The organism is Achromobacter sp. K91, from assembly GCF_003576205.1.
GTDB lineage: Bacteria > Pseudomonadota > Gammaproteobacteria > Burkholderiales > Burkholderiaceae_B > Achromobacter > Achromobacter aegrifaciens.
Genome location: NZ_QWFB01000032.1, coordinates 1 through 56,594 on the forward strand (window position 1 = coordinate 1; position 56,594 = coordinate 56,594).

Here is a 56,594-nt window from a genome sequence, read left to right on the forward strand (position 1 = left end):
CCGGCGCCAGCGTCCGCCTTGGCGCCGGCCTTAAGATTCAAGTACTGCTGGCCGTATCATCGCTGTCATGAAAGAAGAATCGCGCCTGTCCCCCTCCTCGCCCATCGAACGCGCGCTCGGCATCGCGCCCGACCGCCGCGCGGGCACGCTGCAGGACGTGCAGCACGTGGTGATCCTGATGCAGGAAAACCGCTCTTTCGACCACTATTTCGGCACCTTGCCCGGCGTGCGCGGCTTCGCCGATCCGCATCCCGCCCCCACGCTGACGGGCAATGTGCTGACGCAGGCGGATGGTGCGGCGCAGGTCCGCCCCTATGCCCTGCAGGCCGAATACGCCAGCGATGCACAGGTGGGCTACATCACGCCGCACACCTGGGACGACGCGCAGCGCGCCTGGAACGACGGCCGCATGGACCAATGGCTGCCCGCCAAGAGCCGCCTGGGCATGGGCGCCTACCGTGGCGAGGAGGTGCCGTTCCAGACCGCGCTGGCAAACGCCTTCACCCTGTGCGACGCCTATCATTGTTCGATCCATGCCGGCACCAATCCCAACCGGCTGTTCCTCTGGACCGGCACCAATGATCCGCAAGGCCTGGCGGGCGGCCCAGCCCTGGTGAATACCTTCGACCGCCTGGGGCCCGCCAGCGAAGGCTATGCCTGGACCACCTATCCCGAACGCCTGCAGGACGCCGGCGTGGACTGGCGCATCTACCAGGACATGGCGGACAACTATCACGACAATCCGCTGGCCGGCTTCCAGCAGTACCGCCGGCAGCATGCGGGCGCGGCCGGCGACGCGCCCCTGCGCGACCGCGGCCTGTCCACGTGCACGCTGGACCAGTTGGCCCGCGACGTCGCCGCTGGCACGCTGCCGCAGGTGTCCTGGATCATTGCGCCCACGGCCGATTCCGAACACCCCGAGGTCTCGTCGCCGGCAAGGGGCGGTGCCTACACGGAGCGCGTGCTGGACATCCTGACCCGCAATCCCGAGGTCTGGAGCCGCTGCGTGTTCTTCGTCACCTACGACGAGAACGACTGCTTCTTTGACCACATGCCGCCGCCTGCGCCGCCTGCCCGCGCGGCCGACGGCCTATCGGGCGGCCTCTCCACGGTCGAGCTGGACGGCGAATACCACGATGTGCGCCATGGGCCCAGCGCCGCCACGCCCGACGACCCTGCCGGACTGCATGGGCGCGGGTTCGGGCTGGGGCCGCGCGTGCCGATGCTGGTGGTCTCGCCCTGGAGCCGTGGCGGCTGGGTCAATTCCCAGGTGTTCGACCACACGTCGGTGATCCGTTTCCTGGAAGCGCGATTTGGCGTGCTGGAACCCAATATCAGCGCTTGGCGGCGCGAGATCGCCGGCGACCTGACCTCGGCCTTCGACTTCGCTGCCGCCCGCGGCGCGCACGCCGAAGGCCTGCGCCAGGCTTGCGCCCTGCCGTACGCGCTGGACGTCCAAGGCCGCATGGCTGCCGACGGCGGACATTACCGGCTGACCCTGCGCAATCCCGGCGCCGCAGGCGCGGTGCTGCATGTCTACGACCGCCACGCGCTGGAACACGCGCCGCGCCGCTATACCGCGAGCGCAGGCGCGCGGCTGGACGACGGCTGGCGCCTGCACGCCGATGGCGCCTATGACTTGTGGCTGCTGGGCCCCGACGGCCTGCACCGGCACTTCCGCGGCGATGCGCGCGATGCCGGCACGCTGGAGGCGCAAGTGATGCCGGCGGCGACCGGCCTGAGCCTGCGTCTCGTCAATCGCGGCGAAACGCCGCAGGCGGTAAAAGTGGAGTCGCGCATGGGCGACGGCTGGTGCGCCATGGCGCACGTGCAAGCGGACGGCTCGCTGGATCTTGCCTACGGCGGTTGCCAGGGATGGTACGACCTGGAGATCACCGCGCTTGCCTTGCCGGCATTCGGCCGCAGGCTGGCGGGCCGCATCGACGCCGGCAAAGCCGGCCTGCCGGACCCGCGCCTGCAGGCAGGGGCGACGCTGCCCCTGGACTGACGCTTACTCTTCCGTGTCTTCTTCTTCACCGCGCGCCAGGCGCTCGGTGTTCTTCACGCCGGTGTGGCGCACGTCGGCGCCCTTGACCATGTAGATCACGCGCTCGGACATGTTCTTGGCGTGGTCGCCGATGCGTTCCAGCGCGCGCGCGATGAAGATCATGTCGATGGCGCGCGAGATGGTGCGCGGATCTTCGATCATGTACGTGATCAGGTGGCGCAGCGCGCCCTTCCATTCCTTGTCCACTTCCTTGTCGCTGCGCACGACGGCGGCGGCCTGGATGGGATCGAGGCGGGCGAACGCGTCCAGCGCCTGATGCAGCATGGTGCGCACATTGGCAGCCATGTGGCGCAGTTCGATCACCGGGATGTGGCGCAGTTCGGCTTCGTGGATGCGGCGCGCGACGGTGGCGACCTTCTCGGCTTCATCGCCGGAACGCTCCATGTCGGTCAGCATCTTGGACACGGCCATCAGCATGCGCAGGTCGATGGCGGTGGGCTGGTGGCGCGCCAGGATGCGGCTGATGCTCTCGTCGATTTCGACTTCGTGGCGGTTGACTTCCTTTTCACGCTCACGGACTTTCTCGACCAGTGAAATGTCGCCGCTGGCGAGCGCGTCGATGGCCTCCTGGATCATGGCTTCCACAAGGCCGCCCATTTGCAGGAACTGCGAACGGACGCTTTCGAGGTCCGCATCGAACTGCTTGTTTGTATGCTCCGACATCCGGGCTCCCTGCGTGTTTGGTCTCATTGCACTGCCCTGAAAAAAGGATATTACGAGATGGGCCTGCACAACCCGCAAGGTTATGACCCAAGTGTGACAGGATTATGAACACGGACCCCGGCGGCCACAAGGCGGGCCGGCCGGGGCAACGCCGGGAGGCGTCGGCAAGCGGACTCAGGCGCGGCGGTCCAGCCGGCGGATGCCGTTTTGCGTGGCCAGCAGGGCCACGTCGGCGCCCGCGATCGCGAACAGGCCGCAGGTCACTACGCCCGCCAGATTGTTGACCCGGGCTTCCAGGCCCGGCGCGTCGGTGATGGACAGGCCGGACACGTCCAGGATGACGTTGCCGTTATCGGTGACGAATCCCTCGCGCAGCTTGGGCTGACCGCCCAGCGCCGCCAGGGCGCGTGCCACGGATGCGCGCGCCATGGGGATGACTTCGACGGGCAGCGGGAACTTGCCCATGGTCTGCACCAGCTTGGACTCGTCGGCGATGCAGATGAAGCGCTCGGCCACCGAAGCCACGATCTTCTCGCGCGTCAGCGCGCCGCCGCCGCCCTTGATCATGTGCAGGTTGGCGTCGATCTCGTCGGCGCCGTCGACGTAGATCGGCATCGTCGTGATGTCGTTCAGGTCCAGCACCTTCAGCCCGTGTCCGGCAAGCCGGGCGGCGCTGCGCTCGGAACTGGCCACCGTGCCGCCGATCCGGCCCTTGAAACGGGCCAGGCCGTCGATGAAGAGATCCGCCGTGGAGCCCGTGCCCACGCCGATGATGGCGTCGGGTCCTGCGACCTGTTCAACGAATTCCAGGGCCGCGTCGGCGGCTTGCTGCTTGAGTTCTTGCTGGGAAAGCATGGCGAAAAATGCGGGAAGGTTGGTCAAGCCAGGAAATTTAGCATGCGGCAGCAGGCCACGCCCGCGCCAGGATGGCCTGCACATCCGCGCCCGCCGCCAGTTCGCCGAACACGCCGCCGCCCGCGTTCAGGCGGCTGGCGACGAAAGCCTGCGCCACCGGCGCAGGCGCATGCTGGATCAGCAAGGCGGCCTGCCACAAGCGCGCCAGGCCGGCGGCGATGCGGCGAGCCTGGAACTCGGCCTGGACGCCATCAGCCAGCAAGGTCCGCCAGCGCGCCAGCGCGTCGTCGAAGTCCTGGTACTGCCCCGCCGCCTGCGCGAACTCGCGCTCCAGCGCGGGCAGCGCTCCGGCCTCGCGCTGCAAGGCGCGCAATACGTCCAGCGCCATGACGTTGCCGGAGCCTTCCCAGATGGAATTGACCGGGGTTTCGCGGTAAAGCCGGGGCATAGGGCCGTCGTCCACGTAGCCGTTGCCGCCCCAGACCTCCATGCATTCGGCCACCGCGGCGATCGCGCGCTTGCAGACCCAGAGCTTGGCGGCCGGCGTACCCACGCGGACCAGGGCCCGCGCCGCGGCGTCGGCGCGCTCGTCCACGGCGCGCGCCAGCCGCAGGCCCAGCATCATGGCCGCCTCGCTTTCAAGCGCCAGGTCGGCCAGCACGTTGCGCATCAGCGGCTGCTCGATCAAGGGCTTGCCGAAGGCGTGACGGTGGCGCGCATGATGCGCCGACTGCACCAGCGCCTGCCGCAGCAGCGCCGCGCTGCCCAGCACGCAATCCAGCCGGGTGGTGGCGGCCATCTCCAGCAGCACGGCCAGGCCGCGGCCCGGTTCGCCCACCATGACGCCCCAGGCTTCCTCGAATTCGACCTCGGCGCTGGCGTTGCTGCGGTTGCCCAGCTTGTCCTTCAGCCGGCGCACGCGCACGGCATTGCGCGGTCCGTCCGGTATCCAGCGCGGCACGAAAAAGCAACTGAGTCCTTCGTCGGTCTGCGCCAGCACCAGATGCGCGTCGGCCTGCGGCACCGAGAAAAACCATTTGTGGCCGACCAGCAAATAGGCGCGGCCGCGGCCGGGCGCGCCTACTGGCGTGGCGCGCGTGGTGACGGCGCGCAGGTCGGAGCCGCCCTGCTTCTCCGTCAGGCCCATGCCGATCAGGGCCGAGCGCTTCGCGGCCAGCGGCGCGTCGGCGCCGTCGAACTCCCGCGAATACAGGGCGTTCAGCCATTGCCCGCCGAAATCCACGACGCCTGCAGGTTCACGCTGCAACAGCGGCACCGCGGCAAACGTCATGGTGGTGGGACACAGGCTGCCCGCCTCGACCTGCCCCTGCATGACATAGGCCGCGGCCCGCGCCACCTGCGCGCCCGGCTCGGGCTGCGCCCAGGCGCGGCTGTGCAGGCCGCGCGCCATGATGCCGCCCATCAGCAGATTCCAGGACGGATGGAATTCGACGCGGTCGATGCGGTGGCCGCCGCGGTCGTAGCTGACCAGGCGCGGCGTGCAGCGGTTGGCCTGCGCGCCGGCTTCCAGCGTCTGCGCGCGGCCCAGCCAGGCGCCATGCGCCGCCAGGTCCGGCTCCCAGGCTTGCGCGCCTTCGCGCCGCACCGCCTCGCGCAAGGCCGGGTCGGTTTCGTACAAGGAGTAGTCCTCCAGGGGCGGCACCTGGTTGGATACGGTATGTGTCGCGAACGATGACATGGCTGCTCCCTGGATCGGTCCACTGATGTGCCGCCAGCCCGCGGCGCGGTCAGCCCCTTCGGGCCTATCTGGCCATCGGCGCCACCAGGGCCCAGGGCCGCAGCGCCTCGACCTGCGCCGCCAGCTCCAGCAGCAGCGCCTCGCTGCCCAGCGGCCCCATCAGCTGGATGCCGATGGGCAGGCCGTCGGACGACATGCCGAAGGGGATGGAGATGGCGGGCATGCCGGTCAGATTGGCCAAGGGCGCAAACGGCGAATAGCCGATGACGCCCTTCTTGCCCAAACGGTAGGCCAGGTAGTCGGCGTTGTCCATGGCGTAGCGGCCGATGGGCGCCGGCGGCTGCGCCAGCACCGGGCTCAGGAACAGGTCGTAGCCTTGCGCGCCGTCGCGTTCCAGGAAGCGGCCGACCCGGCGCGTGATCTCGTGGCAGGTATCGACGCAGGCCACGTACTGCGCGCCGGAGATGGCGCGGGCGTATTCGCGCGCGCCCAGCGTTGTCGGTTGCAATTCATCGGCGGCCAGGCGGCGGCCGCGCGCGGCCACGAAGGCGTCAATGGCGTTGGCCGCCGCGCTCGCGATCAGCGGCAGCATCGGCGACAGCACCTCCTCGGATCCCACCGGCGGCGCGGCAGGCACGAGTTCATGGCCCAGCGACGCGAAAAGCTGCGCGGCCTCGTCCACGGCGGCCGCCACTTCAGGATGGATGGCCTCGCCCTCGTAGGTCGTGTTGACGAAGGCAATGCGGCGCCGTGCGGCCGATTGCGGATCAGCAGCGACGCGCGCCACCACGGCGCGGTAGGAGTCAGCCGGCAGTGCCGGCGCGGCGTAAGGCGCACCCACGTCGGCGCCGGCGCTGATGTCCAGCGACGCGGCGCAGTCGCGCACCGACAGGGTCATCATGTGTTCGGTGGCCAGGCCGCCCCAGCCTTCACCCTTCAGCGGGCCCAGCGGCATCAAGCCGCGCGAAGGCTTCAGGCCCAGCACGCCGCAGCAGGACGAAGGAATGCGGATCGACCCGCCGCCGTCACTGCCATGGGCGATGCGCACCATGCCGCTGGCCAGCGCAGCGCCCGCGCCGCCGCTGGACCCGCCCGCGCTATGGCCCGCCTTCCAGGGGTTCTGGGTGGCCGGCCCGTAGACCGGCGATTCGGTGGTGGGGCTCAGGCCCAATTCGGCGCTGGTCGTGCGGCCGAACGGAATCAGGCCCGCGCGGCGGTAGCGCTTGACGATCTCGGCGTCGACGTTCCATTCCACCTGGCCGTACAGCACCGAACCCATGGCGCTGGGCAGGCCCAGCGCCGCCGTGCCCAGGTCCTTGAGCAAGGTGGGTACGCCCAGGAACGGCCGTCTCTGCAATTGCGCCAACCGCTGTTCCTGCGACTGGCCGCCCAGCTCCTCGTCCAATGACTGCGCCAGGCGTAGGCCGATTTCCGCCTGCATGCCGCAGGCGGCGTTGATCGAGGGATTGCGGGCCGCCACCCGGTCCACCGCCTGCTGCATCGCAGCAAGCGCAGTGGTGACCCCTTGTGCGATATCGGCGCCCAGCGCCGTCGCGTCCAGGGTGGAGGAATCATGGCGTTCAGCGGTGCTCATGCTTGCAATGCTCCAGGTGACTGACGGCGGATTGCCGCTGACGCCAGGATATCGGCAGTCGCTGCGGGCAACAAGCTCACGCCCCTGCGATGCCGCCGCGGCCGGATCAGTTCTGGCCTGCGGCCTGGTCTTCGTCGTCGTCCCCGGCGTCGCCCTCGTCCGCAGTGCCGAGCAGGAGCCGGGCGTCGGCTTCGGGTAGCGCCTCGACGGCTTTCAGGTTCTTGAGCATGGCGCGGGTGCGCACTTCCGTCTGGCCGATCTTGTTGCTGGCGGTGTCCAGCGTCTTCTTGACGCTGGCCAGGGATTCACCGAACTTGCCGAATTCCGTCTTGACCGCGCGCAGCACCTGCCAGACCTCGGACGAGCGCTGTTCGATCGCCAGCGTGCGAAACCCCATCTGCAGGCTGTTCAACAATGCCGCCAGGTTGCTGGGGCCCGCCACGTTGACACGCAGGTCATGCAGCTTATCGAGCAGGCCCGGGCGGCGCAGCACCTCCGCGTACAGGCTCTCGGTAGGCAGGAACATGATGGCGAAGTCGGTGGTGTGCGGCGGCGCCACGTACTTGCCGGCGATCAGGCGCGCCTGCAGTTCCACCGCGCGGCCCAGCGCGGCGCCGGCGTTCTTCACGCCTTCGGTGTCGGCGGCTTCCTGCGCGTCCATGAGGCGCTCGTACTCTTCCTTGGGAAACTTGGCGTCGATCGGCAGCCAGACGGGTTCGCCGCCATCGCCGCGCCCCGGCAGGCGGATGGCGAACTCCACCACGGCATCGCTGCCCGGCACGGGCTTGATGTTGCTGGCGTATTGGTCCGGCGTCATGTTGTCCTCGATCAGCCTGGCCAGTTGCACCTCGCCCCAGGTGCCGCGCGACTTGACGTTGGTCAGCACCCGCTTCAGGTCGCCCACGCCCGCCGCCAGGGCCTGCATTTCGCCCAGGCCCTTGTGCACGGCCTCCAGGCGGTCCGACACCAGCTTGAAGGACTCGCCCAGGCGCTGCTCCAGCGTGGCGTGGAGCTTTTCGTCCACGGTGCGGCGCATTTCGTCGAGCTTGGCGCTGTTGTCGGTTTGCAACGATTGCAGCCGCTGGTCGACCGTGGCGCGCACTTCCATCAGGCGCCGCTCGTTGATCTGGATGAGGCCCTGCAGTTGCTCGGAGAAGCCCGCCGCAAAGCGCGCCAGCGATTCCGCCGACTCCGCGCGCGCGGCCTGGGCGTCACGCGACAACCCGGCGCGCAAATCGCCATGCGACTGCGACAGCTCCACCCTCAGGGCGCGGGTGGAGTCCGCGAATTCGCTGCGCAGGCCGCGCTGCCCTTCCGCGATGTCGGCGCGCAGCGCGCGCTCGGTGCGTTCCAGGCTTTCCAGCAGCGCATCGAGCCGGGCATCCTGCGCGGGCGGGCGCAGCCATGCCAGCAAGGCCGCCAAAAAGGCCAGAACGGCGCCGCCCGCGGCGATCCAAAGCAGATGTATGTCGTTCAAAAGATGCGTCTCCAAAGCCGGGATTGTAGGACTCCGGCCACGCCTTCCCTGGTAAATCCGGCCGAGATTCGGCATCTGGCGGACTCATGCTCCAGCTCAAGGATTAAACTCGGGAGCATCCAAACAGGCTTGATCTCCCCTTGAACCCCGCAGATCCTTCTCTCTGTACGCCCGCGGCGTCTTTCCAGTCCATCTTCGGGCCGCTGGACCTGGACGCCGCCACGCCGGTCGCCTCCGGCCATGACCGGCACATCTTCCAGCACCCCAACATGCCGTCCTTGCTCGTCAAGGTCATGGACATGCGCGCCCGCGCGATTTATCTGGAGGCCCGCCCGTTCAAGCGCTGGTACAAGCAATACCAGCGCGAAAGCGCGTACCGCGTCTACCTGACCGAAATCTACGAATACGTCACCACCACCACCCGCCCCTCGGGCGTATGGCAGGTGCCCATGGCGCGCATACTCGGCGTGGCCCAAACCACGCTGGGCTTGGGCCTGGTCGTCGAGAAAATCCGCGACGCCGACGGCAACATCGCCCCCACCGTGACGGACCTGGCCAGGCAGGGCAAGCTCGACGACGCCCTCAGCGCGCAGCTGGACGAATTCTTCCAGGATCTGGCCGATGCCCACGTGGTTCTGCACGATGTCTCCGCCAGCAACATCGCCTGTGGACTGAATGCCGACGGCAAGCAGGGCTTGTACCTGATCGACGGCTTCGGCGGCCTGCCGCTGATCCCGATCTATGCCTGGAGCAAGCGCCTGAACAGCCGGCGCATCCACCGCAAGTACGTGCGCATGCGCGCGGCCCTGGCCGAACGCATTGCCACCGGCGGGTTCTGACGCGCCCTGCGCAGACGCGGCCGGGGTGCGGGCCGGTCGGTTACGCCTGCGGCGCCTCTGGCAACACCACGCCCTGGCGGTCCACCCATACGTAGTCGTGGCCGGCGCGCTGTCCGCGGCGCAAGGGATTGCGCGTGCAAAAGGCCGCGTAAGCAGGGTCCACAAAACGGTAGTGCAGGTGTTCGTCCCGGCCCAGCGGAATGCCCAGGCGCGTGGTGCAGATCAGGGCTTCGGGCGACTCCCCCACATCCTCCACATACAGCGCCTGCGGGTCGAAACCGCGTGCGTCCCAGTCCGGCACTTTCAGGCCCAGCGCCCGGCACAGCAGGGTCTGGCCGGCGCACAGGCCGGAGACCGGTCGCGGCCGCCCTTGTGCATCGGGGTTCAACTCCAGCATGCGGGCCAGCGCTTGCGGTCCGGACAGCGCGTCCGTCCAGGGATAGGCGGATTTGATCAGCACGGCATTGCCCGGCCCTCCCGCGCTGAAATTCAGCGAATCCCCGCCGCGGGCGTAATACATGTAGACCGTACCGCCATCCATGAACAGCGCGCGCCGCTTATGGGTGTACCCCAGCGACGCATGGCTGCCCTTCTCTTCCAGGTAATAGGCTTCGGTCTCGATGATGCGGGCCGACAGCCACAGGTCGCCCACGCGGTGGCGGATGACCTTGCCCGGCAGCTCGCGCGCCAGCTGGGCGGCGTCGCGGTCGAAGAAGGCGTCAGGCAAGGCCCGGCCGGGCGCGCCCGGCGCCAGGCCGGCCTGGGCCGGCGCCTCAGGCGAAACGTTCGCCGTAGCGCTTTTCGCTGAAGCCAACGCTCACCTCGCCATCGGGCGTGACCGTGACCGGGCGGCGCACCAATGCCGGATACTCGGCGATCAACTGGGTCCACTGCGCATCGGTGTGCGCCGTCTTGCGCTCTTCGGGCAGGTTGCGCCAGGTCATGGACGTGCGGTTGACCAGTTTTTCCCAGCCGCCGACCTGGTCCGCCCAGGCTTTCAGCGTGGCGGCCGGCACCGGGTTGTCGCGGTAGTCCACGAACGCGTGGGCGACGCCATGCGCCGTCAGCCAGTCGCGCGCCTTGACGCAGGTGCTGCACTTGGTCAGGCCATACAGGGTGGTTTGCTTCATTTGGGTTCGGACTCCTTGCGCCATTGCATGCGGTTGGCCAGGATCACGCAAGTGCCGACCGCCAGGATGAAGAGGGTCGCCAGCGCGTTGATCTCGGGTTTCAGGCCCAGGCGCACGCGCGAGAAAACTTCCATGGGCAACGTGCTGGAGCTGGGGCCGGACAGGAACGAGGCCAGCACCACGTCGTCCAGCGACAGGGTGAAGGACAGCAGCCAGGCCGAGGCCAGCGCCGGCGCGATCAGCGGCAGCGTGATCTTGAAGAACACGGTCATGGGCGTGGCGCCCAGATCCAGCGCGGCTTCTTCCAGCGAACGGTCCAGGTCGCGGATGCGGGTCTGGATGACCACCGCGACAAAGGCCATGCACAGGGTCACGTGGCCGACCCAGATCGTGAAGATGCCGTTTTCGGCGGGCCAGCCCAGGCTGCCGCGCAGTTCCACGAACATCAGCAGTAGCGAGATGCCCAGCACCACTTCGGGGATGACCAGCGGCGCGCTGAGCATGCCCACGTACAGCGCGAAGCCGCGGAAGCGCCCCATGCGCCCCAGCACGTAGCCGGCCCAGGTGCCGATGATGACGGCGGCGGTGGCAGTCATGGCGGCAATGCGGAACGACAGCCAGGCCGCGCGCAGCAGCGCGTCGTCGTTGAACAGCGAGTGATACCAGCGGAACGAGAAACCGGTCCAGGACGTGACGGTGGGCGACTCGTTGAACGAGAACACCATCAGGCTGATGATGGGCACGTACAGGAAAAAGTACCCCAGTCCCAGCACGACGGCGCGCAAAGTCTTGTTGGGCCCGTTCATTTGCGGCCTCCGTTCGCCTGTTCCTGCTGCTTGACCTGGTTGTACTGGAAGTACACCAGCGGCACCAGCAGCAACAGCACCATCACGCAGGTCACGGCCGAAGCCATGGGCCAGTCGGCGTTGTTGAAGAACTCATTCCACATCACGCGGCCCATCATGAGCGTGTTGGCGCCGCCCAGCATTTCGGGGATCACGTACTCGCCCACCGCCGGGATGAACACCAGCATGGCGCCGGCAATCACGCCCTGGCGCGACAGCGGCACCGTGATCTGCCAGAACGCCTGCCAGGGCTTGGCGCCCAGATCGTAGGCGGCTTCCAGCAGGCGCAGGTCCATCTTCACCAGCGTGGCGTACAGCGGCAGGATGAAGAATGGCAGGTAGGCGTAAACCATGCCGATGTAGACGGCGACGTCGGTGCGGTAGATTTCCAGCGGACTGGAAATGATGCCCAGGCCCTGCAGCAGGTTGTTGAGCAGCCCGTCGTTGCGCAGGATGCCGACCCAGGCGTACACGCGCAGGAGCAGCGAAGTCCAGAACGGCAGGATCACACCCAAAAGCAGCAGGTTGCGCACCGCCGGCGACGAACGCGCGATGTAATAGGCGATGGGATAGCCGATCAGCACGCAGAAGAGCGTGGTGATGGCGGCGATCTTCACCGAATTCAGATACGTGGCGAAGTACAGGCTGTCCGTGAACAGCAGGATGTAGCCGCGCAGGTGCAGGCTGAACTGCACCGCCTCGTCCTTGAATTCCGCCAGGGACGTATACGGCGGAATGCCGAACTTCAGCTCGGCGAAACTGATCTTCAGGACCAGCAGGAACGGCACCAGCAGGAACAGCACCAGCCAGGCGAACGGCGGCACCACCGCCAGCGCCCGGCCCGACGGCAACCAGTCGCGGGGCGAAAAGCGGATCATGACGCCAGCACCGTGGCGCTGTCGGCGTCCCAGCTGACGAAGATCTCTTCATCGATGCCGGGCGCGTCCATCTGGGCCAGCAACTGGCTGGGCACGCTGGCCTCGACCGTCTTGCCGGAATCCAGGCGGATCTGATAGAGCGCGTAGCTGCCCATCCAGGCCATGTGGCTGACCATGCCATGGGCCCAGTTGTATTCGGCTTCGGGCTGCTCGCGCGACACCACCAGGCGTTCAGGGCGGATGGAGACGTGCACTTCCATGCCCAGCGGCTCGCTCACGCCGTGGTTGACGAAGAGCGGACGGGTCAGCTCGCCGCACTCGATGGCGACGTGGTCCGGTTCATCGACCACGATGGTGCCGGTGAACATGTTGGTCGACCCGATGAAGCTGGCGACGAAGCGGGAATTCGGAAAGGCGTAGACGTCCTGCGGCGTGCCGCATTGGACGATCTGGCCTTCGGTCATGACGGCCAGGCGGTGGGCCATGGTCATGGCTTCTTCCTGGTCGTGCGTGACCATGATGCAGGTCACGCCGACCTGCTCCAGGATCTTCACGAGTTCGATCTGGGTCTTCTGGCGGATCTGCTTGTCCAAGGCGGACATGGGCTCGTCCAGCAGCAGCAGCTTGGGCCGCTTGACCAGGCTGCGCGCCAGGGCCACGCGCTGCTGCTGGCCGCCCGACAGCTGGTTGGGCTTGCGCCGCGAATAACCGGCCATCTGGACCAGGTCCAGGGCTTCGAACACGCGGTCATGGATCTCGGCCCGGTCCACGCCTTCCTGCTTCAGGCCGAAGGCCACGTTGGCCTCGACCGTCATGTGCGGGAACAGCGCGTAGGACTGGAACATCATGTTCACGGGCCGGCGGTACGGCGGCACGTGCGTGATGTCTTCGCCGTCCAGGAATATCTGGCCCGAGGTGGCTTCCTCGAAGCCCGCCAGCATGCGCAGCAAGGTGGACTTGCCGCTGCCCGAACTGCCGAGCAGGGCGAAGATCTCGTTGCGCTTGACCGAGAGATTGACGGAACGGACGGCGACCACATCGCCGAAGATCTTTACGACATCGGAAATCCGGACGAACTCGTCCGGATCGGCCGAATGCTGCGCCGAGTAACGGCTATCGCTCATGATGACTTATCTTCCAGACTTCAGCTCGGACCACATCCGGTTTTGCAGGCGTTGGATGTTCAAGGGCAGCGCCTTGATCACATACAGGGTCTTGGAGACGTCCGCCGGCGGGTAGATCATGGGGTTGTCGGCCACGTCCTTGACCACGAACTGCCGCGCCTCTTTGTTGGCGTTGGGATAGAACATGGTGTTGGTGATGGCCGCATGCACCTTGGGCGTTTCGATGTAGTTGATGAAGGCCAGCGCCTCTTCGGGATGCGGAGCATCCTTGGGGATGACCATCAGGTCGAACCACGCGGGCGCGCCGCCCTTCGGAATGAAGTAGTTCACTTCATAGGACTTCTTGGCGTCCTGGGCGCGCTTGCGAGCGATCATCACGTCGCCGGAAAAGCCGTAGACCATGCACAGGTCTCCCACGGCGAGCTCGTCGATATAGCCCGACGAGCTGAACTGGCGGATGTACGGGCGGATCTTCATCAACACGTCCAGCGCGGCCTTGTAGTCGTCGGCGTTGGTGCTGTTGGGATCCTTGCCCAGGTACTTCAGCACGGCCGGGAACACCTGGGCGGCTTCGTCCAGCATGGAGATGCCGCACTCTTTCAGCTTGGCGGCGTTCTCGGGCTTGAAGATCATGTCCCAGTTGGCCAGGTCCACGCCGTCGCCCATGATCTGCTTGACCTTGGTGACGTTGTAGCCCAGGCCATTGGTGCCGTAGCCCCAGGGAATGGCGTATTCGTTGCCGGGATCGACGGTGGCGACCAGCGCCATGATTTCGGGATCCAGGTACTTCCAGTTCGGGATCTTGGACTTGTCCAGCTTCTGGAACAGGCCGGCTTCGATCTGGCGCGAGGCGTAATGCGTGGACGGGACAACGACGTCATAACCCGACTTGCCGGCCAACAACTTGGCCTGCAGGGTGTCGTTGCTGTCGTAGACGTCATAGCGGACCTTGATGCCGGTTTCCTTTTCAAAACCGGGAATTGTGTCCGGAGCCGTGTATTCGGCCCAGTTGTAGACGTTGACGACCTTGTTCTGCGCCACCGCCGCCGACGAGGCCGCCATGACCAGCATCGCCCCAAGCGCCAAGCGCATACCCGCCCGTAGTTTCATCACCAGCCCCCTTGCGTTATGCCGTATGTGACAGGAGTACCAAAAGGCGAAATGATAAAGCTTTTTAGCGAGGACCTGCCCAACTTTGCCGGGTGATTGGCGCGATTTGGGCCAGATGGAGGCATTTGGCCGCCCCCGCCGGGATCAGGGCTGGATCCCCACGCCCCAGGCCGTCCAGTAGCTGTCGCGCAGGCGCAGCCAGAAGCGCTCGCCCTCTTCCCCGGCGACCTTGCGCAGCGAACGGCGCAGGCGTTCCAGGTTGGCCTCGCGCTGGCGGTCGGACAGGGAACCTTGCGTGCCTCGGTCGAAATCGATCAGCCAGATGCGACCGTCGCTGCCCACCAGGATGTTGAAGGCATTGAGGTCTGCATGCCAGACGCCCGCCCGATGCATGCGCACGATGGCCTCGGCCGCCGCCTGCCAGACCGGCTCGGCCAGCACGTGGGCCAGCGGCCGCACGCCGGGAATGCGCTCGACCACGATGGCGGCGCGGTAGATCGGGCCTTGCCGCCAATAGGCGGCGGCCAGCGGCGCAGGCACCGCCAGGCCCTGGGCGCGCATGGCGGCCAGCAGGCGGTATTCGCGAAAGCTGCGGGTGCGGGCCTCGCCGTTCCAGAGATAGGCGTCGCGGCTGATGCGCGCGATCATCCCGCCGCGGCGGTAGCGGCGCAGCACGCCCTGCCAGCCCGCCCCCTGCACGAACCAGGCGGCCTGGCGTCCGCCGGCATCCACCGGCCGCGCCCGGTCGCCATAGTGCGCCGGGTTGAACAGGTCCGGGCCGGCTTCGGTCAGGCGCGAGGGATCGCTCAGCATGGCTCCGCCCAGGGGGCCGGACCAGGCCTGGCGCCGTTCGCCGGATCGGGAATCGCCTTCAGCCTTCACGATTGCGCATCCAGTCGGCTACGCCGTAGAAGGACTGCAGCAGGCGTTCGACCAGGGCCGGTTCGATCCCCTGGTCTTCCATGGCCCGGCCAATGCAGGTCACCCACTGGTCGCGCTCGACCTCACCGATCGAGAACGGCAGGTGGCGGGCGCGCAGCCGGGGATGGCCGAAGCGTTCTATATAGTGGTCCGGGCCGCCAAAGTAACCGCAAAGAAACCAGAACAGCTTGTCGCGCGCCTGGTCCAGGCTGGGACCATGGGCCGCCCGCAGCTCCTTCAGGTCGGGCTCCATGTCCATCAGGTCATAGAAGCGGTCCACCAGGGCGCGCACGCCCGGCTCGCCGCCAAGTAGGTCAAAAATGCTGCTGGAGTTTTCCACGGGTTCGGTAATCGTATGGACGCGCGTCGGCATCAGGTTTCTCGTAGGGTGACCAGGGGCGGCGTGCGCAACACGCCGCGCAGGGCCAGGGCGCCGCCGGCCCAGGCGCCCAACATGCCCGCGGCGATGCCCGCCAGCCACGGCCAAAGGCTAAGAGTAATAGTGAAATCAAAGACCTGCGTTGACAAAGCCCAAGCGATCGCGGTGGCGCCGGCCGCTGCCAGCAGACCAGCCAGGCCACCCACGGCCCACAGCTCGATGCGCTGGGAGCGCGCCAGTTGGCTACGGGTGGCGCCCAGCGCGCGCAGCACGGCGGCTTCGCGCATGCGCTCGTCGCGCGTGGCCGTCAGCGCCGCGGACAGCACCAGCACGCCGGCGGCCAGCGTGAACAGGAACAGCAGTTGAACGGCCTTCCCCACTTCGTTCAGCACGGACTGCAACTGTTGCAGGATGGCGCCTACGTCGAACACCGTCAGGTTCGGGAACTCGCGCACCAGCGCGGGCAGGACCGAGGCCTTTTCAGGCGGCAGGTAGAAGGACGTGATCCAGCTCTGGGGCATGTCGGCCAACGCGGCGGGCGTCAGGATGGCGAAAAAATTGACGCGCATCGTATCCCAATCGACCCGTCGAGTGCTGGTGACTGCCGCCTCGACCTGCTGCCCCGCCACATCGAAGGTCATCTTGTCGCCCAGCGCCAGGCCCAGGCTCTTGGCCAGGCCTGACTCCAGCGACACCTCGGACGCGCCCGGCTGCAGCCAGCGGCCCTGCTCGATACGGTTGGAAGACGGCAATTCGTCGCCATAGGACAGGTTGAACTCGCGGTCCACCAGCCGCTTGGCGCGGGGCTCCTCGTAGTCGTCCGGCCCCACGGGCTTGCCGTTGATGGCGATCAGCCGCCCGCGCACCATCGGCGCCAGCGTGATGCGGCCCAGGCCTTCGCGGGTGAGCGCGTCGGTCACGGCCTGGCGCTGGTCGGGCTGCACATTGATGAGGAAACGGTTGGGTGCGTCCGGCGGCAAGGTCCGCTGCCAGCCCTGGATCAGGTCGGTGCGCGTCATGGTCAGCAACAACAGCGCCATCAGGCCCACCGCCAAAGCGCACACCTGGGTGATGGTAGCGGCGCGCCGGCGCACTACGCCAGCCAGCGCGAAACGCAGCGCCGGCAGGCCGGCGGCCAGCCGGCGCACGCGTGCCAGGCCCAGGATGCAGAGCCAGGCCACCAGCGCGAACACGGCGAAGGCTCCCAAGAAGCCGCCCGCCACCACGCCGCCCAGCTTGGCGTCGCCGGCAAACCACCAGATCAGCAGCGCGAAGCCCGCGGCCCCCAGGACATAGCCCAGGGCGCTGCGCGCGCTGAGCGCGTCGGCGTCGCGGCGCAGCACCCGGGCCGGCGGCACGTGGCGCAGTTGGGCCAGCGCCGGCAAGGCAAAACCCAGCAACAGCAAAAGGCCGGTCAACAGCCCCTGCAAGGCCGGGATGGCCGAGGGCGCAGGCAAGCTGGTATCGATCAGCGAACCCAGCAGCATGACCAGCACCTGATGCACCGCATAACCCAGCAGGCAGCCCGCGGCCGACGAGAACAGGCCGACCAGGGTGAACTCCAGCGTCAGCATGCGCGACACTTGCGACTGCACCGCCCCCAGGCAGCGCATGACCGCGATGCCGTCGCGGTGGCGCGTCATGTAGCGGCCGGCGGCCAGGGCCACGGCCACGGCCGATATCAGCACCGCCAGCAGCGCGACCAGCGACAGGAAGCGCTGCGCCCGGTCCAGCGTGCGGCGCACTTCGGGCCGGCCGGACTCCAGGGTGGCAACCTTCTGGCCGCGCTTCAGATTCTGCTTGAGCCACGTCGAGTAGCCCGCCACGGCGTCGGGCTGGCCCGCAACCAGCATGGCGTAGCCGATGCGGCTGCCCGGCGCGATCAGGCCGGTGGCAGGCAGATCGCTGGCGCGCAGCAGCACCCGGGGCGCCACGTTGACGAATTGCATGCCGCGGTCCGGCTCATAGGTAATGACGCGGTCCACCCGCAGGTGGGCGTCACCCACGTTCAGCGTGTCGCCCACCTTCAGGTTCAGCAGGGACAGCAATTGGGCGTCCACCCAGACCGCCCCTTCAGGCGGAATATCGCGCGTCGGGGCATCGGGTTCGAACGGTGCGCCCGCCACGCGCAGGGCGCCGCGCAGCGGATAGCCCGGCTCCACCGCCTTCAGCGCAGCCAGTTGGGCGCCGTCTCCGGCTCCGACCATGGAGGGAAACTGCCAGGTGCTGGAGACGGCCAAACCGCGTTCGCGGGCCTGATCCATGAAGACCGCTGGCACCGGCTCGTCGGCGTCCAGCACCAGGTCGGCGCCCAGCATCTGCCCGGCGTCGCGCTCCAGCGCCCGGCCGACCCGGTCCGCCAGGAAGCCGACGCTGGTCACCGCGGCAACCGCCACGACCAGCGCCAGCACCAGCAGCCGCAGTTCCCCGGCGCGGGCGTCGCGCATCATCATCCTGGCGCCCTGGCGCAAGGTGGACCAAAAACCTGGGCGCCTGGCCCGTGACGTATCAGGGAAATCCATCATTCCACAATGTTAACCAACGGCCTAGATCGGGGCCGAATCCCGATATCATCCCGGGGCGGGAGGCTAAGCCACCCATAAAGATACTCAAAACCTGGAGAAGACGATGCGTAAATCCTGGCTTGCCGCCACGATACTGGCCGCCTGCACGGCCGCAACCGCCCTGCCCGCCGTGGCGCAGAACACCCTGAAGATGGCCTACGCGCTGTCCACGTCCTCGCACTATGGCGCCGGCGCCGACGCGCTGGCCAAGTCCATCGAAGCCTCCACGGGCGGGAAGTACAAGGTACAGCAATTCGCCAACAGCGCGCTGGGCGGCGAACGCGAAGTGATCGAAGGCCTGCAGATCGACACCGTCGACCTGGCCATCGTGTCCACCGGCGCCACGCTGAACTTTGTTCCCGAAACCGGCGTGTTCGACATCCCCTTCCTGCTGCGCGACCTGCCGCACGCCCGCAACGTGCTCGACAGCAAGATCGGACAAGATATGCTGGCAAAGTTCCCCAGCCGCGGCATCATCGCCCTGGCCTGGGGCGAACAGGGCTTCCGCCACCTGACCAACAACGTCCGCCCGGTCAAGACGCCGGCCGACGCCAAGGGCCTGAAGATCCGGACCACGGAAAACCCGATCCACATCACGGCCTTCCGCCAGATCGGCATCCTGCCGACCCCCATGGCCTGGCCTGAAGTCGCCACCGCCCTACAGCAAGGCACCATCGACGGCCAGGAGAACCCGCTGTCGGTGATCACCTCGGCCAAGCTGTCGCAGATGCAGAAATACCTGTCCCTGACCGGCCACGTCTATGGCCCGGCCCTGGTGCTGATGTCGGCCAACGTGTACGAGGGCCTGTCGGCCGCGGACAAGGCCAACTTCGACAAGGCCGGCAAGGAATCCGCCCAGGCCATGCGCGCCTACGTGGACAACATCGAGAAGACGGGCGTCGAACAGCTGAAGAAGGAAGGCATGCAAGTGTCCGAAGTGGACCGCGCCGCCTTCGCCGCCGCCGTCGAGCCCGCCTACCCCGAGTACTACAAGAAGTTCGACAAGAAGCTGATCGACGCGATCCGCGACACCAAGTAAGCAGGGGCCGCCCCGATCCGGGGCGCATCCCCTTGGCGGCGGGATCCCGGTCCCGCCGCTTTTGTTCCCATCCTTTGCGTACAACGCCAACGGGATTCATCATGCGTTTGCTCTGCGCCTTCGACCGCGGCCTGTTCAAACTGGTCTCGGTCCTTGCCCAACTGCTGCTGGTGGCCGCCGCGGCCGCCGCCTTCTACCAAGTCATCGCGCGCTTCGTGCTGCACTCCCCGGCCGACTGGAGCGAGGTGCTGACCCGCGCCCTCCTGATCTGGACCGTGCTGCTGGGCGTGGCCCTGGCCTTTCGCCACGGCGCCATGATCAGCGTGGAACTGCTGCGCAACCTGCTGGGCGGCACGCGCCGCCGCGTGCTCGAAGCCGTGATCGGCCTGATCTGCGCCGGATTCCTCGGCTTTCTGGCCTGGATTGGCGGCAACATGACCTACCGCGTGCGCTTCCAGACCGTGCCGAGCCTGGACATTTCGATTTCCTGGATCTATCTGGCCATCCCCGTGGGCGCCACCCTGGCCGCCATCGCCGTGCTGGCCCGCTGGTGCGCCGGCGAAGAAGACGACGTGCCTGTGCGCAACGACGCGCAAGGCTGAGCCGCCCCCCACAGAACATAAGCAGCAGATATCGCCATGTCCCAATTAATGATTGTCTCGATGCTGATTTTCTTCGGGCTGTCCGTGCCGGTCGCCGTGTCGATCGGCCTGGCCAGCCTGGCGGGAGTCGGCGCCGCCGGCCTACCCTGGGTGGTGGTGGCCCAGCAACTCTTCGCCGCGCTGGACAAGTACCCGCTGGTCGCCATCCCCTTCTTCATCCTGGCCGGCAACCTGATGGAAGCCGGCGGCATCTCCGAACGCATGGTGGAGTTCGCCAAGAGCGTGGTGGGCGGCATCCAGGGCGGCCTGGCCTGCACCTGCGTGCTGACCTGCATGATCTTCGCCGCCGTGGCTGGCTCCAGCGTGGCCACCACCTTCGCGGTGGGCGCGATCCTGATTCCCGCCATGATCCGGCACGGCTACCCCGCGCCCTTCGCGGCGTCATTGCAGGCCAGCGCGGCGGAACTGGGCGTGATCATCCCGCCGTCCATCCCGATGATCCTGTTCGCGGTGTCCACCGACACCTCGACCGGCGAACTGTTCATCGCCGGCGTCATGCCGGGCATCCTGATCGGCGTGGCGCTGATGCTCTACGTCTGGCTCTACGCCAAGCGCAACAACCTGGGCAAGCGCGACGGCGAAGGCCGCCTGCCGCTGTGGCCTGCGTTCAAGAACGCCTGGCTGGCGCTGATGATGCCGGTCATCATCCTGGGCGGCATCTACGGCGGCATCTTCACGCCAACCGAAGCCTCGGTCGTGGCAGTGATGTACGCCGTGGTGGTGGGCAAGTTCATCTACCGCCGCCTGAGCTTCAAGCAGCTGTCCGCCACGCTGCACAAGTCGGTGGTGTCGACGGCGGTGATCATGTTCGTGATCGCCAATGCCGGCATCTTCAGCTTCCTGCTCAACCGCGCGGGCATCCCGGACGCGCTGGGCGTGTGGCTGGCGCAGATCTTCGACACCAAGTTCACCTTCCTGATGGGCGTGAACGCGGCGCTGTTCGTGATCGGCATGTTCATCGAAACCTCCGCATCCATCGTGGTGCTGGCGCCCTTGCTGCTGCCGGTGGCGCTGAAATTCGGCGTGGAGCCGGTGCACTTCGGGATCATCATGGTGGTGAACCTGGCGCTGGGGATGATTACGCCGCCGTTCGGCGTGAATCTTTTCGCGGCTTGCGCGGTGGCCAAGTTGCCGTTGGAGAGGTTGATCAAGCCGTTGATTCCGTTTGTGGGGGTGGTGATTGTTTGCCTGATGATCATTACTTATTGGCCGGGGTTGTCGCTGGGTTTGCGGGACCTGGTCTACGCTAAGTAGGTCTTGTTTGCAGGTTCTGTTGTAGTGGCAGGCGTCGGGGCTTCTTCGTAGGCCGCTCGCCGGCGCTGGCGCCTGAGGGGCGAGCGCCCACGCTTGCGGTCCGGAGCGTTCGCTCCGGACTGCCCCTTCGTCATCTTCGTCCGGGCCTGCGGCCCTCCCTTCAGATTCCCTCGGGCGCATCGAGGTTGCTCGCCGCCGAGGCGCCCGCGCCGGCGAGCTACCGATTTCTTGGCCTGTCGCGCTGCTAGACCCGTGGTTAGTGACGAGTCTTGCGTTGCCCGCTGCTTGCGGCCGCGCGGGCGGCCGCAAGCAGCATACGTGTTGATGGGCGTCGTGGCTGTCTGCGCTTGCGCGAATGCGGGGAACCGTTTGCTAATGGCACCTGCATCTGGGGTGTGGGCGGTGATGGGTGGCGCGCGGCGAGCAGCCGTTCACGCATCGAGATCCGTTCGCGCGCGCCACCCATCCGGCGTCGGAGTTGACATGGCGATTTGGCCGACCTGTACTCATTGGCGGCGGAGTTGAAATGCCAATTGTTGGCCCACTGTGTATTGGCATCCGAAATCAACCACCAACAGTGCGCAGCGTCATTGCAAATCGCAAGACACCGCGTAAGCCCCACGAGGCCGCCCGGGCGGCCGGCATGGGGCGGGCCCCGCAAGACCCGCCATCTCTCACCGCCCGTGACCAGAACGCCAAGAACACCGCCCCCCCCGACTGACGTCAAGTTTCAAACGCCGGAGCCAGCCGCGCCGTGGGCCTGGGGCGAGCGGGGCGTCGATAAGCCCGAGGGAATCTGAAGGAACCGCCGAAGGCGGTGACGAAGATGACGACGGGGCAGTCCGGAGCGAACGCTCCGGACCGCAATCGTTGCCCCGCTCGCCCCAGGCCCACGGCGCGGCTGGCGCCTTAAGAACCAGGACGCAACAAGCAAACAACGATCAAGCGGCCCGCACCACATCCCAAGCCACCGCATGACACCGTAACTGCCGCCCGCCCACCCCGACAACCACCGGCGCCTCCACCTTGCACTGCTCCCGCGCCATCGAACACCGAGGATGAAACGTACACCCCGACGGCGGCAAGATGGGATTAGGCACCTCACCCCCCATCGGCTCCCGATCCCGCCGCGGATCATCCAGGTCCGGAATCGTATCCAGCAGCATCCGCGTATACGGATGCTGTGGCGAGTCGAACAGCTGATCCGCAGGCGCCTGCTCCACGATGCGCCCCAGATACATCACCGCCACGCTGTCCGACACGTGCCGCACCACCGACAGGTTGTGGCTGATGAACACATAAGTCAGCCCGAACTCCTTCTGCAGATCCCCCATCAGGTTCAGGATCTGCGCCTGCACCGACACATCCAACGCCGAGGTCGGTTCATCGCACACCAGGAATTCCGCCTCCGTCGCCAGCGCCCGCGCGATCGAAATCCGCTGGCGCTGGCCGCCCGAAAACTCGTGCGGAAAGCGGCCGGCGTCGCTGGCGGACAGGCCAACCAGTTCCAGCAGCTCGTCCACCCTCCGTCGCGTTTCCGCCGGCGTGGCTCGCAAGCCCAGCGTCGTGATCGGTTCGGCCACGATATTGCCCACCCGCCAGCGCGGATTCAGGCTGGCGTAGGGGTCCTGGAAGATCATCTGCGGATGCAGCACGCCGCCCTTGCGGTTGCGCCCGTAGCGCAGCGTTCCGCGCGTCGGCGCCACCAGCCCAACCAGCAGCTTCGCCAGCGTGGACTTGCCGCAGCCCGATTCGCCCACAATGCTCAAAGTTGTACCGCGCGGCACGGATAGCGACACCCCGTCCACCGCCTTCAAGGTCTGCTCGGGCTGACGCGACAACGTGCGTTCCAGCCAGGGCGGCGACACGTCGAACCAACAGGCCAGGTCATCGGCCCGCAACAACACATCATCGTTAAGCGGCATGGGCGACTCCTCCTTGATGCAGCCAGCAGGCGCTGACGGTGGCGCCGGCCGGAGATGCGGCCAGCGGCGGGCGCTGCTGGCCGCAACGCGGCCCCGCCATCGAGCAACGCGGGTGGAAAGCACAGCCGTCGGGCATGGCGTGCAGGCGCGGCATGGCGCCGTCGATCTGGTTCAGCCGGGCAGCGCGCTGGCGCAGGCCGGGAATCGCATTCATCAGGCCCTGCGTGTACGGATGGCCCGGGCGGCGCAGCACGTCCAGCACCGGTCCGATCTCGACGATGCGCCCCGCATACATCACCGCCACGCGGTCCGCGGTCTCGGCGATCACGCCCATGTCGTGCGTCACCAATAGCACCGAAGTGCCCTGCTCGCGACACAAGCGCCGCAACAGCGCCGTGATCTGCGCCTGCACCGACACGTCCAGCGCCGTGGTGGGCTCGTCGGCGATGATGAGCGCCGGCCGCGCCGCCAGGGCCAGCGCAATCACCACGCGCTGGCGCATGCCGCCGGAGAACTGATGCGGATAGTGATCGATGCGCTTGTCCGCCGCCGGGATGCCCACGGCCAGCAGCAGCTCCAGCGCCCGCTGGCGCGCGGCCTGGGCGCTCACCTTGTCATGGTGGCGGATCGTCTCGACCAACTGGTCGCCCACCGTGAACAGAGGATGCAGGCTGGTCAGCGGATCCTGGAAGATCGCGCCGATTTCCTTGCCGCGCAAACGCTGGCGCGCCTTGGGCGGCAGGTTGTCGATGCGCCTGCCCGCCAGGTGGATCTCGCCGCCACCCAGCCGCCCGGGCGGCTCCAGCAGGCCGATCACCGCCATGCCGGTCAGCGACTTGCCGGCGCCGGATTCGCCGACCATGCCCAGGATCTCGCCCGGCTGGATGTCGAAACTGATGTCGCGTGTGGCAACCAGGACGCCGTGGCGCGTCGGGAACTCGACCGACAGGCCGCGCACCGACAGGGTCGGCGCGGTGTTGGCCGCGGCCGGCGGCTGCGTGGAGTTGGGAACGAGGGCCATCATGACGGACTCCTTGCGGGACGCGGATAGCTGGAGGAAAAAATCTGCTCGGCCGGCGGATGCCCCCAGGTGCGGTCAGGGTAGCGGGCCACCAGCCCGTCGAACTGCGTCTGCGCCTGCTCTTGCGCCAGGCGCGCATCGAAGCCGGGGATCCGCCCGTCCACCATGACGAAGCGGCCGTCGATCACGACCTGCGATACGTCGCGCCCGCTGCCACTCACCATCAGCGTCTGGATGGGATCGATCAGCTGGCCGTTGCGGTCGTGCGAAAAATCGAACACCACGATGTCGGCCTTGGCGCCCACGGCCAGCCGGCCCAGGTCCGGACGGCCCAGGGCGTCAGCCCCGCCCACGGTGGCGGCGTCGTAGTAGTCCTCGGAGCGGACCGCCTCGGTCGAGCCGTCGGCCACCCGGCACAGCATCATGCCCACCTGCATGTTCAGGACCATGTCGGGCGGCCAGGTGTCCGTGCCCATGCCGATGTTCACGCCCAGCTTGCGGTAGCGCGCGAACGATTCCAGCGTGGCGCCATGTCGCCCCGACACCAGCGGGCAATGCACGATGCTGGCGCCGGCGTCGCGGATGATCTCCAGGTCGCGCCCGGGCCGCTCGATATGGCGCGAACCCGACACATAAGTGCCATGCGGCAGCAAAGCGCGCTCGGACAGGAAGTCCAGGCTTTGCAGCCATTCCGGCGGGCTCATGCCATGCTGCTCCAGCACCAGGTCGTACTCCAGGCGTGACTGGCAGCAATGCAGCCGGATCGGGATATTCCGCTCGCGCGCCGCCGCAGCCGATGCGCGCAACAGCGCAGGCGTGCAGGTTTCGATGCGGTCGGGCGACAGCATGGCGCGCACGCGGCCGTTGTGACGGCCTTCGATTTCGTCGCAGAAGGCCAGGGCCGCCTCCAGTCCCGCCAAGCCGCGCGCCTCGTCGTAATGACAGCGGATCGTGCCGCCGGCGTCCACATATGTATGGCCGCTGCGATAGGCCGGTCCCAGGTAGACGCGCAGGCCCAGCTCGCCGGCGGCATTGGCCGCAGACAGGAATTCATCGCGGGTCTCGCCCCACACGCGGTAGAACAGCGACGCGATCGGCAGCGCCGTCGTGATGCCGTTGCGTATCAGCTGGGCAAACGCGTAGCGCTTCTGGAATGCGAGTTCGGCCGCCGTGTACATCTCGTACGGCCCCCGCTTCATGTAGGTCTCGGGCCAGATGCGGCCCTTCTTCCAGGCGGGCGAGTTGTCGAAGCCCAGGATGGTCGTGTCCAGGTCGGACAGCGCATCCAGGTCCACGAAACCCGGGCCGATCAGCGCCCGGCCATAGTCGCGACGCTGCGCGACCTGCCCCGGGTAGCGGTGGCCGACGTAGACGATGCGGTCGCCCTCGAACACCACCTCGCCGTTCTCGTACAGGCAATGGCGGCCGTTCTCGTGGCCCACCACCCAGCGGGCGGTCAGCAGGATGGGGCCTTGCGGCGCGCCCATCACGGCGCCTCCGCCAGCGCCCGGCCATTGCGCGCGACCACGCGCCCGCCCTTGACGACCAGCTTGCGTTGCGGGCGCGATACGATCGCTTCGGCCACCGTCTCGGCGTCCACCAGCACGAAGTCGGCGTGGCAGCCTGGCGCCAAACCGTAGTCGGACAGGCCCATGACCTGCGCATTGCCGTAGGTCGCCACGTGCAGCGCCAGATCCAGCTCGTCGTCGCGACGGAAGTTGTTGCGCAGGCCCACCAGCATGGTCCGTTCCAGCATGTCGGGCTTGCCGTAGGGACCCCAGGTATCGCGCATGCCGTCGTTGCCCGTGCAGACCGTGACGCCGGCCGCGTGCAGCTTCGCCACATTGGGCACCGGCCGCGAGGCCGAGCCCGTGGTCATGATGTGCACACCGGCCTTCAGCAAACCTTCCGTCAGGGCCTGCACCGCCTGCGTGTCGGGCATGCCCAGACAGAAGGAATGCGACAGCGTGACCTTGCCCTGCATGCCCAGCGCCAGCACCCGGTCTATGGTCATCTGCATCGAGAACGCGCCGAGTTCGCCCGCTTCGTGCAGATGGATGTCGATGGGCTTTCCATGCCTCTGTGCAAGCCCGAAGATGGCGTCCAGATGGCCCTTGGGATCGCGGTCCATGCCGGCCGGGTCCAGCCCGCCCACCACTTCCGCGCCCATGCGCAAGGCCTCGTCCATCAGTTCCAGCGTGCCCGGGCGGATCAGCAGCCCGCTCTGCGGGAACGCGACGATCTCCACGTCGATCTGGTCGCGATACTGTTCGCGCGCGCGCATCACGCCTTCGATCGCGCCCAGTCCGATGTCCGTGTCCACGTCCACATGGCTGCGGATATGGCTGGTGCCGTCGCCGATCGACATCACCAACTGGCGGGCCGACTGGCGGTACGGATCGATGCCCAGGCGCTTCTTCTCGGCGCGCTCGTTCTCGATCTTGTCGATCAGGCGCGGGCCGACCTCGTTGCGGTACCAGGGCATGCCGTACATGGTCTTGTCCAGGTGCGCGTGGGCGTCGATCAGGCCCGGCAGCATCAGCGCGCCGCCCCCGTCCACCACCGGCACGCCGGCGGGCGCCGGCCCGCCCAGCGCCTGGATGCGGCCGTCGCGCACCAACACCGAGGTCATCTCGCCGCCGGCCGGGCGGACTTGGGTATACAGCGTTGCGTTTTCCATGGTTCTACTCTTGTCGGTTTGCGTTCAGCGCAGGCGGGGGTTCAGGGCGTCGCGCAGCCAGTCGCCCAGCAGGTTCACCACCAGCACGATCAGGCTCAGGTACAGCGCGGGAAACACCACCACCCACCACTGCCCCGAAAACAGGAACTGGTTGCCCAGGCGGATCAGCGTGCCCAGCGACGGTTCGGTGGGCGGCATGCCCACGCCCAGGAAGCTGAGCGTGGCCTCGATCAGGATCGCCAGGCCCAGGTTCAGGGTGGCCGTCACCATGACCGGCGTCAGCGTGTTGGGCAGGATGTGCGTCAGCATGATGCGCAGCGAACTCACGCGGATCAGGCGCGCCGCCTGCACGTATTCCTTGCCGCGCTCCACCAGGGCCGAAGCCCGCACCGTACGCGCGTATTGCACCCAGTTGGTCATGGAGATGGCCAGGATCAGGATCACGGCCGACAACGTTTCACGCATGCCGGGCGGCAACAGCTGGCGGAATACCGCCGTCACCAAAATCGCGACCAGGATCGTCGGGATGCTCAGCAGCGTGTCGCCCAGGCGCATCAGCGCGTTGTCGACCCAGCCGCCGAAATAGCCCGCCGCCAGCCCCACCAGCAGGCCGATGGCCAGCGACAGCACCACCGTGGCCAACCCGATCACCAGCGACATGCGCGAGCCGTACAGGATGGCGGACCAGACATCGCGGCCCTGCGTGTCCGTGCCCAGCAGGAACTGCGGGTCCGAGCCGGCCTCCCACACAGGCGGCAGCTCCGCGTTCAGCAGGTCCAGCTGCGCCAGGTCGTAGGGATTCTGCGGCGCGATCCAGGGCGCGAACACGGCCAGCAGCACCACCGCCAGCAGCACGATGCCCGCGCCCATGGCCACATAGTCCTGCCTCAAACTCCACCAGAGGTCGCTCTGCAGGAAACGGGCAAGCCGGCCCTGCCCCGTTGCGGAAAATGGCTTAGTGAGCATTGGCGCCTCCCTTGACGTGCTGGCTGCGCAGGCGCGGGTCGACCACGCCGTACATCATGTCCACCAGCGTGTTCAGCGTCACGAAAATGAAGGACACGATCACCAGATAGGCGGCCATGACGGGGATGTCCACGAACATGACCGATTGGATGAACAGCAGCCCCATGCCGGGCCACTGGAAGACCGTTTCGGTAATCAGCGCGAAGGCGATCAGGTTGCCGATCTGCATGCCGGTCACGGTGATCACCGGCATCAGGCAGTTGCGCAGGGCCAGCCGGAAATGCACGATGCGATCCGGCAGGCCGCGCGCGCGGGCGAACTTGATGAACTCGGTGCGCAGCGTCTCCAGCATCTCGGCCCGCACCAGGCGCATGATGAGCGTGATCTGGAACAGCGCCAGCGTGATGGACGGCAGCACCAGCGCGGCGCGGCCCGAGGGCGTGAGCAGGCCGGTGGTCCACCAGCCGATCTTCACCGTGTCGCCGCGCCCAAAGCCCGGCAACCAGCCCAGCTGCACCGAGAAGATCAGGATCAGCATGATCCCGACCACGAAGCTGGGCAGCGATATGCCCAGGATGGAAACGAACTGCAGCGCCTGCGCCAGGCGCGACTTGCGGTAGATGGCGGTCAGCACGCCCAGCGGCACGCCGATGACCAGCGACAGCAGAGTCGCCATCAGGACCAGTTCGAACGTGGCGGGAAAGCGTTCGGCCACCAGCGCAAATACGTCCTGCTGGTTGCGGTAGGAAATGCCGAACTCGCCCTGCGCCGCGTTGGTCACGAAGTGCACGAACTGCATGCCCACCGAGGCGTTCAGACCCAGGCGTTCGCGCAATTCATCGCGCTGCGTCTGCGAAGCCTGCTCGTTGAGCATCATGTCGACGGGGTCGCCGACGAACCGGAAAATCACGAAGGCCATCAGCGCCACCGCCAGCATGACGCCGACCGCGTTGAAGACCCGTCTCACTATGAATGCCAGCATGTGCGGCTCCCCTTCAGACCCTAGTCATACGCAGGACCGCCGGCGGGCGGCGGTCCGCGGCGTTACTGCATGCGCACGGTCCACAGGCGCGCCTTGTTGTCCGGCATCTGCAGCACCTCGCCCACGTTCTTGCCCACGGCCCAGGCCATCGGCTGCTGGTGCAGCGGCAGGAAGCGCGCGTCGTCATGCAGCGTCTGCAGCACGTCGGCCATCATCTGCACCCGCTTGGGACGGTCCATCTCGGCCGCGGCCGCGTCGATCCTGGCGTCCAGCGCCGGATCGCCCCACTGGCCCCAGTTGAAGACGCCGGCCGGGCCGCTGCGGCTATGCATCACCTGCAAAAGGATGGACAGCGCGTCGATCTGCGGCTCGTTGGCCCAGCCGTGGATGGTGATATCGAACTCGCCGCGCGAACGCTTGGGGTTCTGCAGGGAACGCGGCCCGCTGGCCAGCGAGGCCTTCACGCCGATGCGCGCCCACATGGAGGCGGCGGCCTGGCAGATTTCCTCCTCGTTGACGAACATGTCGTTCGAACAGAGCAACGACACCGTGAAGCCGTCCGGGTAGCCGGCCTCGGCCAGCAGCTTCTTGGCGCGCGCGGCGTCGAACGGCAGGCGCTCTTCCTGCTTGGGCTCGTAGCCCGGGATGGACGGCGCCACCAGTGCGCCCGTGGTACGCGACAGGCCGCGCATCACGCGTTTCTGGATCAGCTCCGGCGACAGCGCCATGTACAGCGCCTGGCGCACCTTCAGGTCCTTCAGCGGATTCTTGTCGGTGATGTTGGAGCCGACCAGCTTGTCGCCCAGGTTGAAGCCAAAGTACAAGGTGCGCAGCTCGGTCGAGGCCAGCACCTTGACGTTGGACGCCGCGCGCAGCCGGTCCAGGTCCTGCAGCGGCGCGTTCTCGGTGAAATTGATGTCGCCCGACAGCAACGCCGCCACTCGCGTGGGCGCGGACGCAATGGGCGTGAATTCGATGCGGTCCAGGTTGTGGCGCGGCTTGTCCCACCAGGCGGGGTTGACCACCAGCACGGTGCGCGTGTCCGGGCGGTACGACTCCACCTTGAAGGGGCCGGTGCCGTTGGCGTTATGCGTGGCATAGCCTTCGATCTTCTTGGCGGCGTCGGTGGGCTTCAGGCTGTTGTTGTCCACCAGCCATTGGCGGTTGAAGATGAAGATGTTGGTCAGGTCGTTGAGCATCAGCGGATACGGATGCGTCATTTCGATGTCGACGGTGTAGTCATCGACCTTGCGCACCGCCTTGAAGGCCGGCAGGTTGCCCTTCAGCGGCGAGGCTTCGTCCGAAACCCGCGTCATCGACGCCACCACATCGTCCGCCGAGAACGGCGCGCCATTGTGGAACTTCACCCCCTTGCGCAAATGAAAGCGCAGCACCGTGGGCGACGGCGTCTCCCAGGACTCCGCCAGCGCGGGCGTGATGTTGAACTTGTCGTCATAACGGATCAGCGCTTCATACACATGGTTCAGGAACGCCAGGTTGAAGGTGCTGCCGTAGGAATACGGGTCCAGCGAATCCAGGTCCCGCGCCGCGCCCCACTTCAGCGTGTTGGCGGCGCTGGCCCCCGTGATGGCCGACAGCGCGATCACGGCGCCCGCGGTCCACTTGAGCAAAGTCTTCATGGCTGCAACTCTCCCTTGTGTATCGGTCTGAACTCGCCGGGGTCGAGCCCGGCGCGGTGGGTAAGACGAAAAGACTAGGAATGCGCGCCCTGGCCGATCAGCGACAGCCGCTGCGCGCGCTCCAGGGACGCCAGCGCCAGCACCTGGGCCAGGGCGGCGCGATAGGAATCGATGATGGGCACGGCCGGCAGGCGCGGCAGGCTGGGCAGGTAGCCGGCCAGCGCGGCGCCCGCCACGATCACCACGTCCGCCCCCTGCGCCACTGCGGCGTCCAGCGCACGGCTGACGTGCAAGGCCGACTCGGCCGAACGCGACACGTAGTCCAGGGCATTGCCCGGCAGGGCCAGGATGCCGGCGCAGCGGGACTCCAGCCCCAACTGGCGGATCTGTTCGCGCAGCATGCCGGGCCAGCGCTGGCCCACCGTCACGATGGCGTAGCGGTCGCCGCGCTGCATGGCGCTCAGGATGGAGGCCTCGGCCATGCCCACCACGGGCACGTCCAGGCGTTCGCGCACCGCGCCGATGCCGGGTTCGCCAAAGCAGGCCAGCAGGCAGGCGTCGAATCCGCCGTCAGGCGCCTCGCCTGTCGCGCGCTCCACGACGTCCAGCACGGCATGGGCGGCAACGGCCGCCTCCGCGCGGCTGGCGATGTAGGTGGGGCCGAACCCGGCGGTGACCGCATGGATGCGGACCATGTCCCCGTAAAAGGCCTCGGCCTGGCTGGCCAGGCTGGTCGTCAGTTCGGACGTGGTGTTGCCATTGACCACCAGCAGGCGGTAAGGCGCGGAAAGGGACGGCTCGGTTGCGGCGGCCTGCGGTACAGCGGACATGGATCAGCCTTTGTGAATTTGTATACAAACAATCGAACCATTAAAGAACAATAGGATCCGTTTTGTATAAAAATTTGTATACGATTTATGTCGCCAATGTACTCCGCACAATCTCGCAGACAAGCTATCGCTAACCCTTAGCCCCGGGTGTAGTATGCTTTCCAGCACAGAGAAAAATGCGCGCCGGCAGCGCCTGCCGGACCATTCCAACACCCAGAAAAGCGCGCAGGCATAGGAGCCAACAAGAAGATGAAGTCCCTCGCGCCGGCGGCCGACGAGTCTGCCAAGAAAGACATCAGCCGCAACGAAATCGTATACAAAAATTTGCGCAGAGCCATCATCGAGCAGGCTCTGCTGCCCGGCGACAAGCTGCCCGAGGACATCATCGGCGAACGTTTCGGCGTCAGCCGGACCATCGTCCGCAGCGTCCTGACGCGCCTGTTCAGCGAAGGATTGGTGGATTTGCGGCCGAACCGCGGCGCCGCGGTGGCCCGCCCCAGCCTGGAAGAAGCGCACGACATCTTCGAGGCGCGCCGCTGCCTGGAACGCGACGTGGCGCGCCGGCTGTTGCAGCACATCACCGAGGCTGGACTGGCCAGGTTGGAACAGCACGTGGCACAGGAGGAGGAAGCCCGCAAGCGCAACAGCGCCAACGAGTCCATCCGGCTGTCAGGCGAGTTCCATATCCTGATGGCGGAGCTGTCGGGCAATGCGGTGTATGCGCGCTACGTGAACGAGATCGTGTCGCGCTGCTCGCTGATCCTGGCGCTTTACGGCCGGCCGCACTCGAGCGAATGCGCGGTCAGCGAGCACATGGAGATCGTGGCGGGCCTGCGCGCGCGCGACGAGAAGCACGTGCTGCATCTGCTGGAGCACCACCTGGAATCGGTGACCGCGCGCGCGCTGCTGACCGCGGACGGCCAGGGCGTGCGCGATATCCGCAAGATCCTGGACCGCTACGGCACCTAGGGGCGTGCGGCGTCCCCCAACGAAAAAGCGCCCGGTGAGGGCGCTTTTTTGGTTGGGGAGGCTAGATTTCGCGCTCTTCCGTCTTGAGGTTATTGTCGCGAGCGAAATCCACCACGAACTTGTACGCCAGCGGTTCCAGATCGCGCAAACGCAGATCGACCACGATCCCGCGCACGCCGTCGATCACGACGGGCAGCACATAGGGCGAATAGGTGAGGTGGTTACCGGCACAGCCGGCGGGCCGGAATTGTGCCATTACGCCGGCGAGCCGTTCCGCCCAATCGCTGGGGCGAAAGCGGCTACCGCTTTCGGTAACGCCATGAATTACGAATTGTCTGACGCGAGTTGCCATGAGTTCTTCACTACAGCGCGCCCTTCACGAAAGCCGGATCTTCGGCGTGATCAAACATGCGCCCTGCGCCGCGAATTGTATATGATTGATCCTTTGCCCTCTTTCAAAAAGCGATTCGCCTGGGAAAACGAGCTGCCGGCGCTGCCAAACCCGGCGGCATCCCACGGGGACTCCGGCTGAGTCCCGGCGCAATCCGCTTCATCCACGGGAGGATCCGCGATGACTTCGCCTCTGGCCAATATCTACGCCCGGCTGCCGGTATCGTTCACGCACGGCCAGGGCGTCTGGCTGTGGGACGCCGAAGGCCGCAAGTACCTGGACGCGCTGGCCGGCATCGGGGTGTCCTGCCTGGGCCACGCCCATCCGAAACTGGTGGCCGCCATCAGCGAGCAGGCCGCCCGCGTCATCCATACCTCGAACATCTACGAAGTGCCGCAGCAGACTGCGTTGGCCGCTCGTCTGACGCAACTGTCGGGCATGCAGGAGGTCGCATTCAACAACAGCGGCTCCGAGGCCAACGAAGCCGCGATCAAGCTGGCGCGCTATTACGCGTACCAGCGCGGCAACAAGCACGCCCACATCATCACGATGGATTCGTCCTGGCATGGCCGCACGCTGGCCACGCTGGCGGCCACGGGCAGCGAAAAGGCGCGCAAGGGCTTCGAGCCCCTGCCCTCGGGCTTCATCCAGGTGCCCTACAACAGCGTGGACGCGGTGCGCGCCGCCGGCGACGCCGAGCCGCGCGTGGCCGCGGTGCTGCTGGAAGTGCTGCAGGGCGAAGGCGGGATCCGCCCCTCCGACATCGCCTATCTGCAGGAAGTGCGCCGGCTGTGCACCGAGCGCGGCTGGCTGCTGATGATCGACGAAGTCCAGTCCGGCATCGGCCGCACCGGCAAATGGTTCGCCCACCAGTGGGCCGATATCGTCCCCGACGTCATGACGCTGGCCAAGGGCCTGGCGGGCGGCGTGCCCATCGGCGCCATGCTGGCCGCCGGCCCGGCCGCGGGCGTATTCACGCCAGGCAGTCATGGCACCACCTTCGGCGGCGGCCCGCTGGTCTGTGCGGCCGGGCTGGCCGTGCTGGATGCGCTGGAATCCGAAAACCTGCTCGCCAACGCCCACGATGTAGGCAATCACCTGAAAGCCGCCCTGGCCGATGCGCTGGCCGGCGTCGCGGGCGTCACCGACATCCGCGGCCGCGGCCTGATGCTGGGCATCGAGCTGGCGCGCCCCTGCGGCGTGCTGGCCCTGCGCGCCATGCAGGCCGGCCTGCTCATCAACGTCACGCGCGACCGCGTGATCCGCATGCTGCCGCCACTGATCCTCAACCGCGACGAAGCCGACCGCATCGTCGCCATCCTGGTTCCGCTCATCCAGGAATTCCTGGCCGAAACACCATAAAATCAACGTCCCGCCCGGGCCATGAGCCTGGCCGGGCCCCATGACCTGCGACATCACCATGACACCTCCCACGACTCAAAACGGCCCGCTGCGGCACTTCCTGCAGTTCAAGGACTTCTCGTCCGCCGAGATCGCCTACGTGCTGGACCGCGCGCGCCTGATCAAGGACAAGTTCAAACGCTACGAACCCCACATGCCGCTGCATGACCGCACGCTGGCAATGGTGTTTGAAAAGGCCAGCACGCGCACCCGCGTGTCGTTCGAGGCCGGCATGTACCAGATGGGAGGTTCGGTCATCAACCTGACCTCCAACGATTCGCAGCTGGGCCGCTCCGAGCCCATCGAAGACACCGCGCGCGTCATCTCGCGCATGGTCGACATCGTCATGATCCGCACGTTCGAGCAGACCCGCATCGAGCGCTTCGCCTCGCACTCGCGCGTGCCGGTGATCAACGGCCTGACCAACGAATTCCACCCCTGCCAGATCCTGGCGGACATCTTCACCTACATCGAGCACCGCGGCCCCATCGCCGGCAAGACGGTGGCCTGGGTGGGCGATGCCAACAACATGGCCTACACCTGGCTGCAAGCCGCGGAAATGCTGGGCTTCACGCTGCACGTGTCCACCCCGGCCGGGTACGAGCTCGAAGCCTCGCGCATCGGCACGCCGCCCGCCACGGTGCTGCGCCAGTTCAAGGATCCCATGGAAGCCTGCAAGGGCGCGCACCTGGTCACCACCGACGTCTGGACCAGCATGGGCTATGAAGCCGAAAACGAAGAGCGCCGCGCCGCTTTCGCCGACTGGTGCGTGGACGCCGAAATGATGGCCGCCGCCGATCCCCAGGCCGTGTTCATGCACTGCCTGCCCGCTCACCGCGGCGAGGAAGTCACCGGCGAAGTCATCGACGGCCCGCAAAGCGTGGTCTGGGACGAAGCCGAAAACCGCCTGCACGTGCAGAAGGCGCTGATGGAATTCCTGCTGCTGGGCCAGATCAAGTAACACCGCCCCCAGACGGAAAAGCCTGCGCATCGTGCGATACGCAGGCTTTTTTCATGGGCGCGGCAGGCCCGCCTTCGAATCCGATGGATGCGGCGGACGCCGCGCAATTACAGAATCCGTTTGAACATGGTCCGGCGCGTATTGCGGAACGACGGACGCACACGGCCGCTCCAGTCGCTGGCGCGCACCGCCAGCCAGGGCGGGCTGCCAAAGGTTTCGCGCGTGTGCAGGTCGTAGCAGGCCAGATAGCGCGGCGACTCGTCGCGGCACTCATAGCGCATGGCGCGCACCGTGCCAGGCACCGATGCCAGGCCCGGCAGGTGCTCCTGGTCGTACCAGGCATTCAGGTCGGCGTCGGCCTCGGGCAGCACGTCGGTTTCGACGATGTAATGCCACGGCGCGTCCTGCCCCGCCGAAGCGCCTGCCAGGTCCAGCGTCAGGTGCAGCACGCGGCTGTGCGCGCCCGGGAAGCTCTCGGCCAGGCGCGCCTGCGCTTCGGGCAGAGCCGCCGCCGATCCGCGCAGATAGACGTAGGTTTCGTCCTCTTCCACGGCGGCGTACGCGGCGGCGCACAAGCCTTCCAATCCCTGGGTCAAGGTCTGTTCAAGTTCGCGTGCGCGCGGCTCGTCGAAGCGCTCGCCCAGCGACACCAGCAATACGGTTTCCTGCACTCCAGTCTCCTTTAATGTCCTACGCGCAAGGCCACCAGGAAGCGCGACACCATGTTGTACGCGCCCACGGTCGCCGCCAGTTCCACCAACTGCGTGTCATCGTAGCGCGCGCGCAGCGGCGCGAACACGGCGTCCGGCACCTCGATGTCGCGCGTCATGGCGTCCGTCAACGCCAGCACTTCGGCCTCGCCGGCTTCCAGGCCTTGCAGTTCCGACGGCGCCGGACCGCCGCGCAACGCGTCCACCAGCGCCTGCGGCATGCCGGCGGCCAGCGCGTGCGGCACATGCACCTCGAACTCGTACGGTGCGTTGTTCAAGGTCGCCACGCGCAGGATGATCAGCTCGCGCAGACGCGGCGGCACCGCCGTGTTCAGGCGGATCGCGGTCAGCATGGCTTCCCAGCCCTGGACCACGGCCGGACTGTTCAACAGCACCTGGTACAGCGGCGAGATGCGCCCCCGCGCAGCCGATATCCGCGCCTCGATCGCGGCCAGTTCCGGGCGGCTGCCCGGCGTCACCAGCCCTACTCTGCATGCGTTCATCTTCACTCCGGACGGATGTTCTTGCGCTGGATCAGCGAGGTCCACTTTTCGCGGTCGGACGCGATCAGGGCAGCCAGTTCCTGCGGGCTGCCGGGAGCGGCCTGGGCCCCGAACTTCTCCAGGCGGGCGCGCACGCTTTCCGTGTTCAGCGCGGCGCGCACGGCCTGGTTGAGCTTGTCGATCGTGGCCGGCGGCGTGGCGGCGGGCGCGACGATGCCGTACCAGTTGTTGGACTCCACGCCGGCGATGCCCTGCTCCGCCAGGGTCTTGACCTCGGGCAGCAGCGGATGGCGGGTCGGCGCGGCGATGCCCAGGGGCTTCAACTTGCCGCCCTGGATATGGCCGATCAGGCCCGGCACGTCGCCGAAGAAGCCGGACACCTGATTGCCCATCACGTCATTGATGACCGGCGCCGCGCCCTTGTATGGCACGTGCATCACGTTCGCCTTGCTGGAATCGGCGAACATTTCCAGGGTCAGGTGGGGAATGCTGCCGATGCCCGACGAGCCGATCGCGACCGATTGCGAGGCGGCCTGCGACTTCTTGACGAAGTCCGCCGCGTCGACCGCCGGATTGGACGGATTGACCACGAACACCGTGGCGTTGTTGACCACCTTGGACACCGGCGCGAAATCGCGCACGGGGTCATACGGCAGGTCCTTGTACAGCGCCGGGCTGATCGCGACCGCGCCCACGCTGGTCAGGAATAGCACCGAGCCGTCGGCGGGCGCCTTGGCCACGTAGGCCGCGGCGATGTTGCCGTTGGCGCCGGCCTTGTTCTCCACGATGACCTGCTGCTTGAGCTCCTTGCCCAATTGCTCGGCCAGCACCCGGCCGACCAGATCCACCGGCCCGCCAGGCGGGAAGGCAATGATGAGGCGCACCGGCCCATCGGCATGGGCGGATCCCAGGGCGGCCAGGCTCAGCAGGCCGGCGGACAGTATTTTCTTGAACATGGTGTCTCCTGATTGAATGGAATTTTCTTGTCGTTCGCGCGCCGCCTCATGGCGGCGGCGTTTGCCGCGCCTACTCGAATCCGTACAGCCGCGCCGGGTTGTCCACCAGGATGCGCTGGCGCAAGGCCGCATCGGGACAAGCTTCAAAAAACAGGTCGACCAGCTCGCCGTCGTCGGGCATATCGCCCGCCACGTTCGGATGCGGCCAGTCCGTGCCCCACAGGCAGCGATCGGGCAACGCCTCGGCCAGCGCGCGCACAAAGGGCAGGCCCTCCGCGAACGGCCGCTTGCCCGATGCGATGCGGTCGATGCCCGACACCTTGACCCAGGCCTGCGGCACCTGCGCCAACCCCAGCAGCGCCTGCATCGCAGGCGACGCCAAGCCATCGCCCGCCTTCAACCGCCCCATGTGGTCGACCACGAAGGGCAGCGGCAGCGCGGCCAGGCGCGGCAGCAGCTCCGGCAGCATCGCGCCGTCCAGGTGCAGGCACAGATGCCAGCCCAACGGCGCGATCAGCGCCACGACCCGGTCAAAGACAGCGGGATCCGGCGCGCCGCCCAAATGCGGCACGAAGTTGAAACGGGCCGCGCACACGCCACCCTCATGCAATTGCCTGACGCCGGCCTCGGTGGCATCCGCTCCCAGCAGGGCCACGCCGCGATAGCGGCCGCCGCTTTGGGCCAGCGCGTCCAGCAAGGCGCGGTGGTCCGAGCCATGGCAGTTGGCCTGCACCACCACCGCGCGCTCCACACCCAGGCGACTGTGCAGCGCCGCCATGGCCTGGTAAGGCGCATCCGGCGGCGTGTACGAGCGCCCCTCGGCGTACGGAAACACGTCGGCCGGCCCGAACACGTGGCAATGCGCATCGCAGGCGCCCGGCGGCAAGGCGTGGCGGGGACGGGACGGCGCGGCTAGCGGAGGACGGCAATCGGGCACGGGCGGGTTCCTGCGTTGAAAACGCCATGGTCCCGGATTGCCCGCCGCCCAACAATGCTATATCTTTGATTTCAGATATAGATTTTCCAAATATCCGATGGACCTCAAGCAGATCGAATACTTCCTGCGCGTGGCCGAGAGGCGCAGCTTCTCGCGCGCGGCCGAAATGCTGGACGTGGCGCAACCCACGCTCAGCCGCCAGGTCCGCCTGCTGGAACTGGAACTCGGCCAGCATCTGCTCTACCGTAACGGCCGCGGCGCCGAACCCACCGAAGCCGGCCTGCGCTTCCTGGAGCATGCCCGCGCCCTGCTGACCCTGGCCGAACGCGCCAAGGAGGACCTGCAGACCCTGCGCGAGACGCCCACGGGCAAGGTCGTGGTCGGCCTGCCGCCCCGCATCGCGCGCGTGCTCACGCCCCCGCTGGTGCAGGCCTTCCGCCGCAGCTTCCCCGAGGCCTCCATCGCCATTGCTGAAGGCCTCAGCGCCCAGGTGCGCGAATGGCTGCTGGCCGGCCGCGTCGACCTGGCCCTGCTCTACGACCCCGCGCCCTCGCCCCAGTTGGCCTACGAATCGCTGTTCCGCGAGGACCTGGTGCTGGTGGCCGCGGCCGGCCACCAGCCCGCGCTGCCCCCACGCGTCACCGTGGCCCAACTGGGCGACTACCCGCTGGTGGTGCCCAGCCTGCCCAACGCCATCCGCACCCTGGTCGAAAGCGTGTGCCGCGCCCAGGGCGTGCGTCTGACCATCGCCGTCGAGGTGGACGCCGTCCAGACCATCGTCGAACTGGCCGCCCAGGGCGACGCCTACGCCATCCTGCCGCGCTCGGCCGCACGCGGCCCGGCGGCGGAACATGAGCTGTCGTTGTGCGACATCGTCGACCCGACCATCACCAATGATCTGGTGCTGGCCAGCGCCCGCCACCGCCCCGCCACCCGGCTGGCCGCCGCCACCGCGCTCCTGATCCGCCAACTGGAGCTGCCAGCCCTGTTCGCCCCGGCGGCCCGACCGCGGCAAAAGAGTTAAAATAGCGTCCGTTTCTCTTGTTTGGCGGCTAGCAGCTGTCAAAGTCTGCTGTCCAAGTCCTGTTGGCGTCTCACTTCAAACAATGACCACTATCCTCCCGAACCTTCCCACCGGCCAGAAGGTCGGCATCGCCTTCTCCGGCGGCCTCGACACCAGCGCAGCGCTCCTCTGGATGCGCAACAACGGCGCCATCCCCTACGCCTACACCGCGAACCTGGGCCAGCCCGACGAGTCCGACTACGACGAGATCCCGCGCAAGGCCATGGCCTACGGCGCTGAAAAGGCCCGCCTGATCGACTGCCGCGCGCAGATGGTGGCCGAAGGCATCGCCGCCCTGCAATCGGGCGCGTTCCACATCTCGACCGCCGGCATCACCTACTTCAACACCACCCCGATCGGCCGCGCAGTGACCGGCACGATGCTGGTGGCCGCCATGAAGGAAGACGACGTCAACATCTGGGGCGACGGCAGCACCTTCAAGGGCAACGACATCGAGCGCTTCTACCGCTACGGCCTGCTGACCAACCCGGACCTGAAGATCTACAAGCCCTGGCTGGACCAGCGCTTCATCGACGAGCTCGGCGGCCGTTCGGAAATGTCCGAGTACATGCGCCAGGCCGGCTTCGACTACAAGATGTCGGCTGAAAAGGCCTACTCCACCGACTCCAACCTGCTGGGCGCCACCCACGAAGCCAAGGACCTGGAGCACCTGAACTCCGGCATCCGCATCGTCAAGCCCATCATGGGCGTCGCCTTCTGGCGCGACGACGTCGCCGTCAAGGCCGAGGAAGTCACCGTCCGCTTCGAGGAAGGCCACCCGGTCGCCCTGAACGGTGTGGAATACAGCGACCCCGTCGAACTGATGCTCGAAGCCAACCGCATCGGCGGCCGCCACGGCCTGGGCATGAGCGACCAGATCGAAAACCGCATCATCGAAGCCAAGAGCCGCGGCATCTACGAAGCCCCGGGCCTGGCCCTGCTGTTCATCGCCTACGAGCGCCTGGTCACCGGCATCCACAACGAAGACACCATCGAGCAGTACCGCGAAAGCGGCCGCAAGCTCGGCCGCCTGCTGTACCAGGGCCGTTGGTTCGACCCGCAAGCCATCATGCTGCGCGAAGCCGCCCAACGCTGGGTCGCCCGCGCCGTCACCGGCGAAGTCACCATCGAACTGCGCCGCGGCAACGACTACTCGCTGCTGAACACGGAATCGCCCAACCTGACATACGCCCCCGAGCGCCTGTCCATGGAAAAGGTCGAAAACGCCCCGTTCACGCCCGCGGACCGCATTGGCCAGCTCACCATGCGCAACCTCGACATCGTCGACACCCGCGGCAAGCTCTTCACCTACGTGAAGACCGGCCTGCTCGCCTCCTCCGGCAGCTCGCTGCCGCAGCTGAGCGACGAAGGCAAGAAGAAGTAATTCTTCAACGCCATAAACCAGAAAGCCCTTCGGCACGCCGAAGGGCTTTTTGTTTGGCGAAGAGCGATCGGGCGCCAACCTCGATGAGAGCGAGCCCACTAAAGACAGTCACGACCAGCGCGCAGCGTCATCACCTACCGCAAGACACCGCGTAAGCCCCCAAAGGCCGCCTGCGCGGCCGGCCGGGGGCGAGCCCCGCAAGATCGTCCACCACACCCTAGGCGAGAACGCCAAGCACACCGCCCTCCCCAGCAACGAGACACATTCAGCCGACGCAGCCTGGGGCGGCGGGGGCCTGCCGCGCGCGGGGCGTCGATAAGCCCGAGGGAATCTGAAGGAAAGGCCGAAGGCCTTGACGAAGATGACGAAGGGGAAGTCCGGAGCGAAGGCTCCGGACCGCAATCGTTGCCCCGCGCGCGGCAGGCCCCCGCCGCCCCAGGCGTCAACAGAATGCAAATCACCACCAAGGAGCAAGCAAGAGCCTAAAGCTCCACCTGCATCCCCATCTCCACCACCCGATTAGCCGGAATCTTGAAGAACTTGGTACTCCGAGTAGAGTTCCGCGCCATGAACGAAAACACCGCCCGCCGCCAGCGCCACAGTGCCGGCTTCTTCGCCGCCACCACCGTCTGCCGCGACAGGAAGTAGGAAGTCCGCATCGGCTCCAGATCGATCTCCGGATACGCCTCGGCCACCAGCCGCAGCGCCTCCGGCACATCCGGATCTTCCTTGAAGCCGTAGTTGATCGTCGCCTGCCAACTGGACGCCGACAGCTTGGTCACGGAGAAGCGCTCCTCGGGCGAAACATAGGGCACGTCCGCCACCAGAATGGTCAGGAACAGCACATGGTCATGCAGCACCTTGTTGTGCTTCAGGTTGTGCAGCAGCGCCGGCGGCACATTGCCCGAGTTCATCGTCATGAAGATGGCCGTGCCCGGCACGCGCGACGGCGGGTACTCTTCGAGCTGCGCCATGAATTCCTTGAGCGGCTGGCGGTCCCGCTGCTGCATCTCCGACAGCAGCCGGCGGCCGCGGCGCCACGTCATCATCAGCGTGAACACCACGATCGCCACCAGCAGCGGCAGCCAGCCGCCCTCGTGGATCTTGAACACATTGGCCGAGAACAGCAGCACATCGAACAACAGCAACAGGCCCAGCGCCACCATCCACAGCACACGCTTGATGCCGGTCGAACCGCGCGGCAACACCGCGAAAGCCAGCACCGACGTCGTGAACATCGTCCCCGTGACCGCGAAGCCATAAGCGGCAGCCAGGTTGTCCGAATTGCGGAACAGCAGGACCAGGATCAGCACCGCGCACAGCAGCAGCGCATTGACCTGCGGCAGATAGATCTGGCCCTTCTCGATGGCCGACGTATGCAGGATCTGCATGCGCGGCCAGAAACCCAGCTGCACCGCCTGGCGCGTGACCGAATAAGCGCCCGAAATCACCGCCTGCGACGCCACGATGGTCGCAATGGTGGCCAACGCCACCAGCGGTGCCAGCCCCCATTCCGGCGCCATCATGAAGAACGGATTGCGGATCGCGGTCGGATCGCGCAACAACAGCGCGCCCTGGCCGAAATAGCACAGCGTCAGGGCCGGCAGCACCATGCTGAACCAGGCGCGGCGGATCGCCGGACGGCCGAAGTGGCCCATGTCGGCATACAGCGCCTCGGCGCCGGTCAAGGCCAGCACCACCGCCCCCAGCAGCACGAAACTGATCCACGGGAACTCGACGATGAAACGCAAACCCCACATCGGATTCAAGGCCCGCAGCACTTCCGGCGTCTGCCAGATCTGCCAGCCGCCCAGCGCCGCCAGCGTGCCGAACCACAACAGCATCACCGGACCGAACAGCTTGCCCATGGCGCCCGTGCCGTGCGACTGGATCGCGAACAGCGCAATCAGCACCACCAGCGACAGCGGCACGACCCAGGCATCCAGCTGATGCGACACGATGCCTATCCCTTCCAGCGCCGACAGCACTGAAATGGCTGGCGTGATCATGCTGTCGCCGTAGAACAGCGCCGCGCCGAAAATTCCCAGCACGATCAGCACCCAGCGCAGCTTGCCTTCACGCCCGCGCACCGCCAGTTCCAGCAAGGCCAGCGTGCCGCCCTCGCCGCGGTTGTCGGCGCGCAGCACCAGCGTCACGTACTTGAACGACACCACCACCATCAGCATCCAGAACAGGATGGACAGCACGCCCAGCAGGTGGGCAGGCTCCAGGTCGGTGTGCACGCTCAGTCCCGTCAGACAGGCCCGCAGCGTATACAAGGGACTGGTGCCGATATCGCCGTACACCACGCCCAGCGCCCCCATGATGAGGGCGGCCCGCGACGATGGCGCGTGCCCGCCGAGTGTTTGCCCGTTGGACGACGAAGGAACGCTGGCCGAACCTTGGCTCATGATGTAGGTTCTTGACGAGTAAGTTGGGCGCCCTTGCGGGGGCCGGGAAACACGACGGACAGCCGTGTTCCTGAAAAGTCCGGACGGCTGGTGAGTTTCCACCAGGCGCCATGCGCGTGCGCGATTTCCCGCACGATGGCAAGTCCCAGGCCCGACCCGCCCGCGGTCGCGGTGGGAGAACGGTAGAAGGCCTCGAACACCCGTTCGCGCTCATCGGGAGAAATGCCCGGCCCATCGTCCTCCACGGTCAGCGAAGGCGGATTGGCGCCGACGATCAGCGTGATGCGGCCGGTCTTGTTGCCATAGCGCAGCGCGTTGTCGATGAGATTGCCCAGCAGTTCGGCCAGCAGCAAGGGATCGGCGTCGATCCAGATGGGCGCGTCCGGCGCGACCAGATCCAGCTCGTAATGCGCCTCGCGCACCCGCGGAAACCATTCCGCGCCGTTCGCCCGCACCCATTCGCAAAGGTCGATGCGCACGAAGCTGTCCTGCGGACGGGCGTTAGGATCGGCGCGCGCCAGAACCAGCAACTGCTGCCCCAGGCGGATCATGCGGTCGCTCACCGCCTTGATGCGTTCGGCCCGCGCGCGCACGTCGTCGGGCAAGGGGCGCGCCAGCATCAATTCCGACTCCAGGCGCAACCCCGACAAAGGCGTGCGCAGCTGGTGCGCCGCATGGCCGATGAAGCGGCGCTGCGCCGCCAGCGAGGCATCCAGGCGCAGCAGCAGATCATTGGTGTGCGTAACCAGTGGCTCGATTTCGACCGGCACGCCGGCCACTTCCAGCGGCTGCATGTCGTCGATGGAGCGTTGCCGGATCTCTTCGGACAGGTGGTTGACCGACCGCAGCCCCGAACGCACGCCCTGCATCACCACCCAGGTGAACAGCGCGATCAACGCGACCTGCCCCACCACCATCAGCCAGAAGAAATCTTCCAGCATCCAGAGCGACATGTCGATCTTGTGCGTGATGACCCAGGTGGCCGCCAGGTCCAACAGGACCAGCAGGAGGATCGGCGGCATCAGGCGGATGACCAGATGCCGCGCCAGCGAACGGGAGGGAAGCAAGGGGCGGGAAACCGGAGTAGCGGTAGGAGTGCGTTCCTGCATCATGACGCAATGCCCTCGCCTAGGCGTATGGATGCGCGCGGCCGGTGCGACGCGGCCGCAGCCGGCCCGTCAGGCCGTTTCCACATCCAGCATGTAGCCAAAGCCGCGTACCGTTTGAATGCTGGCACCAGTGCCTTCCAGGCGCTTGCGCAGGCGGTACACGTAGACTTCGACGGCGTTTTCGCTGAAATCGGCATCCCAGGCCGACAGCGAGTTCACGATCTGGCGCTTGGTCACGACGCGACCGACACGGGCCATCAGCATTTCCAGCACGGAAAGCTCGCGCACCGACAGCGACAGGCGCTGGCCATTGGCGCGGACTTCGCGGCCAACGGTGTCGAACACCAGCGGGCCGACTTCAATCAGGGGCTGCGCCTGGCCGGCGCGGCGCCGGCCGAAGGCGCGCACGCGCGCCGCCAGCTCGGGCAGTTCGAAAGGTTTGGTGACGTAGTCGTCCGCCCCGGCGTCCAGGCCGGCGACGCGGTCCTCGATGCCATCGCGGGCGGTGAGGATCAACACGGGAACCTGGTTGCCGTCCTGGCGCAATTGCCGCAGCACGTCCAGCCCGCTCATGCCCGGAAGGTTGAGGTCGAGCAGCATGAGGTCGTAAGGCTGCCCCGCCAAGGCGCCCAGAACCCGGTCGCCCTCGGTCAGCCAGTCGACCGCATAGCCTTGGTCGGCCAGAAATTCCTGGAGCGCGTGGCCCAGGGTGGTGTCGTCTTCGATTACCAGAACTCGCATGCGGCGATTCTAGCGCGATCCCGGCCGGAACGGGGCGCGAAATGCGCCCCGGGGCCGGGAAGCGTTCAAGGTGCGGACGGAGCCGGGGCGGCCCCGGCCGCAGCGGGCGCTGCTGAGCCGGCGACGCCGCCGGACGGAGGCGTGGTCACGAACCCGATGCGCGTCATGCCCGAACGGCGGGCCGAAGCCATGACCTTGGCCAGGGTCTCGTAACGCGTGTTCTGGTCCGCGCGGATGCGGATCTCGGGTTGCGGCTTGGTGCCGGCGATCGACTTGAAGCGGTTGGGCAGGTCATCGATATTGACCGGCTTCTCGTCCCAGAACAGCGCCCCGCTGGCATCGATGGCCAGGTCGACGGTCTTGGGTTCTTCCTCGATCTGCTCGGCGGCCACCTGGGGCATGTTGATCTTGATCGAATGCGCCAGCAGCGGCGCGGTGATGATGAAGATCACCAGCAGCACCAGCATCACGTCGATCAGGGGCACCATATTGATCTCGGAAACCGTATGGCTTCCGGATCCCTTGCCCTCGAAGCTGCCAAAGGCCATTATTCGCTCCCGCGTTGAGCCGCAGCGCCGTTGCCGTTCTGGCGGCGCAGGGCGCGCACCTTGCCGTCGGACAGAGCGACCTGCTGGCCGGTGGTCAGGAACGCGAACAAGTCATGCGCAAAGGCATCCAGGCGCGACAGGAACACGCGGTTGTTGCGCACGAAGGTGTTGTAGGCCAGCACCGCGGGAATGGCGACCGCCAGGCCCAGGCCCGTCATGATCAGCGCTTCGCCCACCGGACCGGCGATGCGGTTGATGGTCACGCCGTCGGACAGGCCGATGCCGACCAGAGCATGGTACACGCCCCACACCGTGCCGAACAGGCCCACGAACGGCGCCGTCGAACCCACCGAAGCCAGGACGGTCAGGCCGTTTTCCAGCTTCGCGGTTTCTTCGTCGATGACCTTGCGCATGGTGCGCGTGACGAAATCGGAGTTGCTGCCCGACTCTTCAAGCTTGGTCGCGCCGAACTTGTTGTGATGCGCCTGCGCATGCATGGCGTGACTGGCCAGGTGCGAGAACGGATCGCGCGCGCCATGCGTGACGATTTCGTTTTCGACCTGTTCGAGCGAGCTGGCGTTCCAGAACTTGTTCAGGAAGTCCGCGGAGCGCTTGCGCATGCTGACGTTGCTCGCGACCTTGACCAGGATCAGGTACCAGGTCACAAGCGACATCAGGATCAGGATGATGAACAGGCCCTTGCCGACGAAGTCGCTTTGCGCGATGAAGTGCATGAAGCCCATGTCGGGGACCGCGGCGGGGGCCGGCGCGGCAGGCAGCGCCGAGGGCAGCGCGGCGGCGGCGCCGTGCAGCGCGTCGGCCGATTGCTGGACAGCGCCGGCGGCTTGCTGAGCCGTGGCACCGACCGCCGAGGCGGCTTGTTGAGCTGCGGGCGCGGCCGCAGCCGCGGCAGGCGCAGCGGCGGCGGCAGCCGGCGCTGCCGGGCTGGTGGTCGCCTGCGCCACCAGGGTGGCGCTATGCAGTGCGTTGGACATCTCAGTTCCTCATTACGAAATCGAACGGAATTTTGGCTTTGGCGGGATAGGCCACGCCGTTACGGGTATACGGTTTGAAACGCCCCTTGCGGGCGGCTGCCAGCGCCGATTCGTCCAGGCGCGGAAAGCCCGAGGACGCATCGATGATTGCCCGCTCGACCAGCCCCTGGGTGTTGATCTCGACCAGCACCACCACGCGACCCTCTTCCCGCATGCGGCGCGATGCCATCGGGTAATTGGGCATGGGGCGCGCCCCCTGGAATTCGATGCTGGATACCAGCACCGGCTGATCCGGCGGCGGCCCTTGCTGCGGCCCTTGCGGCGCCTGCGTGCCTTCGGGCGCGCCACTGGGCGGCGCCTTTGGCGCTTCCGGCTTGGGCTCGACCTTGACGTCCTGCTTGGGCTCGGGTTTGGGTTTAGGCTTGGGTGGCGGCTTGGGCTTGGGTTTGGGCGCCGGCATCGGCGGCTTTTCAACCACCGGTTCCGGTTCGGGTTCAGGTTCCGGCTCGGGCTTGAGTTCAGGCTCCGGTTCGGGCTCGACCTCGGGCTCCGGCGGCTCGGGCGGCGTTTCCGTCACCGGCTGCGGCTCCTCGGGAGTGGGCTCGGCCTTGGCGATCTGGGGAATGGGCGCATCCACCACGCTCACCATGATGGCTTCGGGTTCTTCGAGTTCAGGACGATTCTCGGGTGCCATGAAGATGGCGCCTACCACTGCCGCATGCAGCGCCAGGACCGTCAGGCCAGCGCCTGCGCGTATACCGAATGAAGAGCGCGAAGAAGAATTCCAACCGCGTTGAAAACTAGGCATGAATCAGCCAGGGTGCATTGACTTATCCGGCCAGCCAGGAAAGACGCACACGCGATGGCGACGCCGGCTGACCGGTACAAGCCCACAATAATATCTTAAATGCGAATGATTCGCACGTCCTATTTCATCTGATCCCGTCCTACATTTCTGAGCGAGATCAACCGGCACGAGCGATGCGGCGCGCGCAAAACAAAAAACCCGCCACCATGACGTGTGCGGGTTTTGTGTGGAGCGCATATCGGAGCTTTTGGTGGGTGCTACAGGGGTCGAACCTGTGACCTACGCCTTGTAAGGGCGCCGCTCTACCAACTGAGCTAAGCACCCATTTTGATGCAGCCTCAAGACGAAATTCGCGAAAAATCCGTACAAGCAACTGCCAACCGGGGCACTCAAAAGCAATACGCGGGCCGGAGTATACCGGACCGCGCAGTTGTGGGCAAATCGCCAGGCCTGAATGCCTGCGACCCGCCCGCCGTCCATTAGTTGACGGCGTCCTTCAGGGCCTTGCCCGGACGGAACTTCGGCACCTTGGCCTTCTTGATCTTGATGGTTTCGCCAGTGCGCGGATTACGGCCGGTGCGCGCGGCGCGAGCCGACACAGCGAACGTGCCAAAGCCAACCAACGTAACCGTACCGCCCTTCTTCAGGGTGGTCTTGACGGCACCGATCAGGGCGTCGAGCGAGCGACCAGCGGCGGCCTTGGAGATGTCGGCCTTGCTGGCGATGTGATCGATGAGTTCGGTTTTGTTCATTCAGGTGTACCCCTCACAAGGTATGGAGTCTGCCGGAGTGCAGTTCATGGCCGTCATGATGGACGCCGCAGAAGACGCAAAACCGACAAACGACGAACAGACAGTGGATAAACTTTTTTCTTGCGCTGCGAAGCACAACTTTTAAACTGCTGCGCCGCCTGGATTCAATGGCAAATTGCCTTCAAATCACCAGCGACGCAGACGTGTATTAGGCCTTGGCGTGGCGCGGCTGTCAAGCGAAAACCTCACCACAACCCGCGTCAATACTAGCTTTTAGACCGTTTCGCAATAAACAGAAACACGCATTTCGGGGTTTGCGCGACACCCTCGAACGCGATCGTTAACTTGCGTCAGACATCGGCCCATCGACGCAGCAAATTGTGATAAATGCCGGTGAGTTGCACGATGGAGGGATGCCCCGCGGCATCCTGATTCAAGCGCTGTATGGCCACATCCATGTCCAGCAGCAGTGCGCGCTGGCTGTCTTCGCGCACTAGGCTCTGCATCCAGAAAAACGACGATACGCGCGCGCCCCGCGTCACCGGATTGACCTTATGCAGGCTGGTGCCCGGGTACAGCACCATATGCCCTGCGGGCAGCTTCACTGCGCGCGGACCATAGGTGTCGTCGATGACCAGCTCGCCGCCATCGTAGGAATCGGGCTCGGAAAAGAACAGCGTGGCCGAGAGGTCCGTGCGCACGCGCTCAGCCGTGCCGGCGATGCCGCGCACCGCATTGTCCACGTGATAGCCGAATGCCTCCCCGCCCTCATAGCGATTGAACAAGGGCGGAAAGATCTTGCGCGGCAGCGCGGCCGACATGAACAGGTTGTTGGCTGCCAGGCGCTGCAGGATCAGATTGCCCAACTCCTGCGCCAGGGGATGCTGCTCCGGCAGTTGGCGATTGCGCTTGACCTCGGCCGACTGATAGCCGGCGGTGACCTTGCCGTCGACCCAATCGGCGGCGTCCAGGCGGCGCCGGATCTCGGCCGCCTCTTCTGGCGTGAAAACTTCTGCGATCTGTATGAGCATGGGCGCTATCCCGATTGCGTTGCAGGCGCGCCCGGCCACCGGTCGCGCGCGTGCCGCATTATCCCTGCAGGCAGCCGTTGAGCGCCTGATCGAAATCAAACAGCAGATCGGCCTCGTCTTCGATGCCCACGGACACGCGGATGAGACTGTCCGCGATGCCCATCTGCTTGCGGCGCTCGGCGCCCATCTCGTAATAGATGGTGTGGGCGGCAGGCAGCGCCAGGCTGCGCGTATCGCCCAGGTGAGTCGCCATCAGCACGATGCGCAGGCGGTTCAGGAAATCAAAGCAGTCCACCCCGTCCGCCAGTTCGACGCCCAACAGGCCGCCGAAGCGCGAGCCGAACAACGCCGCCGCGCGCCCATGCTGCGGATGGCTGGCCAGCCCGGGGTAATGCACCTTGGCCACGCCCGGATGATCCTCAAGGAAGCGCGCCAGCGCCAACGCGTTGGCGCAGTGCTTGGCCATGCGCAGGGCCAGGGTCTCGGCGCCTACCGCGATGCGGTGCGCAGGCTCGGCTGCCAGGGTCCCGCCCATGTCGCGCAGGCCCTTCTTCTTGACCTGCGTGAGCCCCCAACTGGTGGACGGTCCCTTGCGATAGGCCTCGTAGATGTTCGCGTAATTCGACCAGTCATACAGCCCCGTGTCCGTGACGGCGCCGCCCAACGCATTGCCATGGCCGCCGATGTACTTGGACAGCGAGTTCATCACCAGGGACGCCCCGACCGAGACAGGCCGGAACATCCAGGGCGAGGTCAGCGTATTGTCGACCACGTAGACCAGGCCCTTCTCGCGGCAGATTTCTCCAATCACGGCCAGGTCAGCAACCTGCGTGCCCGGATTGGCGATGGTCTCGGTGAAAACCATGCGGGTGTTGGGCTGGATCGCCGCACGCACCTGCGCCGAATCCGTCGCGTCCACGAAGGTGATTTCCACCCCCAGTTCCAGCAGCGTGCCCAGCAGGCTGTTGGTGTTGCCAAACACGAACTGGCTGGACACCAGATGGTCGCCTCGGCGCAGCAGCGTGGTGAAGATGGCGGCCAGCGCCGCCATGCCGGTCGCGAAGCTGACCGTGCCCTTGCCGCCTTCCATCTGGTTGACCTTGGCCTCCAGCGCGGTGGTGGTGGGCGTGCCTTGGCGGGCGTAGGTAAAGCCGGCCTTGCCCTGAAAGACCGCGGCCAGCTCACGGGCGTCTTCGTAGGCGAACTCCGAGGACGGATGCATGGGCTTGTGCACCGCTCCGTGCTCGACGGATTGCTTGCGGTCGGAATGGAGGATCGTGGTGGTAAAGCCGTTCTGGTGCATGATGGGCTGACGCGAAGAGGATATGGTCTACAAGATAGGTAAGACGGATGAATCAGGAACGGCGCTGGCGCACGGTTTCATAGAGGCAGACGGCGCTGGCCACGCTGACGTTCAGGCTTTCCACCGAACCCAGCATGGGGATGTTCACCAGTTGATCGCAGGTTTCCCGCGTCAGGCGGCGCATGCCCTCGCCTTCCGCCCCCATGACCCAGGCCATGGGCTGGCGCGCATCGATCTGATGCATGCTGTCGGTGGCCTGGTCGTCGGTGCCCACCAGCCACACGCCGCGGTCCTTCAGGCTGCGCATGGTGCGCGCCAGGTTGGTCACCATCAGATAGGGCACGGTATCGGCCGCGCCGCAAGCCACGCGCTGCACGGTTGCGTTCAGGCCGACGGCCCGGTCGCGCGGCGCGATGACGGCGTGCACGCCGGCGGCATCCGCGGTACGCAGGCAGGCGCCCAGGTTGTGGGGATCGGTCACGCCATCCAGGATCAACAGCAGCGGCGGGCCTTCGATGACATCGAGTACCTCATCCACGTCCACCGCCAGTTGGCGCTCTTCGGCCAGCGCCACCACGCCCTGATGGCGGGTGCCGCGGGACAGGCCGTCCAGGCGCTCCATGGGGACCGGATGCAGGCGGCAGCCCGCCTTTTCGGCCTGCTCGATGAACGTCTGCATCCGCTTGTCGCGGCGCGACGCCTCTACATAGATTTCCTTGATCGAGTCGGGCGCGTGGCGCAGCCGCGCAACAACCGCGTGAAACCCGGCCAGGACTTGGGTCGACGCCATAAATGCAATACCTTTAGATAAACGAATACCCGCCCCAGAGCGGGGCGGGCCACCGGACCAAGCCGGCCATAGATGCAATGTTACCCCTTATGGCGCAGCCGCCATACGACGGCCTCGCCATAAGGAAGTGTCAGTGGCGCTTGTGCGCGGCCTTCTTGGCCGGCGCTGCGCGCTTGGATGCCTTGGGCGCCCGCGGCGGCTTGCTGGCCTTCTTGGCCTCGGCGCGGCGCTCCTTGGCGGTCTGGCCCTTCAGGGCGGCGGGCTTGGGCGACGCGGCCTTCTTGACACGGCGCGAGGGCTCGTCCGGGCTGCGGGCCGACGCCTTGCGCAAGGCGTCGAAGCTCGTGCCCTGCACCAGGCGGAACTCGATGCGGCGGGCTTCGAGGTCCACGCGCGACACCTGCACCTGCACCTTGTCGGTCAGGCGGTAGCGCATGCCCGTGCGTTCGCCGCGCAACTCGTGCAGGGCGTCGTTGAACTGGAAATACTCGCCGCCCAGTTCGGAAACATGCACCAGCCCTTCGACGTGCAGGGTGTCCAGCGTGACGAAGATGCCGAAGCTGGCGACGCCGGTAACGGTGCCGCTGAAGTCCTCGCCCACGCGCTCCTTGACGAACCAGCACTTGAGCCAGGCTTCGACGTCGCGCGACGCCTCGTCGGCGCGGCGCTCGCTGGCGGACAGCACCAGGCCCATCTTTTCCCAGATGGCATGTTCGTGCTCGCGCTGCGTGCGGCCGATCACCACAGGCTGGTCTTCCAGGCTGGGCACATAGCGCTGACCGGCCAGCAACGCCTTGATGACACGATGCGTCAGCAGGTCGGGATAGCGGCGGATGGGCGAGGTGAAGTGGCTGTAGCCGGGATAGGACAAGCCAAAGTGGCCCATATTGTCGGGGCTGTAGACCGCCTGCTGCATGGAGCGCAGGCACATCGTCTGCAACAGCTGGTAGTCGGGGCGTCCGCGCACCGAATCCAGGAAGTCGCCGTAATCCTTGGCCGTGGGCGTCTCGCCGCCGCCCAGCGACAGGCCCATGGTGCGCAGGAATTCGCGCAGCGACTGCAGGCGTTCGGGCGTGGGGCCTTCGTGGATGCGGTACAGGCCGGGATGCTTGCTGCGGGTCATGAAGTCGGCCGCGCAGGTATTGGCGGCCAGCATGCACTCTTCAATCAGCTTGTGGGCATCGTTGCGCACCGACGGCACGATTTGCTCGATGCGGCCGAGCTCATTGCAGACGATCTTGGTCTCGACCGTGTCGAAGTCGATGGCGCCGCGCTTCTTGCGCCCTTGCGCCAGCAGCTGAAAGAGTTCATACAGGTGCTGGACCTGGGGCATGACGCTGCGCATGGCGTGCGCGGCAGGACCGCCGGGCTGTTGCAGGGCGGCCCAGATGTTCGTATAGGTGGTGCGCGCATGCGAGTGCATGACCGCGTTATAGAACTGGTAGGCCGTAACCGTACCAGCCTTGGCGCCGCTGGCCGGAATGACCATGTCGCAAACCAGCACCAGGCGGTCGACGTCCGGGTTCAGCGAACACAAGCCGTTGGACAACGACTCCGGCAGCATCGGGATGACCCGGCGCGGAAAGTACACGCTGGTGCCGCGTTCGATCGCGTCGTCGTCCAGGGCGTCACCCGGACGCACATAGTGGCTGACGTCGGCGATGGCCACCAGCAGGCGCCAGCCCGGGCGCTTGCGCTGGCCCGCGCCCAGCTCCACGGGCTCACAGTACACCGCGTCGTCGAAGTCGCGCGCGTCCTCGCCGTCGATGGTGATGAGCGGCACGTCGCGCAGGTCGACGCGGTCCTTGAGATCGGTCTTCCTGACCACGTCCGGCAGGCGTGCGGCCTGCTTGAGCGCGGCTTCCGAGAAATCGACCGGCACGTCGAACTTGCGCACCGCGATCTCGATTTCCATGCCGGGATCGTCGATCTCGCCCAACACCTCGGCCACACGGCCCAACGGCTGCGTGTGGCGAGTGGGCTGCTCCATGATTTCAACCGCGACCACCTGCCCATGCTGGGCGCCGTTGGTGTCGCTGGGCGGAATCAGGATGTCATGCTTGATGCGCTGGTCCTCGGGCACGACGATGGACAGGCCATGCTCGTGCAGGAAGCGCCCCACCAGCTTGTTGGTGCGGCGCTCGATGACTTCGACGATGGTGCCTTCCGGCTTGCCGCGGTATTCGCCAGTGGGTTTGACCAGCACACGGTCGCCATGCAGCACCTTGAGCATTTCGCGCGGCGACAGGAACAGGTCCGGGCCGCCGTCGTCACGCAACAGGAAGCCGAAGCCGTCGCGATGCCCCAGCACCTTGCCGGCGACGAAGTCCAGTTTGGTGGCCAGCAGCAACACGCCCTTGCGGTTGGGCATCAATTGGCCGTCGCGCTCCATGGCGCCCAGGCGGCGCTCAAATCCCACCATCGTCGCGGCGCGCTCGACGCCCATGCGTTCGGCCAGTTCCACCGGAGACAGCGGCGAGCCTGCGGCGCGCAGCGCTTTCAGGATGGCTTCACGGGACGGGACATCAGGATCGAAGTCCGGCGGCGCTTCGGGCAAGGGTGTTGATCTGTTGTTATTCGATTCGTTATTCGATCGTTTTGCCAAAGCTAAAATTTCCGTATATAATGCGCAGCTTCTGTGGTTCGCCCAAGGCTGAACACTGAAGCAGAAAATGGTCAGAAGGGCCGGGAAGTTTAAAACCCAGCCGGGGTTTGAAAAGCAAGTTGCTTAAAAACCTTATTGTAGAACCAACTGCACTTTGGACGCATGTTTTAGTTAATGTGTTTTAACTGAAGCGATGCGACTAGAGCGGCAGCGTATCACATACTTCTGACAGTATCTCTCAGTGCCCAGGTGGCGGAATTGGTAGACGCGCATGGTTCAGGTCCATGTGCCGCAAGGTGTGGAGGTTCGAGTCCTCTCCTGGGCACCACGGAATTTCAATCAAGACCATGCAAGGCGGTCTTGATGGCAACGGCTAAAAAGCCCCGGAAATCGCAAGATTCCCGGGGCTTTTGCTTTGCGCCCCGCCACTGCGTGTTTCAACGCCACGGCACCTTGCGATTCAAATGATGCCGCGCGTACAGATCCGCGCCCATGCCTTCGATCTGGCCATCGATCAACGCTTCGAAAGGCCGCAGCAGCGCATCGAAATTCGTCGGCGCTTCAATCGCATTCAAGGCATGCGCCACGGCCTCTATCGTGGACAGCGCGCCCGGCACGTCGGCGTGACGAACCCGGTAGCGCGTGGAAAGCCCCGCGGGCAACATCACGCGCGGCAAGGCGGCCAGCGCCGGGTTGATATGCAGCAGCTTGCGCGCATGTCCCCAGGTGCCGTCAGGCACGATCAATCTGATGGGCGCGCCCAGGTCCTGCCCGTAGCCCGGCGCCAACACCTCGGCGCCCTCGCCCGGAAACAGCAGGCGAGGCAGATGGCCTGGCAGCGCCCAATCCTCTTCCGAAAAATATTCGCCCACCACGCGTTGCGCGCCCGCCAGCCCCAGCACCGCCAGTCTTGCTGTGTTCAAGGCATGGCGCGCCTCGCTCGGATGCTGCAACACCACGACGCGAGTGCGACAGGAAAGCGAGGGAATCAGCGTGCACAGACAGTGCGACAGAGGACGCAGACAACGCGTGCAGAGGGTACGGGACATGGGGCGACACTATATCGAAAGTTCGAAAGCGCCCGGCAGCAAAAAAATATGAAAAAAAAGCCACACGACTTGCACACTTCAAAAAAAGTGTGCATAATCTCATTCCTCTGCTGCTGAACAAGAAACAACGCGAAAGCGAAGCGACAAGTAAAGCATCAGCGCCCAGGTGGCGGAATTGGTAGACGCGCATGGTTCAGGTCCATGTGCCGCAAGGTGTGGAGGTTCGAGTCCTCTCCTGGGCACCAATTATTACATCACGAGGTACCTGCGTGATGCGCCAAAAAAACCCCGAACGCGTAAGCGTCCGGGGTTTTTTCTTTGTGTGGCCCTTTTCTTGCGGCCCTTTTCTTTATCCCGCCTATTTGATTTGCCCGGCCCGCAGGCAGACGCTCTGAGCCGGGCGGCCCGCCCTACTTCAGCACGCGGGTCATGACCACGTGCGGAATACCGGCCTCGACGAATTCCTCGCCTTCCACATTGAAGCCATGGGCCTGGTAGAAACCTGCCGCATGCGTCTGCGCGTGCAGCACCAGCATGCGATGGCCGTCGCCATGGCCCTGTTCGATCAGCGCGTCCAGCAACTGGCTGCCGACGCCCATGCCGCGGGCCTTCTTGTGGACCGCCATGCGGCCGATGTGGCCGTCGGGCAGAAGCCGGCCCGTGCCCATGGGCGTGCCGTCCGGGCCGTAGGCCACGGCGTGCACCGACACCGCGTCATCGTCGTCCAGCTCGACCTCGGGCGGCACTTTCTGTTCGACGACGAACACTTCATGGCGCACCGAATACGCGTCGTCGCGCAAGCGGTCCCAGGTGCCCAGGGCGATACGCACCGTAGATTGTTTGTTGGTCGACATGTCCATCCCTCGCGTGCAGCAAATGAATAAAAGAATCCTAAACCTCATTTTGGCAGGGATGAACAATGGCCAAAAGGGGGTACGATCGCGGCTTGCCCATGTCGTCCATGTTCCGCCACATGCCGCCTGCCGCTCCCCCCGCCTGGTTGAAAGCCGCGCCCGCGCTCTTCCTGCTTCTCTGGTCCAGCGGTTTCGTCGTGCTCAAAGTGGGCCTGGCCTATGCCGACCCCATGACGTTCCTGGCGCTGCGCTACGCCTGCGTGGTGCTGATACTTGCGCCCTTCATGCTGTTCCTGCGCCCGCCGCTGCCGCGCGGCGCCAGCGCCTGGGGCCATCTGGCGATGGTCGGACTGCTGTTGCAGGCAGGCTACTTCTGTTTCACCTACTTGTCTCTCAAGCAAGGCATGTCGGCGGGCGGCGTGGCGCTGATCACCTCGTTGCAACCTATCCTGATCGGCCTGCTGGCGCCGGCGATCGCGCACGAGAAAGTCGACGCCCGCCGCTGGGCAGGCCTGGGCCTGGGGGTGTCAGGCGCCGCGCTGGTGATCATCGCCAAGGCTTCGATCGATGTGCTCTCGCCGCTGGGCCTGGCGTTCGCCATCAGCGCCCTGCTCTGCATCACCGGCGGCACGCTGTATGAAAAACGCTATGGCGTGCAAACGCATCCCGTCACGTCCAACATGGTGCAGTACGCGGTCGGCCTGATCGCCACCGCGCCGCTGGCGTACTGGCTGGAGCCGATGCAAATCGAATGGACCGCCCCCCTGCTGGCTTCGCTGGCTTATCTGGTCGTGGGCAATTCGCTGGTGGCGATCACCTTGCTGCTGACCATGATCCGCTATGGCGAGGCCTCCCGCGTGTCGGCGCTGTTCTTCCTGGTGCCGCCCTGCACCGCCGTCATTGCGCTGATCATCCTGGACGAAGCCATTCCCGCGCTGGCCTGGCCGGGCATGGCCCTGGCGGCGCTCGGCATCCTGCTGGTGACGCGCACGGCGCGTACCGCTGCCAAGTAGAATGAGCGCCCCTCCAGGTCCCTGTCCATGAACGCTGTCGTTACCTCCGCCCTGCCGGTCTTCGCGCTGATCCTGACTGGCTGGCTCGCCGCCCGCTGGCGCATCCTGGGTTCCGGCGCCACCGACGCGCTGAACCGCTACGTCGTGTATCTGTCGCTGCCCGCG

At 66.3% G+C, this 56,594-nt stretch carries 52 protein-coding genes and 3 tRNA genes (1 of these 55 running past the window's edge); 14 read left to right on the forward strand and 41 right to left on the reverse strand.

Annotation, left to right across the window (positions count from 1 at the left end; genetic code table 11):
- The first annotated feature begins 67 nt into the window (after window positions 1-67).
- Window positions 68-2,008: a phosphocholine-specific phospholipase C gene (locus DXK93_RS15035; protein ID WP_054451168.1), complete on the forward strand. Its 1,941-nt coding sequence runs from the start codon at window positions 68-70 to the stop codon at window positions 2,006-2,008.
- A gap of 3 nt (window positions 2,009-2,011) precedes the next feature.
- Here DXK93_RS15035 and phoU read toward each other — a convergent pair whose 3' ends face one another.
- From phoU to rmuC, 5 genes are all read right to left on the reverse strand, one after another.
- Window positions 2,012-2,731 (reverse strand): phosphate signaling complex protein PhoU, encoded by a 720-nt coding sequence (gene phoU, locus DXK93_RS15040; RefSeq protein ID WP_054451167.1) that lies wholly within the window; start codon window positions 2,729-2,731, stop codon window positions 2,012-2,014.
- Window positions 2,732-2,905: 174 nt separating this feature from the next.
- Entirely contained in the window at window positions 2,906-3,586 is a 681-nt protein-coding gene (gene rpiA / locus DXK93_RS15045; RefSeq protein WP_054451340.1) for a ribose-5-phosphate isomerase RpiA, read from the reverse strand.
- 37 nt (window positions 3,587-3,623) lie between these two features.
- Window positions 3,624-5,285: an isovaleryl-CoA dehydrogenase gene (locus DXK93_RS15050; RefSeq protein WP_119450494.1), complete on the reverse strand. Its 1,662-nt coding sequence runs from the start codon at window positions 5,283-5,285 to the stop codon at window positions 3,624-3,626.
- Window positions 5,286-5,349: 64 nt separating this feature from the next.
- Window positions 5,350-6,879, reverse strand: a complete 1,530-nt coding sequence (locus tag DXK93_RS15055) for an amidase (RefSeq protein WP_119450495.1) — start codon at window positions 6,877-6,879, stop codon at window positions 5,350-5,352.
- Window positions 6,880-6,985: 106 nt separating this feature from the next.
- On the reverse strand, window positions 6,986-8,356 hold the full coding sequence (rmuC, locus tag DXK93_RS15060) for a DNA recombination protein RmuC (RefSeq protein ID WP_119450496.1): 1,371 nt from the start codon (window positions 8,354-8,356) through the stop codon (window positions 6,986-6,988).
- A gap of 140 nt (window positions 8,357-8,496) precedes the next feature.
- Between rmuC and DXK93_RS15065 the strand changes: the two genes are divergently transcribed.
- Entirely contained in the window at window positions 8,497-9,195 is a 699-nt protein-coding gene (locus tag DXK93_RS15065) for a PhoP regulatory network YrbL family protein (RefSeq protein WP_119450497.1), read from the forward strand.
- 40 nt (window positions 9,196-9,235) lie between these two features.
- Here the strand turns inward: DXK93_RS15065 and DXK93_RS15070 are convergent, their stop codons facing one another.
- The 9 genes from DXK93_RS15070 to DXK93_RS15110 all read right to left on the reverse strand — a co-directional run bounded on the left by DXK93_RS15070 (window position 9,236) and on the right by DXK93_RS15110 (window position 18,107).
- Complete coding sequence (locus DXK93_RS15070; protein ID WP_119450571.1) at window positions 9,236-9,949, reverse strand: DNA-3-methyladenine glycosylase; 714 nt, start codon at window positions 9,947-9,949, stop codon at window positions 9,236-9,238.
- A 19-nt stretch (window positions 9,950-9,968) separates the two neighbouring features.
- Window positions 9,969-10,325 carry an arsenate reductase gene (locus DXK93_RS15075; protein WP_054451162.1) on the reverse strand — a complete coding sequence of 119 codons (357 nt, stop codon included), beginning with the start codon at window positions 10,323-10,325 and terminating at the stop codon, window positions 9,969-9,971.
- A complete protein-coding gene (locus tag DXK93_RS15080) occupies window positions 10,322-11,131 on the reverse strand; it encodes an ABC transporter permease subunit (protein ID WP_042792726.1) in 810 nt (269 codons plus the stop codon). Before DXK93_RS15080 ends, DXK93_RS15075 begins: the two co-directional genes overlap by 4 nt.
- On the reverse strand, window positions 11,128-12,048 hold the full coding sequence (locus DXK93_RS15085) for an ABC transporter permease subunit (protein ID WP_119450498.1): 921 nt from the start codon (window positions 12,046-12,048) through the stop codon (window positions 11,128-11,130). The genes DXK93_RS15080 and DXK93_RS15085 overlap by 4 nt, the downstream gene beginning before the upstream one ends.
- Window positions 12,045-13,172: an ABC transporter ATP-binding protein gene (locus tag DXK93_RS15090; protein WP_054451160.1), complete on the reverse strand. Its 1,128-nt coding sequence runs from the start codon at window positions 13,170-13,172 to the stop codon at window positions 12,045-12,047. Before DXK93_RS15090 ends, DXK93_RS15085 begins: the two co-directional genes overlap by 4 nt.
- A gap of 6 nt (window positions 13,173-13,178) precedes the next feature.
- A complete protein-coding gene (locus DXK93_RS15095) occupies window positions 13,179-14,282 on the reverse strand; it encodes a polyamine ABC transporter substrate-binding protein (protein WP_119450499.1) in 1,104 nt (367 codons plus the stop codon).
- A gap of 144 nt (window positions 14,283-14,426) precedes the next feature.
- On the reverse strand, window positions 14,427-15,164 hold the full coding sequence (locus DXK93_RS15100; protein WP_119450500.1) for a 3-deoxy-D-manno-octulosonic acid kinase: 738 nt from the start codon (window positions 15,162-15,164) through the stop codon (window positions 14,427-14,429).
- Window positions 15,154-15,576: a group II truncated hemoglobin gene (locus tag DXK93_RS15105; RefSeq protein ID WP_054451157.1), complete on the reverse strand. Its 423-nt coding sequence runs from the start codon at window positions 15,574-15,576 to the stop codon at window positions 15,154-15,156. Before DXK93_RS15105 ends, DXK93_RS15100 begins: the two co-directional genes overlap by 11 nt.
- Window positions 15,576-18,107, reverse strand: coding sequence for an ABC transporter permease (locus DXK93_RS15110; RefSeq protein ID WP_119450501.1), 2,532 nt, complete (start codon window positions 18,105-18,107; stop codon window positions 15,576-15,578). The genes DXK93_RS15105 and DXK93_RS15110 overlap by 1 nt, the downstream gene beginning before the upstream one ends.
- Window positions 18,108-18,210: 103 nt before the next feature.
- Here DXK93_RS15110 and DXK93_RS15115 point away from each other — a divergent pair, with 103 nt between their 5' ends.
- The 3 genes from DXK93_RS15115 to DXK93_RS15125 all read left to right on the forward strand — a co-directional run bounded on the left by DXK93_RS15115 (window position 18,211) and on the right by DXK93_RS15125 (window position 21,101).
- A complete protein-coding gene (locus DXK93_RS15115; RefSeq protein ID WP_119450502.1) occupies window positions 18,211-19,185 on the forward strand; it encodes a TRAP transporter substrate-binding protein in 975 nt (324 codons plus the stop codon).
- A 101-nt stretch (window positions 19,186-19,286) separates the two neighbouring features.
- On the forward strand, window positions 19,287-19,787 hold the full coding sequence (locus DXK93_RS15120) for a TRAP transporter small permease (protein ID WP_054451154.1): 501 nt from the start codon (window positions 19,287-19,289) through the stop codon (window positions 19,785-19,787).
- 36 nt (window positions 19,788-19,823) lie between these two features.
- The gene (locus DXK93_RS15125) at window positions 19,824-21,101 is read left to right on the forward strand and encodes a TRAP transporter large permease (RefSeq protein WP_119450503.1); all 1,278 of its coding nucleotides are present in this window, start codon (window positions 19,824-19,826) and stop codon (window positions 21,099-21,101) included.
- Between the two features lie 941 nt (window positions 21,102-22,042).
- Here the strand turns inward: DXK93_RS15125 and DXK93_RS15130 are convergent.
- The 8 genes from DXK93_RS15130 to DXK93_RS15165 form a co-directional block, all read right to left on the reverse strand.
- Window positions 22,043-23,026: an ABC transporter ATP-binding protein gene (locus DXK93_RS15130; protein ID WP_119450504.1), complete on the reverse strand. Its 984-nt coding sequence runs from the start codon at window positions 23,024-23,026 to the stop codon at window positions 22,043-22,045.
- On the reverse strand, window positions 23,016-24,050 hold the full coding sequence (locus DXK93_RS15135; RefSeq protein ID WP_119450505.1) for an ABC transporter ATP-binding protein: 1,035 nt from the start codon (window positions 24,048-24,050) through the stop codon (window positions 23,016-23,018). The genes DXK93_RS15130 and DXK93_RS15135 overlap by 11 nt, the downstream gene beginning before the upstream one ends.
- Window positions 24,047-25,534: an amidohydrolase family protein gene (locus tag DXK93_RS15140; protein ID WP_119450506.1), complete on the reverse strand. Its 1,488-nt coding sequence runs from the start codon at window positions 25,532-25,534 to the stop codon at window positions 24,047-24,049. Before DXK93_RS15140 ends, DXK93_RS15135 begins: the two co-directional genes overlap by 4 nt.
- Window positions 25,534-26,727: an amidohydrolase family protein gene (locus DXK93_RS15145; RefSeq protein ID WP_054451143.1), complete on the reverse strand. Its 1,194-nt coding sequence runs from the start codon at window positions 26,725-26,727 to the stop codon at window positions 25,534-25,536. Before DXK93_RS15145 ends, DXK93_RS15140 begins: the two co-directional genes overlap by 1 nt.
- A gap of 24 nt (window positions 26,728-26,751) precedes the next feature.
- Window positions 26,752-27,693, reverse strand: coding sequence for an ABC transporter permease (locus DXK93_RS15150; protein ID WP_054451142.1), 942 nt, complete (start codon window positions 27,691-27,693; stop codon window positions 26,752-26,754).
- Window positions 27,683-28,675: an ABC transporter permease gene (locus DXK93_RS15155; RefSeq protein WP_119450507.1), complete on the reverse strand. Its 993-nt coding sequence runs from the start codon at window positions 28,673-28,675 to the stop codon at window positions 27,683-27,685. The genes DXK93_RS15150 and DXK93_RS15155 overlap by 11 nt, the downstream gene beginning before the upstream one ends.
- Before the next feature lie 62 nt (window positions 28,676-28,737).
- Entirely contained in the window at window positions 28,738-30,315 is a 1,578-nt protein-coding gene (locus DXK93_RS15160; RefSeq protein ID WP_119450508.1) for an ABC transporter substrate-binding protein, read from the reverse strand.
- A gap of 74 nt (window positions 30,316-30,389) precedes the next feature.
- A complete protein-coding gene (locus tag DXK93_RS15165; protein WP_119450509.1) occupies window positions 30,390-31,145 on the reverse strand; it encodes an aspartate/glutamate racemase family protein in 756 nt (251 codons plus the stop codon).
- Window positions 31,146-31,394: 249 nt separating this feature from the next.
- Here DXK93_RS15165 and DXK93_RS15170 point away from each other — a divergent pair, with 249 nt between their 5' ends.
- A complete protein-coding gene (locus DXK93_RS15170; RefSeq protein ID WP_054451138.1) occupies window positions 31,395-32,114 on the forward strand; it encodes a GntR family transcriptional regulator in 720 nt (239 codons plus the stop codon).
- Window positions 32,115-32,175: 61 nt separating this feature from the next.
- On the opposite strand, the gene DXK93_RS15175 is transcribed toward DXK93_RS15170, so the two are convergent.
- Entirely contained in the window at window positions 32,176-32,466 is a 291-nt protein-coding gene (locus DXK93_RS15175; protein ID WP_013392635.1) for a DUF3579 domain-containing protein, read from the reverse strand.
- 219 nt (window positions 32,467-32,685) lie between these two features.
- Here DXK93_RS15175 and DXK93_RS15180 point away from each other — a divergent pair, with 219 nt between their 5' ends.
- Window positions 32,686-33,867, forward strand: a complete 1,182-nt coding sequence (locus DXK93_RS15180; RefSeq protein WP_054451137.1) for an aspartate aminotransferase family protein — start codon at window positions 32,686-32,688, stop codon at window positions 33,865-33,867.
- A 58-nt stretch (window positions 33,868-33,925) separates the two neighbouring features.
- Window positions 33,926-34,867, forward strand: coding sequence for an ornithine carbamoyltransferase (gene argF / locus DXK93_RS15185; protein ID WP_054451338.1), 942 nt, complete (start codon window positions 33,926-33,928; stop codon window positions 34,865-34,867).
- A 107-nt stretch (window positions 34,868-34,974) separates the two neighbouring features.
- Here argF and DXK93_RS15190 read toward each other — a convergent pair whose 3' ends face one another.
- From DXK93_RS15190 to DXK93_RS15205, 4 genes are all read right to left on the reverse strand, one after another.
- Window positions 34,975-35,538, reverse strand: a complete 564-nt coding sequence (locus tag DXK93_RS15190; RefSeq protein ID WP_054451136.1) for a DUF4286 family protein — start codon at window positions 35,536-35,538, stop codon at window positions 34,975-34,977.
- Between the two features lie 11 nt (window positions 35,539-35,549).
- Window positions 35,550-36,080 carry a carboxymuconolactone decarboxylase family protein gene (locus DXK93_RS15195; RefSeq protein WP_119450510.1) on the reverse strand — a complete coding sequence of 177 codons (531 nt, stop codon included), beginning with the start codon at window positions 36,078-36,080 and terminating at the stop codon, window positions 35,550-35,552.
- Window positions 36,081-36,082: 2 nt separating this feature from the next.
- Window positions 36,083-37,036 (reverse strand): tripartite tricarboxylate transporter substrate binding protein, encoded by a 954-nt coding sequence (locus DXK93_RS15200; RefSeq protein WP_119450511.1) that lies wholly within the window; start codon window positions 37,034-37,036, stop codon window positions 36,083-36,085.
- 70 nt (window positions 37,037-37,106) lie between these two features.
- Window positions 37,107-37,973 (reverse strand): amidohydrolase, encoded by an 867-nt coding sequence (locus DXK93_RS15205; RefSeq protein ID WP_175214033.1) that lies wholly within the window; start codon window positions 37,971-37,973, stop codon window positions 37,107-37,109.
- A 97-nt stretch (window positions 37,974-38,070) separates the two neighbouring features.
- Here DXK93_RS15205 and DXK93_RS15210 point away from each other — a divergent pair, with 97 nt between their 5' ends.
- Entirely contained in the window at window positions 38,071-38,997 is a 927-nt protein-coding gene (locus tag DXK93_RS15210; RefSeq protein ID WP_119450513.1) for a LysR family transcriptional regulator, read from the forward strand.
- Window positions 38,998-39,079: 82 nt separating this feature from the next.
- Window positions 39,080-40,420: an argininosuccinate synthase gene (argG, locus tag DXK93_RS15215; RefSeq protein ID WP_013392627.1), complete on the forward strand. Its 1,341-nt coding sequence runs from the start codon at window positions 39,080-39,082 to the stop codon at window positions 40,418-40,420.
- Between the two features lie 482 nt (window positions 40,421-40,902).
- On the opposite strand, the gene DXK93_RS15220 is transcribed toward argG, so the two are convergent.
- The 12 genes from DXK93_RS15220 to rnr form a co-directional block, all read right to left on the reverse strand.
- Window positions 40,903-42,831, reverse strand: a complete 1,929-nt coding sequence (locus tag DXK93_RS15220) for a potassium transporter Kup (RefSeq protein ID WP_054451132.1) — start codon at window positions 42,829-42,831, stop codon at window positions 40,903-40,905.
- Window positions 42,828-43,943: a HAMP domain-containing sensor histidine kinase gene (locus DXK93_RS15225; RefSeq protein WP_225589140.1), complete on the reverse strand. Its 1,116-nt coding sequence runs from the start codon at window positions 43,941-43,943 to the stop codon at window positions 42,828-42,830. The genes DXK93_RS15220 and DXK93_RS15225 overlap by 4 nt, the downstream gene beginning before the upstream one ends.
- A 66-nt stretch (window positions 43,944-44,009) precedes the next feature.
- Window positions 44,010-44,681, reverse strand: a complete 672-nt coding sequence (locus DXK93_RS15230) for a response regulator transcription factor (protein ID WP_006218435.1) — start codon at window positions 44,679-44,681, stop codon at window positions 44,010-44,012.
- A gap of 65 nt (window positions 44,682-44,746) precedes the next feature.
- A complete protein-coding gene (locus DXK93_RS15235) occupies window positions 44,747-45,229 on the reverse strand; it encodes a biopolymer transporter ExbD (RefSeq protein WP_054451131.1) in 483 nt (160 codons plus the stop codon).
- Window positions 45,229-46,224, reverse strand: coding sequence for a MotA/TolQ/ExbB proton channel family protein (locus tag DXK93_RS15240; RefSeq protein WP_054451130.1), 996 nt, complete (start codon window positions 46,222-46,224; stop codon window positions 45,229-45,231). The genes DXK93_RS15235 and DXK93_RS15240 overlap by 1 nt, the downstream gene beginning before the upstream one ends.
- Before the next feature lies 1 nt (window position 46,225).
- Window positions 46,226-47,032: an energy transducer TonB gene (locus tag DXK93_RS15245; protein WP_119450514.1), complete on the reverse strand. Its 807-nt coding sequence runs from the start codon at window positions 47,030-47,032 to the stop codon at window positions 46,226-46,228.
- Between the two features lie 248 nt (window positions 47,033-47,280).
- A tRNA-Val gene (locus DXK93_RS15250) sits at window positions 47,281-47,356 on the reverse strand.
- 155 nt (window positions 47,357-47,511) lie between these two features.
- Entirely contained in the window at window positions 47,512-47,784 is a 273-nt protein-coding gene (locus DXK93_RS15255; RefSeq protein WP_003812968.1) for an HU family DNA-binding protein, read from the reverse strand.
- Between the two features lie 350 nt (window positions 47,785-48,134).
- Window positions 48,135-48,815 (reverse strand): Fe2+-dependent dioxygenase, encoded by a 681-nt coding sequence (locus DXK93_RS15260; protein ID WP_119450515.1) that lies wholly within the window; start codon window positions 48,813-48,815, stop codon window positions 48,135-48,137.
- Between the two features lie 58 nt (window positions 48,816-48,873).
- Window positions 48,874-50,118, reverse strand: a complete 1,245-nt coding sequence (locus DXK93_RS15265; RefSeq protein ID WP_119450516.1) for a cystathionine gamma-synthase family protein — start codon at window positions 50,116-50,118, stop codon at window positions 48,874-48,876.
- A 52-nt stretch (window positions 50,119-50,170) separates the two neighbouring features.
- Window positions 50,171-50,908 (reverse strand): 23S rRNA (guanosine(2251)-2'-O)-methyltransferase RlmB, encoded by a 738-nt coding sequence (gene rlmB, locus DXK93_RS15270; RefSeq protein WP_013392619.1) that lies wholly within the window; start codon window positions 50,906-50,908, stop codon window positions 50,171-50,173.
- Between the two features lie 130 nt (window positions 50,909-51,038).
- A complete protein-coding gene (rnr, locus tag DXK93_RS15275; RefSeq protein WP_119450517.1) occupies window positions 51,039-53,513 on the reverse strand; it encodes a ribonuclease R in 2,475 nt (824 codons plus the stop codon).
- Window positions 53,514-53,756: 243 nt separating this feature from the next.
- Here rnr and DXK93_RS15280 point away from each other — a divergent pair.
- Window positions 53,757-53,841 (forward strand) — tRNA-Leu (locus DXK93_RS15280).
- Window positions 53,842-53,950: 109 nt separating this feature from the next.
- Here the strand turns inward: DXK93_RS15280 and DXK93_RS15285 are convergent.
- A complete protein-coding gene (locus DXK93_RS15285; protein ID WP_119450518.1) occupies window positions 53,951-54,562 on the reverse strand; it encodes a tRNA-uridine aminocarboxypropyltransferase in 612 nt (203 codons plus the stop codon).
- Between the two features lie 160 nt (window positions 54,563-54,722).
- Here DXK93_RS15285 and DXK93_RS15290 point away from each other — a divergent pair.
- A tRNA-Leu gene (locus DXK93_RS15290) sits at window positions 54,723-54,807 on the forward strand.
- Window positions 54,808-54,972: 165 nt separating this feature from the next.
- Here DXK93_RS15290 and DXK93_RS15295 read toward each other — a convergent pair.
- Window positions 54,973-55,422, reverse strand: coding sequence for a GNAT family N-acetyltransferase (locus tag DXK93_RS15295; protein ID WP_370126826.1), 450 nt, complete (start codon window positions 55,420-55,422; stop codon window positions 54,973-54,975).
- Between the two features lie 113 nt (window positions 55,423-55,535).
- On the opposite strand from DXK93_RS15295, the gene DXK93_RS15300 reads away from it, so the two are divergent.
- On the forward strand, window positions 55,536-56,429 hold the full coding sequence (locus DXK93_RS15300; protein WP_119450574.1) for a DMT family transporter: 894 nt from the start codon (window positions 55,536-55,538) through the stop codon (window positions 56,427-56,429).
- A gap of 27 nt (window positions 56,430-56,456) precedes the next feature.
- Window positions 56,457-56,594: the beginning of an AEC family transporter gene (locus DXK93_RS15305; protein ID WP_054451124.1), read on the forward strand. It continues 807 nt past the right edge of the window; only the first 138 of its 945 coding nucleotides appear in the window; the start codon lies at window positions 56,457-56,459; the stop codon falls past the right edge of the window.

Bases quoted from the DNA above. Each gene is read 5' to 3' on its own strand.
- DXK93_RS15255 (WP_003812968.1), bottom strand. From the start codon at position 47,784: ATGAACAAAACCGAACTCATCGATCACATCGCCAGCAAGGCCGACATC.
- DXK93_RS15125 (WP_119450503.1), top strand. From the start codon at position 19,824: ATGTCCCAATTAATGATTGTCTCGATGCTGATTTTCTTCGGGCTGTCC.
- DXK93_RS15200 (WP_119450511.1), bottom strand. From the start codon at position 37,036: ATGTTCAAGAAAATACTGTCCGCCGGCCTGCTGAGCCTGGCCGCCCTG.
- DXK93_RS15160 (WP_119450508.1), bottom strand. From the start codon at position 30,315: ATGAAGACTTTGCTCAAGTGGACCGCGGGCGCCGTGATCGCGCTGTCG.
- argG (WP_013392627.1), top strand. From the start codon at position 39,080: ATGACCACTATCCTCCCGAACCTTCCCACCGGCCAGAAGGTCGGCATC.
- DXK93_RS15300 (WP_119450574.1), top strand. From the start codon at position 55,536: ATGCCGCCTGCCGCTCCCCCCGCCTGGTTGAAAGCCGCGCCCGCGCTC.
- DXK93_RS15245 (WP_119450514.1), bottom strand. From the start codon at position 47,032: ATGCCTAGTTTTCAACGCGGTTGGAATTCTTCTTCGCGCTCTTCATTC.
- DXK93_RS15235 (WP_054451131.1), bottom strand. From the start codon at position 45,229: ATGGCCTTTGGCAGCTTCGAGGGCAAGGGATCCGGAAGCCATACGGTT.
- rpiA (WP_054451340.1), bottom strand. From the start codon at position 3,586: ATGCTTTCCCAGCAAGAACTCAAGCAGCAAGCCGCCGACGCGGCCCTG.
- DXK93_RS15230 (WP_006218435.1), bottom strand. From the start codon at position 44,681: ATGCGAGTTCTGGTAATCGAAGACGACACCACCCTGGGCCACGCGCTC.
- DXK93_RS15085 (WP_119450498.1), bottom strand. From the start codon at position 12,048: ATGATCCGCTTTTCGCCCCGCGACTGGTTGCCGTCGGGCCGGGCGCTG.
- DXK93_RS15265 (WP_119450516.1), bottom strand. From the start codon at position 50,118: ATGCACCAGAACGGCTTTACCACCACGATCCTCCATTCCGACCGCAAG.
- argF (WP_054451338.1), top strand. From the start codon at position 33,926: ATGACACCTCCCACGACTCAAAACGGCCCGCTGCGGCACTTCCTGCAG.
- DXK93_RS15115 (WP_119450502.1), top strand. From the start codon at position 18,211: ATGCGTAAATCCTGGCTTGCCGCCACGATACTGGCCGCCTGCACGGCC.
- DXK93_RS15155 (WP_119450507.1), bottom strand. From the start codon at position 28,675: ATGCTGGCATTCATAGTGAGACGGGTCTTCAACGCGGTCGGCGTCATG.
- DXK93_RS15055 (WP_119450495.1), bottom strand. From the start codon at position 6,879: ATGAGCACCGCTGAACGCCATGATTCCTCCACCCTGGACGCGACGGCG.
- DXK93_RS15175 (WP_013392635.1), bottom strand. From the start codon at position 32,466: ATGGCAACTCGCGTCAGACAATTCGTAATTCATGGCGTTACCGAAAGC.
- DXK93_RS15150 (WP_054451142.1), bottom strand. From the start codon at position 27,693: ATGCTCACTAAGCCATTTTCCGCAACGGGGCAGGGCCGGCTTGCCCGT.
- DXK93_RS15105 (WP_054451157.1), bottom strand. From the start codon at position 15,576: ATGCCGACGCGCGTCCATACGATTACCGAACCCGTGGAAAACTCCAGC.
- DXK93_RS15140 (WP_119450506.1), bottom strand. From the start codon at position 25,534: ATGGGCGCGCCGCAAGGCCCCATCCTGCTGACCGCCCGCTGGGTGGTG.
- DXK93_RS15170 (WP_054451138.1), top strand. From the start codon at position 31,395: ATGAAGTCCCTCGCGCCGGCGGCCGACGAGTCTGCCAAGAAAGACATC.
- DXK93_RS15090 (WP_054451160.1), bottom strand. From the start codon at position 13,172: ATGAGCGATAGCCGTTACTCGGCGCAGCATTCGGCCGATCCGGACGAG.
- DXK93_RS15095 (WP_119450499.1), bottom strand. From the start codon at position 14,282: ATGAAACTACGGGCGGGTATGCGCTTGGCGCTTGGGGCGATGCTGGTC.
- DXK93_RS15050 (WP_119450494.1), bottom strand. From the start codon at position 5,285: ATGTCATCGTTCGCGACACATACCGTATCCAACCAGGTGCCGCCCCTG.
- DXK93_RS15285 (WP_119450518.1), bottom strand. From the start codon at position 54,562: ATGTCCCGTACCCTCTGCACGCGTTGTCTGCGTCCTCTGTCGCACTGT.
- DXK93_RS15260 (WP_119450515.1), bottom strand. From the start codon at position 48,815: ATGCTCATACAGATCGCAGAAGTTTTCACGCCAGAAGAGGCGGCCGAG.
- DXK93_RS15135 (WP_119450505.1), bottom strand. From the start codon at position 24,050: ATGATGGCCCTCGTTCCCAACTCCACGCAGCCGCCGGCCGCGGCCAAC.
- DXK93_RS15220 (WP_054451132.1), bottom strand. From the start codon at position 42,831: ATGAGCCAAGGTTCGGCCAGCGTTCCTTCGTCGTCCAACGGGCAAACA.
- DXK93_RS15075 (WP_054451162.1), bottom strand. From the start codon at position 10,325: ATGAAGCAAACCACCCTGTATGGCCTGACCAAGTGCAGCACCTGCGTC.
- DXK93_RS15165 (WP_119450509.1), bottom strand. From the start codon at position 31,145: ATGTCCGCTGTACCGCAGGCCGCCGCAACCGAGCCGTCCCTTTCCGCG.
- DXK93_RS15145 (WP_054451143.1), bottom strand. From the start codon at position 26,727: ATGGAAAACGCAACGCTGTATACCCAAGTCCGCCCGGCCGGCGGCGAG.
- phoU (WP_054451167.1), bottom strand. From the start codon at position 2,731: ATGTCGGAGCATACAAACAAGCAGTTCGATGCGGACCTCGAAAGCGTC.
- DXK93_RS15180 (WP_054451137.1), top strand. From the start codon at position 32,686: ATGACTTCGCCTCTGGCCAATATCTACGCCCGGCTGCCGGTATCGTTC.
- DXK93_RS15210 (WP_119450513.1), top strand. From the start codon at position 38,071: ATGGACCTCAAGCAGATCGAATACTTCCTGCGCGTGGCCGAGAGGCGC.
- DXK93_RS15195 (WP_119450510.1), bottom strand. From the start codon at position 36,080: ATGAACGCATGCAGAGTAGGGCTGGTGACGCCGGGCAGCCGCCCGGAA.
- rlmB (WP_013392619.1), bottom strand. From the start codon at position 50,908: ATGGCGTCGACCCAAGTCCTGGCCGGGTTTCACGCGGTTGTTGCGCGG.
- DXK93_RS15295 (WP_370126826.1), bottom strand. From the start codon at position 55,422: ATGGACATGTCGACCAACAAACAATCTACGGTGCGTATCGCCCTGGGC.
- DXK93_RS15130 (WP_119450504.1), bottom strand. From the start codon at position 23,026: ATGCCGCTTAACGATGATGTGTTGTTGCGGGCCGATGACCTGGCCTGT.
- DXK93_RS15110 (WP_119450501.1), bottom strand. From the start codon at position 18,107: ATGATGGATTTCCCTGATACGTCACGGGCCAGGCGCCCAGGTTTTTGG.
- DXK93_RS15225 (WP_225589140.1), bottom strand. From the start codon at position 43,943: ATGATGCAGGAACGCACTCCTACCGCTACTCCGGTTTCCCGCCCCTTG.
- DXK93_RS15240 (WP_054451130.1), bottom strand. From the start codon at position 46,224: ATGTCCAACGCACTGCATAGCGCCACCCTGGTGGCGCAGGCGACCACC.
- DXK93_RS15035 (WP_054451168.1), top strand. From the start codon at position 68: ATGAAAGAAGAATCGCGCCTGTCCCCCTCCTCGCCCATCGAACGCGCG.
- DXK93_RS15120 (WP_054451154.1), top strand. From the start codon at position 19,287: ATGCGTTTGCTCTGCGCCTTCGACCGCGGCCTGTTCAAACTGGTCTCG.
- DXK93_RS15080 (WP_042792726.1), bottom strand. From the start codon at position 11,131: ATGAACGGGCCCAACAAGACTTTGCGCGCCGTCGTGCTGGGACTGGGG.